General features: G+C 63.9%; 46 protein-coding genes and 3 pseudogenes (2 of these 49 only partly in view). 17 read left to right on the top strand and 32 right to left on the bottom strand.

All coding sequences use genetic code 11. The features are described from left to right. From MTR72_RS17570 to MTR72_RS17620, 11 genes are all read right to left on the bottom strand, one after another. A protein-coding gene (locus tag MTR72_RS17570) for a 30S ribosomal protein S2 (RefSeq protein WP_280970711.1) crosses the window boundary here: on the bottom strand, positions 1-331 show its start. It extends 659 nt beyond the left edge of the window; 331 of the gene's 990 nt are visible here — the first part of the coding sequence; the start codon lies at positions 329-331; its stop codon lies beyond the left edge, outside the window. Positions 332-540: 209 nt separating this feature from the next. After that, positions 541-3,081, bottom strand: a complete 2,541-nt coding sequence (locus tag MTR72_RS17575) for a caspase family protein (protein WP_280970710.1) — start codon at positions 3,079-3,081, stop codon at positions 541-543. 171 nt (positions 3,082-3,252) lie between these two features. Continuing rightward, entirely contained in the window at positions 3,253-3,993 is a 741-nt protein-coding gene (locus MTR72_RS17580; RefSeq protein WP_280970709.1) for a carbonic anhydrase, read from the bottom strand. A gap of 348 nt (positions 3,994-4,341) precedes the next feature. Then, positions 4,342-4,956 carry a 3-keto-disaccharide hydrolase gene (locus MTR72_RS17585; RefSeq protein ID WP_280970708.1) on the bottom strand — a complete coding sequence of 205 codons (615 nt, stop codon included), beginning with the start codon at positions 4,954-4,956 and terminating at the stop codon, positions 4,342-4,344. A 188-nt stretch (positions 4,957-5,144) separates the two neighbouring features. Continuing rightward, positions 5,145-6,569 (bottom strand): dihydropyrimidinase, encoded by a 1,425-nt coding sequence (gene hydA, locus MTR72_RS17590; protein ID WP_280970707.1) that lies wholly within the window; start codon positions 6,567-6,569, stop codon positions 5,145-5,147. After that, positions 6,566-7,351, bottom strand: coding sequence for an aspartate/glutamate racemase family protein (locus MTR72_RS17595; protein WP_341510749.1), 786 nt, complete (start codon positions 7,349-7,351; stop codon positions 6,566-6,568). The genes hydA and MTR72_RS17595 overlap by 4 nt, the downstream gene beginning before the upstream one ends. After that, positions 7,348-8,139, bottom strand: coding sequence for a GntR family transcriptional regulator (locus tag MTR72_RS17600; protein WP_280970705.1), 792 nt, complete (start codon positions 8,137-8,139; stop codon positions 7,348-7,350). Before MTR72_RS17600 ends, MTR72_RS17595 begins: the two co-directional genes overlap by 4 nt. Positions 8,140-8,238: 99 nt before the next feature. Next, entirely contained in the window at positions 8,239-9,003 is a 765-nt protein-coding gene (locus tag MTR72_RS17605) for a maleate cis-trans isomerase family protein (protein ID WP_280970704.1), read from the bottom strand. A 65-nt stretch (positions 9,004-9,068) separates the two neighbouring features. Further along, entirely contained in the window at positions 9,069-10,373 is a 1,305-nt protein-coding gene (locus tag MTR72_RS17610; RefSeq protein WP_280970703.1) for an MFS transporter, read from the bottom strand. A 458-nt stretch (positions 10,374-10,831) separates the two neighbouring features. Continuing rightward, complete coding sequence (gene dnaE, locus MTR72_RS17615) at positions 10,832-14,335, bottom strand: DNA polymerase III subunit alpha (protein ID WP_280970702.1); 3,504 nt, start codon at positions 14,333-14,335, stop codon at positions 10,832-10,834. A gap of 486 nt (positions 14,336-14,821) precedes the next feature. After that, the gene (locus MTR72_RS17620) at positions 14,822-15,550 is read right to left on the bottom strand and encodes an outer membrane protein (RefSeq protein ID WP_280970701.1); all 729 of its coding nucleotides are present in this window, start codon (positions 15,548-15,550) and stop codon (positions 14,822-14,824) included. A gap of 256 nt (positions 15,551-15,806) precedes the next feature. Between MTR72_RS17620 and MTR72_RS17625 the strand changes: the two genes are divergently transcribed. From MTR72_RS17625 to MTR72_RS17635, 3 genes are all read left to right on the top strand, one after another. Next, positions 15,807-16,106 carry a DUF3551 domain-containing protein gene (locus MTR72_RS17625; RefSeq protein WP_280970700.1) on the top strand — a complete coding sequence of 100 codons (300 nt, stop codon included), beginning with the start codon at positions 15,807-15,809 and terminating at the stop codon, positions 16,104-16,106. Position 16,107: 1 nt separating this feature from the next. Continuing rightward, positions 16,108-16,344 carry a DUF3551 domain-containing protein gene (locus tag MTR72_RS17630; protein WP_280970699.1) on the top strand — a complete coding sequence of 79 codons (237 nt, stop codon included), beginning with the start codon at positions 16,108-16,110 and terminating at the stop codon, positions 16,342-16,344. A gap of 159 nt (positions 16,345-16,503) precedes the next feature. Next, a complete protein-coding gene (locus tag MTR72_RS17635) occupies positions 16,504-18,033 on the top strand; it encodes a hypothetical protein (RefSeq protein WP_341510750.1) in 1,530 nt (509 codons plus the stop codon). A gap of 48 nt (positions 18,034-18,081) precedes the next feature. On the opposite strand, the gene MTR72_RS17640 is transcribed toward MTR72_RS17635, so the two are convergent. Continuing rightward, positions 18,082-18,666 (bottom strand): DUF1349 domain-containing protein, encoded by a 585-nt coding sequence (locus tag MTR72_RS17640; protein WP_280970967.1) that lies wholly within the window; start codon positions 18,664-18,666, stop codon positions 18,082-18,084. 317 nt (positions 18,667-18,983) lie between these two features. Here MTR72_RS17640 and MTR72_RS17645 point away from each other — a divergent pair, with 317 nt between their 5' ends. After that, positions 18,984-19,754, top strand: a complete 771-nt coding sequence (locus MTR72_RS17645; RefSeq protein ID WP_280970966.1) for a Crp/Fnr family transcriptional regulator — start codon at positions 18,984-18,986, stop codon at positions 19,752-19,754. Between the two features lie 82 nt (positions 19,755-19,836). Here the strand turns inward: MTR72_RS17645 and MTR72_RS17650 are convergent, their stop codons facing one another. Then, on the bottom strand, positions 19,837-20,109 hold the full coding sequence (locus MTR72_RS17650) for a formylglycine-generating enzyme family protein (protein WP_341510751.1): 273 nt from the start codon (positions 20,107-20,109) through the stop codon (positions 19,837-19,839). Positions 20,110-20,111: 2 nt separating this feature from the next. Here MTR72_RS17650 and MTR72_RS17655 point away from each other — a divergent pair, with 2 nt between their 5' ends. Beyond that, the gene (locus tag MTR72_RS17655) at positions 20,112-20,363 is read left to right on the top strand and encodes a DUF4399 domain-containing protein (protein WP_280970696.1); all 252 of its coding nucleotides are present in this window, start codon (positions 20,112-20,114) and stop codon (positions 20,361-20,363) included. 215 nt (positions 20,364-20,578) lie between these two features. Here MTR72_RS17655 and MTR72_RS17660 read toward each other — a convergent pair whose 3' ends face one another. Together MTR72_RS17660 and MTR72_RS17665 are read right to left on the bottom strand one after the other, a co-directional pair. Continuing rightward, positions 20,579-21,133: a LysR substrate-binding domain-containing protein gene (locus MTR72_RS17660; protein ID WP_341510806.1), complete on the bottom strand. Its 555-nt coding sequence runs from the start codon at positions 21,131-21,133 to the stop codon at positions 20,579-20,581. Further along, positions 21,025-21,498, bottom strand: a complete 474-nt coding sequence (locus MTR72_RS17665; protein WP_341510752.1) for a LysR family transcriptional regulator — start codon at positions 21,496-21,498, stop codon at positions 21,025-21,027. Before MTR72_RS17665 ends, MTR72_RS17660 begins: the two co-directional genes overlap by 109 nt. Positions 21,499-21,627: 129 nt before the next feature. On the opposite strand from MTR72_RS17665, the gene MTR72_RS17670 reads away from it, so the two are divergent. From MTR72_RS17670 to MTR72_RS17680, 3 genes are all read left to right on the top strand, one after another. Further along, positions 21,628-21,864, top strand: a complete 237-nt coding sequence (locus MTR72_RS17670; protein ID WP_280970694.1) for a hypothetical protein — start codon at positions 21,628-21,630, stop codon at positions 21,862-21,864. 41 nt (positions 21,865-21,905) lie between these two features. Continuing rightward, the gene (locus tag MTR72_RS17675; protein WP_280970693.1) at positions 21,906-22,598 is read left to right on the top strand and encodes a glutathione S-transferase family protein; all 693 of its coding nucleotides are present in this window, start codon (positions 21,906-21,908) and stop codon (positions 22,596-22,598) included. A 407-nt stretch (positions 22,599-23,005) separates the two neighbouring features. Continuing rightward, positions 23,006-23,470, top strand: a complete 465-nt coding sequence (locus MTR72_RS17680) for a chromate resistance protein ChrB domain-containing protein (RefSeq protein ID WP_280970692.1) — start codon at positions 23,006-23,008, stop codon at positions 23,468-23,470. A gap of 567 nt (positions 23,471-24,037) precedes the next feature. Here the strand turns inward: MTR72_RS17680 and MTR72_RS17685 are convergent. Together MTR72_RS17685 and MTR72_RS17690 are read right to left on the bottom strand one after the other, a co-directional pair. Continuing rightward, positions 24,038-24,175: pseudogene (locus MTR72_RS17685) on the bottom strand (GDCCVxC domain-containing (seleno)protein); the annotation flags it as partial. A gap of 57 nt (positions 24,176-24,232) precedes the next feature. Next, the gene (locus tag MTR72_RS17690; RefSeq protein ID WP_341510753.1) at positions 24,233-25,006 is read right to left on the bottom strand and encodes a helix-turn-helix transcriptional regulator; all 774 of its coding nucleotides are present in this window, start codon (positions 25,004-25,006) and stop codon (positions 24,233-24,235) included. Between the two features lie 120 nt (positions 25,007-25,126). Here MTR72_RS17690 and MTR72_RS17695 point away from each other — a divergent pair, with 120 nt between their 5' ends. Further along, entirely contained in the window at positions 25,127-26,206 is a 1,080-nt protein-coding gene (locus MTR72_RS17695; RefSeq protein ID WP_280970690.1) for a zinc-binding alcohol dehydrogenase family protein, read from the top strand. A gap of 117 nt (positions 26,207-26,323) precedes the next feature. On the opposite strand, the gene MTR72_RS17700 is transcribed toward MTR72_RS17695, so the two are convergent. The 8 genes from MTR72_RS17700 to MTR72_RS17735 form a co-directional block, all read right to left on the bottom strand. After that, positions 26,324-27,028, bottom strand: a complete 705-nt coding sequence (locus tag MTR72_RS17700) for an ABC transporter ATP-binding protein (RefSeq protein ID WP_280970689.1) — start codon at positions 27,026-27,028, stop codon at positions 26,324-26,326. Between the two features lie 7 nt (positions 27,029-27,035). Continuing rightward, a complete protein-coding gene (locus MTR72_RS17705) occupies positions 27,036-28,316 on the bottom strand; it encodes a lipoprotein-releasing ABC transporter permease subunit (RefSeq protein WP_027550658.1) in 1,281 nt (426 codons plus the stop codon). A 73-nt stretch (positions 28,317-28,389) separates the two neighbouring features. Then, the gene (gene proS, locus MTR72_RS17710) at positions 28,390-29,709 is read right to left on the bottom strand and encodes a proline--tRNA ligase (protein WP_280970688.1); all 1,320 of its coding nucleotides are present in this window, start codon (positions 29,707-29,709) and stop codon (positions 28,390-28,392) included. A 153-nt stretch (positions 29,710-29,862) separates the two neighbouring features. After that, the gene (locus MTR72_RS17715) at positions 29,863-31,416 is read right to left on the bottom strand and encodes a copper resistance CopC/CopD family protein (RefSeq protein WP_280970687.1); all 1,554 of its coding nucleotides are present in this window, start codon (positions 31,414-31,416) and stop codon (positions 29,863-29,865) included. Further along, complete coding sequence (locus MTR72_RS17720) at positions 31,416-31,931, bottom strand: YcnI family protein (protein ID WP_280970965.1); 516 nt, start codon at positions 31,929-31,931, stop codon at positions 31,416-31,418. The genes MTR72_RS17715 and MTR72_RS17720 overlap by 1 nt, the downstream gene beginning before the upstream one ends. A 38-nt stretch (positions 31,932-31,969) precedes the next feature. Beyond that, positions 31,970-32,503, bottom strand: a complete 534-nt coding sequence (locus tag MTR72_RS17725; protein WP_280970686.1) for a copper chaperone PCu(A)C — start codon at positions 32,501-32,503, stop codon at positions 31,970-31,972. A 41-nt stretch (positions 32,504-32,544) separates the two neighbouring features. Further along, positions 32,545-35,013, bottom strand: coding sequence for a TonB-dependent receptor (locus MTR72_RS17730; protein ID WP_341510754.1), 2,469 nt, complete (start codon positions 35,011-35,013; stop codon positions 32,545-32,547). Between the two features lie 85 nt (positions 35,014-35,098). Beyond that, positions 35,099-35,488: a DUF2946 domain-containing protein gene (locus MTR72_RS17735; RefSeq protein ID WP_280970684.1), complete on the bottom strand. Its 390-nt coding sequence runs from the start codon at positions 35,486-35,488 to the stop codon at positions 35,099-35,101. Between the two features lie 514 nt (positions 35,489-36,002). Between MTR72_RS17735 and MTR72_RS17740 the strand changes: the two genes are divergently transcribed. The 4 genes from MTR72_RS17740 (at position 36,003) to MTR72_RS17755 (ending at position 40,073) form a co-directional block, all read left to right on the top strand. Continuing rightward, entirely contained in the window at positions 36,003-36,359 is a 357-nt protein-coding gene (locus tag MTR72_RS17740; protein ID WP_445819604.1) for a globin, read from the top strand. Positions 36,360-36,500: 141 nt separating this feature from the next. Further along, positions 36,501-37,523, top strand: a complete 1,023-nt coding sequence (locus MTR72_RS17745) for a sugar ABC transporter substrate-binding protein (RefSeq protein ID WP_280970683.1) — start codon at positions 36,501-36,503, stop codon at positions 37,521-37,523. Between the two features lie 6 nt (positions 37,524-37,529). Beyond that, positions 37,530-39,032, top strand: coding sequence for a sugar ABC transporter ATP-binding protein (locus MTR72_RS17750; protein ID WP_280970682.1), 1,503 nt, complete (start codon positions 37,530-37,532; stop codon positions 39,030-39,032). Positions 39,033-39,044: 12 nt separating this feature from the next. Beyond that, complete coding sequence (locus MTR72_RS17755) at positions 39,045-40,073, top strand: ABC transporter permease (protein ID WP_280970681.1); 1,029 nt, start codon at positions 39,045-39,047, stop codon at positions 40,071-40,073. A gap of 255 nt (positions 40,074-40,328) precedes the next feature. On the opposite strand, the gene MTR72_RS17760 is transcribed toward MTR72_RS17755, so the two are convergent. The 4 genes from MTR72_RS17760 to MTR72_RS17775 all read right to left on the bottom strand — a co-directional run bounded on the left by MTR72_RS17760 (position 40,329) and on the right by MTR72_RS17775 (position 45,116). Beyond that, complete coding sequence (locus tag MTR72_RS17760) at positions 40,329-42,440, bottom strand: xanthine dehydrogenase family protein molybdopterin-binding subunit (RefSeq protein WP_341510755.1); 2,112 nt, start codon at positions 42,438-42,440, stop codon at positions 40,329-40,331. Continuing rightward, positions 42,437-43,414: an FAD binding domain-containing protein gene (locus MTR72_RS17765; RefSeq protein ID WP_280970679.1), complete on the bottom strand. Its 978-nt coding sequence runs from the start codon at positions 43,412-43,414 to the stop codon at positions 42,437-42,439. Before MTR72_RS17765 ends, MTR72_RS17760 begins: the two co-directional genes overlap by 4 nt. Positions 43,415-43,416: 2 nt before the next feature. Then, complete coding sequence (locus MTR72_RS17770; protein ID WP_280970678.1) at positions 43,417-44,058, bottom strand: (2Fe-2S)-binding protein; 642 nt, start codon at positions 44,056-44,058, stop codon at positions 43,417-43,419. Between the two features lie 182 nt (positions 44,059-44,240). Next, on the bottom strand, positions 44,241-45,116 hold the full coding sequence (locus MTR72_RS17775) for a LysR substrate-binding domain-containing protein (RefSeq protein ID WP_280970677.1): 876 nt from the start codon (positions 45,114-45,116) through the stop codon (positions 44,241-44,243). Positions 45,117-45,328: 212 nt separating this feature from the next. Between MTR72_RS17775 and MTR72_RS17780 the strand changes: the two genes are divergently transcribed. The 3 genes and pseudogenes from MTR72_RS17780 to MTR72_RS40480 form a co-directional block, all read left to right on the top strand. Continuing rightward, entirely contained in the window at positions 45,329-45,787 is a 459-nt protein-coding gene (locus MTR72_RS17780; protein ID WP_280970676.1) for a class I SAM-dependent methyltransferase, read from the top strand. Between the two features lie 111 nt (positions 45,788-45,898). Continuing rightward, on the top strand, positions 45,899-48,688 hold the full coding sequence (locus tag MTR72_RS17785) for a UPF0182 family membrane protein (protein ID WP_280970675.1): 2,790 nt from the start codon (positions 45,899-45,901) through the stop codon (positions 48,686-48,688). Positions 48,689-48,710: 22 nt separating this feature from the next. Continuing rightward, positions 48,711-48,812, top strand: a pseudogene (locus MTR72_RS40480) (ABC transporter permease); the annotation flags it as partial. Between the two features lie 19 nt (positions 48,813-48,831). Here the strand turns inward: MTR72_RS40480 and MTR72_RS17790 are convergent. From MTR72_RS17790 to MTR72_RS17800, 3 genes and pseudogenes are all read right to left on the bottom strand, one after another. Further along, complete coding sequence (locus MTR72_RS17790) at positions 48,832-53,181, bottom strand: translocation/assembly module TamB domain-containing protein (protein ID WP_341510756.1); 4,350 nt, start codon at positions 53,179-53,181, stop codon at positions 48,832-48,834. Next, the gene (locus MTR72_RS17795; protein WP_280970673.1) at positions 53,181-55,028 is read right to left on the bottom strand and encodes an autotransporter assembly complex protein TamA; all 1,848 of its coding nucleotides are present in this window, start codon (positions 55,026-55,028) and stop codon (positions 53,181-53,183) included. Before MTR72_RS17795 ends, MTR72_RS17790 begins: the two co-directional genes overlap by 1 nt. Positions 55,029-55,431: 403 nt before the next feature. After that, positions 55,432-55,764 (bottom strand): annotated as a pseudogene (locus MTR72_RS17800) (S-methyl-5-thioribose kinase); the annotation flags it as partial. A gap of 289 nt (positions 55,765-56,053) precedes the next feature. Here MTR72_RS17800 and MTR72_RS17805 point away from each other — a divergent pair. Then, a protein-coding gene (locus tag MTR72_RS17805) for an adenylate/guanylate cyclase domain-containing protein (RefSeq protein ID WP_280970672.1) crosses the window boundary here: on the top strand, positions 56,054-57,671 show its 5' portion. Its footprint extends 1,604 nt past the window's final position; only the first 1,618 of its 3,222 coding nucleotides appear in the window; the start codon lies at positions 56,054-56,056; the stop codon falls past the right edge of the window.

The following is a 57,671-nucleotide window of genomic DNA, read 5'->3' on the forward strand; positions in this document are numbered from 1 at the left end:
CCGAGATCGTCTTCCAGTTGGTCAGCGTACCGCCGAGCCAGCGCGAATTGACGAAGTACTGCGCACAGCGCTTGGCAGCATCAGCAACGCCGTCCTGCGCCTGGCGCTTGGTGCCGACGAACAGGATGCGGCCGCCCTTTGCCACCGTATCGCTGACGGCCTGCAGGGCCTGGTGCAGCATCGGCACGGTCTGGGCGAGATCGACGATGTGGATGTTGTTGCGGGTCCCGAAAATGAACGGCGCCATTTTCGGATTCCAGCGGTGGGATTGGTGACCAAAGTGCACGCCAGCCTCGAGGAGCTGACGCATGGTGAAGTCGGGTAGCGCCATAGATCTAATTCTCCGGTTGGTTCCTCCGGAAACGTGTGAGCAAATCGGAGCGTTCTCGCCCCGGCTGCCACCGGACGGCCTTGTGAGCCATGTTTCCGTGTGAGATGGCGCGCTATATAGCGCCATTTCGGCCAGAAGCAAGGAAATAAGGGCCTTTCGGGACGCTTACGGTCCGCGAAGGGCCCCTTCCCCGAATTCCACCCTGATCCCTAGCATTTCGGCTGGTTGGGCGGGCATTTCTTGGCCGCCGGGGCAGCCGGGCGTGGCGGAGGCGCGGCCGGACGCGGCGGGGGCGGTGCCACGGCAACCCTGGGCGGCGGTGGAGGCGGTGCCGGCCGTGCAACCGGCGGCGGCGCGGGCCGCGCAGCGGCTACCGGTGGCGGCGCCGGCCGTGGCGGCGGAGGTGCTGCCACCCGCGGCGGGGGCGCAGCAATCCGCGGTGGAGGCGGCGGCGCGGGCCTCGCCACGGCCTGGGGCCGCGGCGGCGGGGCCGACGGCCGGGCCGCCTGCGGCGGTGATGCCGATCGCTGATTCTGCGGCCTGATCTGCTCCCGGGCGACCGGGGGCGGCGGCGCGACCGGCCTTGCGGCAGAAGGCGGAGGCTTAACGGCCGCCGGTCCCCCCGGCGGGGGCACAGAGGTGGCTGGCTCGCGGGTGGCCGCCTTGGCACGATCGGCCGGCCCCGTGGCAGCCGGAGGCTGCGCGCCGGGCGGCTTTGGCGGCTGGCCCGGCGCCGTCACCGCGGTCCCGGCGGGCGCCGTGGCCGTCGCCGGCCCCGGCGGATGGCCCGGAAGCGCGTGGTTGGTCGGCCCCGTTGCCGCCGGGGATTGCCCTGCAGGCGGCTTCGACGGCTGGCCAGGCGCTGTGACCGCGGTCCCGGCGGGCGCGGTGGCCGTCGCAGGTCCCGGCGGGTGGGCTGGGGCCGCGTTGTTGGTTGGTGCCGTCGCGGTCGGCGCGGGCCTGCCGTTGGGCAGCGGCCCTGCCCCTGCTGGCGCGGGCGGACCACCATGGGCACCCGGGACCGGCAGCGCATTGGCCGCGGGCAACTTGGTCTGCGGCGCGGTGGTCGGTGCGGCAGTCGGCGCGACATTCGCCGGCGTTGGCGCGGGCGTCCCTGGCCTCGCCATCGGATGGATCGCTGCACTCGGCGGCATCGGCGCCTTGCCCTGCTGGATCAGCGCGGCGCGTTGCACGACCGCCTGCGGCACGGCGGGACCAGCCGGATTCGCACGGCCGGCGACGGCCGGTGCCAGGCTGGCAGGTCCCGCTGCCGTGCCCGCCGCCGGGGCCGGTGCCGGCGGCTGGTTGATCACGGTGTTGATGACCGTGGTGTTGTGGATGTTCTGATAGATGATGTTGTTCGGCGGCGGCGCGACATAGACCGGCGGCCGCACGAACACCGGGATCGGCACGAACACCGGCTGGGGCAGCACGAACAATCCGACCACGGGCAGCGGCGGCGGCAACACGACGAAATCCGGCGGCGGCGGCGGGCAGAAATAGACTGGCGGCGGCGGCGGCGGCACGAAGCCGAAATCCGGGTCACTGAAGTACAGCACGGGACGGTCGACATAAACCACCTCGGCCGGCGGAGGCGGCGGCACGTCGTAGTCGATCATCGCAAAGCTCGGCGGCGGCTCGACCGGTGCCGTCAGGATCGCCAGACGTCGGCGTGCATCGGCAGCGTGCGGTCCCCGCGGATAGCGGCGCAGATACGACCAGTATGCCTCCGGCGTATCGGTCCGATAGGTCCGTCGCCAGGTGATCGCTTCGCGGCGCGCCGCGACGATCGCCATCACCCGCTTCGCCATCGGATCATCGGGGTAGGCCGTCAGAAATTCCTCATAGGCCGGCAGCGTGTCGCGCTCGAGCGCGGCGGCGTAGGCATCCTGCACGCCGAGATCGCGGATCGGCTTGTTGCGGATCGCGGCGACCTGATCCGGTGCGGTCTGCGGCGGCGGCGCGTCCGGCGCGCGTTCGAAGAAGCTGAACTGCGCGCTGACCTTCTGATCGTCCCACGGCACCTGCGCGCCCTTGCTGGCCTCGTTAACGCGCAAGCGGACGCGGTCGAACACCTCGGGCAGCGACAGGCCGCCGGTGCGGATCATCTCGGCGAGCGACTGCGCATAGGTACCGTACGATCCGGACTCCTCGGGCGCCACCGTGCCCGGCGCCGCGTTGAAGGCGATCAGCATGTTCGCCTCGGGCTCGACCAGCGCAAGGCCGCTCGCGATCGGCTGGCCGCCCTCGATGAAGGGCTGCGCCCGCGCGGCGTCGAGCACGACGATGTTCGCCTTGAGCGGAATCGCGGCGAGCTGGCGCACATAGTCGCTGATGCGCAAGCCCTCGGTCGGAATGTCGGTGTCGCGCGTGATGCTGGAATCGACCGGAATGAAATAATTCTCGCCGGCGAGCTGCACGCCATAGCCGGCCAGGTAAATCATCGCGACCGTGCCCGGCCCTGAGGCCTGCGCCTTCTGGATGAAGTCGCGAAAACTCTTGCGCAGCGTGTCGCCGTCGAGGTCGCGCGCGCCGACGACGTCGAAGCCTGCCGCCTGCAATGTCTGCGCGATCAGGCCTGCATCGTTCGCGGTCGTCGCCAGCGGCGACTTGGCGTAGGCGCCATTGCCGACCACCAGCGCGATACGTTTTTCCGACTGCTGTGCCCGGGCCGGATCGACGAGCCCGCTCACCGCAATGAACAGGATCGGCAGGAGGAGGCAGATGAAGGCCTTGTGTGTGCCACGCATGGCTTGCTTGCCCGCTATTGTTGTGAGTTTGCTGCCGCGCATCAGGCGCGCGACAGGCTGAACGGCGCTTGAACGAAAGGCTCGGATTGAGGCGGCGGCATGGCCGCGCCTTTCGAGGTCAGGTCCGCGTAAGCTTCGCGACGCGAAGATGGCGCGCGACAGCCAAGTCATTCAGCCCTGCGCGATCAGATCGACCGTCCCCGTCGCGAGACGGTAGGTGCCGCCCACGACCTTGAGCTTGCCCTGTTCCACGGCTGCATTGAGGATCGGCGCGGCCGATCTCACTTTCGCAACGTTGTCGGTCACGTTCTGCCGGATCGCCTTGTCGAGGACGTCCCCACCCTGCTGCATCGCCGCCTTGGCGGCGGGCGCTATCGCATCGACCAGCGAGGGAATGTGTCCCGGCGGTGGTTTGTTGTCCTTAAGCGCCTTTAGCGTCGCGTCGATAGCGCCGCAACTGTCATGGCCGAGGACAAGGATCAGCGGCGTGCTGAGCACGGCCACCGCGTATTCCAGGCTAGCGATGGTCTCGTCGCCGGCAAAATTTCCGGCGACGCGGCAGACGAAGAGATCGCCGCGGCCGGTATCGAAGGCATATTCAGGCGCGATACGCGAGTCGGCACAGCTCAACACGGCAGCAAACGGGTTCTGGCCACTGGCCAGCGCCTCGCGCTCGTGCCTGAAGTCGTGGCGCCGCGACACGCCGTCGACGTAACGCGCGTTACCCTCCATCAGCCGCTTCAACGCCGCGTCGGGCGACAGCACGTTCTGTGGCTTCGGCGGCGTCTTGGTTTCCTTGGCGAAGGCCGCGCCACCGAGCGCGAGGCCAAGCGCCGAGGCGGCAAGCAGCATCGCAGACCGCCGCGACGGCACGATCGTGTCCTGTAGGGATTCAGAGCATCTGTGGCACATGTCTCGTTTCCTCCCGGGCGCGGTTCGAAAATCACCGCGCGAACGAGCTGCATCGCCGCGATCATAGCCGCAATGACCTGACGGCACCACAACATCTCTGCCGCACTGAAGGCGCAGGCCGAACCGCAAGTGCTCGCGGCTGCCCAGCCAGGCGTGTACTCATACGATGCGGCGTCCGCTTCCGGGGCCCTGAGCTGGAGCAACGCGGCAGCAACCGCCATGTCGACTGTCTACGTGAGACCGGACCTCATTCGAGGGCTGCGTTGACTGCTGCTTTTGACTCAAGGCGACATTCGCCTAATCGACATTTCGCGGTGCAGCAGTGTCGCGCCGTAGCTTAAACCCGCCTTACAAAGGCTTGATCTCCACCTTACGGAATTTAATCGCTCCGGCGCCGTGCTGCAGGGCGATCGAGCCTTCATCGAACATTCCGTTCCGCATTTCGGCCGTTTTCTGTCCGTTGAGCACGACCGTGATGTCACGCCCCTTCGCCGTGATCTCGAACGTATTCCATTTGCCGCCGGCTTTCGGCATCGGATTGATCTCGACGTAGCGTGTGATCGCGCCAGTGCCGTAACTCGGATCAGGCCGCTGGTCGAAGATATTTGCTTCGTAGCAGGTACGGTCGGTGATCTTCTTGGCATCGAGGCAGCGGAAGTAAATGCCGCTGTTTGCATCATCGCTCGGCCAGAATTCGACGCGCAGCACGAAGTCCTTGTACGGCTTCTTGCTAACGAGATAACCGGCCTCTTTGTCTTCCATCTTGTCGGCAATCACCGTGCCGTCCGCAAGATGCCAATTGGACTTCCCGACGTGATCCCATTGTTCGAGGTCCTTGCCGTCGAACAGCGTAATCCACCCGGCTTCCTGAGCTTTAGCCTGCGGCAGCCCCAGACTCACGACAAAACCCGAGGCGACGAGTGCAAGAGCAAATTGCAAAGAACGCCGTAACGTCTTTGGCATGATTGTCTCCTCCTGGTCGTCCGCCGATTGTCTCTCCGGGCGGTAGCCGATGATAGGGCCTCGCGCAAATTCTGGCTAGGCTCCTCGCTCACATTCAACGAAGATAAGGGAGGCATCGACGGACGAGGCAAGCCGATCTCGCAAGCGGACATCCAGCCGCTCGTAACCCGTTGCAGAACTGGGGCCTGTCAGGAGCGAGAACTATCCGAGGTCGTCAGGGAGGATTTATTCCGCGACAGATACGAGCCATGGCCCCGCGTGCCAAGAAGCTCGCCGTCGCTGACCACGACCTGCCCCCTTACCATCGTGATGACGGGCCAGCCGGTGACTTCGCGCCCTTCATAGGGAGTGTAGTCGGAGCCATCGCGAAGCAGGTCGTGGGTGATCACAACGCGCTTATCCGGATCCCAGATGGCGATGTCGGCGTCCGCGCCCACCGCGATCGTACCCTTCCGCGGGTAGAGACCATAGGTTTTGGCGTGGTTCGTGGATGTTAGGGCAACAAAGCGATTGATATCGATACGGCCCTTCGCGACTCCTTCCGAGAACAGGATCGGCAGCCGCGTAGCGACGCCTGGAATGCCGTTCGGCACCCAGCGGAAGCTGGTGCGGCCCTTCGGCGCGAGCTTGCCTTGCGGATCGTTATAACGGAACGGACAATGGTCGGACGAGAACACTGAGAACACACCTGTCTGGATGCCCTCCCAGCAAGCGCCCTGGCTGGCCACGTCGCGCGGCGGCGGCGAGCAGACATATTTGGCGCCTTCCATGTTGAGCCCCTGAAGGTCGTCCGCGGTGAGCATGAGATATTGAGGACAAGTCTCCCCATAGACCTTCAGGCCCTTCTGCTGGGCTCGTCGGATCTCTTCCATCGCCTCGCGGTTCGACACGTGGACGATCATGACCGGCACGTCGACCAGTTCCGCGAGCGAGATCGCGCGGTGCGTCGCCTCGCGCTCTACGACGATCGGGCGCGAGACCGCGTGATAATAAGGCGCGGTCTTCGAGGCGCGCTCCAGGCGATCCGTCAGAAAGCGGATAGCGTCGTAATTCTCGGCATGCACCATCACCAGCGCGCCGGTCTCGCGCGCCACCGACATCACTTCGAGAATCTCGCGATCGGACAACGCCAGATCCTCATAGGTCATGAACACCTTGAAGGAGGTGTAGCCGTCCTCGATCAGAGCCGGCAGCTCCTGCCCGAGCACCTGCTCGGTCGGATCCGAAATGATCAGGTGAAACGAGACGTCGACGTAGCAATTGCCATCCGCCAACTCATGGTACCGATTCACTGCCTCGCGCAGCGAATGGCCCTTTTCCTGAAGGCAGAACGGCAGCACCGTCGTGTTGCCGCCGAACGCGGCGGACCGTGTACCGCTTTCGAAATCGTCCGCCATGACGATATCGGGGCCGGAGGGCTGGGAGAAATGGACATGGCTGTCGATGCCACCGGGCAGGACGAGCTTGCCGGTTGCATCGATCACCTTGCCTGCCGGACCGAGTTCCTGACCCAACACCACGACGCGCCCATCGCGGATGCCGACGTCGCACTGAAACGTGTCGGAGGCGGTGGCGATAGTGCCCCCGCGGATGATAACGTCGAGCCCGCTCATGGCCGCTTCTCCTTGCGCGATGTTCCCGCCTCGCTCCCGTTGCGATGTTCGATGTGACGACCCAGCGCGTCCGGCAGACCGACCGTCGGCTTGGGATCGGGCCGGCGGAACGTTCCTGCGGTCGCCTTCCTGGGCGCGAGCGCCACGAGCGCTTCCGCCTGCTTGACGGCCGCCGCAACCTGATCGACCACCGGAACCGGGATTTTCGCTTTGACCTTGGCCGCGAGACCGGCGAGCGGTGCGCCGGCCAGGATGATCACGTCGGCCTCGTCCTCGCGCACGGCGCGATTGGCGAGTTCGACGAGCAACGCCTCCTTTTCGTCCTGCACGTTCGAGATCGACCGGAATGCGCCGTCGAGCATGCGAATGCCGGCGCACCGCTCGCGTAGCCCGTGCATCTCGACACATTCCTGATACCAGGGGCCGAGCGCGCGCGCGAAAGTAACGATCGAGAAGCGCCGGCCCAGCATGCAGGCAGTGAGCATCGCAGCTTCCGCCATGCCGACAACAGGGATATCGAACAGCTCGCGCGCTGCGAACAGGCCGGGGTCGCCGAACGCGGCGATGATCGCCGCGTCAACATTGCGACTGTGTTCTGCGAGCATTTCGAGCGCGATCGCCCCGCCGATCTGCGCCTCGGCGCGGGTCGCGATATAGGGCACGCCGCGGGGCGCAGTGAGAGGAACGATCTCCGTTCTCGCTGACGCCGCCTCCCGGCCAGCCGACAGCAGGAGATCGGTCACGTCCTTGCTAGTGTTCGGGTTGAGCAGCAGGATCCTCATACATGGTCCTCTCGTTGGGCGGCGCGATCGTTGTGCGCCGCCGCCTCGTCGACAGGTTGCTCTGCGCCATCGCGCCGGCTGTCGAGAATTTCCCGAACCACAACGCCGGTCCGGACCACGTGCCGTGCCAGCACCCGTCCGGCGCGATCAGCATCGCGCTGCTTCAATGCGGCAAGCAGCGCGCGATGCTCCTCCACGGATTCATCCCATCGCTCCTGCGATGACAGGGCGAACAGGCGCGCGCGCTCGACTCGGCCGAGCAGCAAATCGTGGGTGGCCTTCAGCGCCCGGTTGCACGAGCAGGCGACGATGAAGCTGTGGATCTGCTGATTCAGCTCGAAATAGTCGCGTAGCTTGCCGGTGTGGTGCAGCCGTTCCATCCTCTCCTGCAGATGATCGAGCTTTTCAAGATCGCGCTCGGTCATGCGCAGCGCGGCCAGCTCGGCCGCAACCCGCTCGATGCCGCTGACAGCCTCGAACAATTCCTCGACCTCGTCCTGGCGGATCGGCGCGATGATCGCGCTGCGATTGAGACGAAGCTGGACCAGTCCTTCGGACGCCAGGAGTTTTAGCGCCTCGCGCAGGGGCGTACGGGAAATGCCGAGCGCCTCGGAGAGATCCGCCTCGATCAGGGGTTCACCGGGCGCAAGGTCGCCGCGAACGATCAGGCTGCGCAGTCGCGCTGTGGCATCCTCGTGCAGGCCCGTGCGCTGCAGCCGCAAACGGCGCTTTACGACCGTCGAGCGGCCGCGCTTGCCGTCTGTCCTTGCTTTCTTGCGTTCCGCCATCCCATTCCTCCGGAGAGGCACACCTATAACTTATAATGTCCTCGCTCAGGCCCAGTATCGAAATCGCATCCCACGCCGCTCACAAATAGACGTCCGGAGTCAGCGAGATGCCGTCGCGGCCTCCCGCCGCGGCGTCAGCCGATCGTCCTGAAACAGGCGGCCCCATCCCTCGATGCGCGCGGGCGGAACGCCCGCGACGTCGAGGCTTTTCCAGAGCGTCGTCGCGATCGAATCATAGATGGGAATGCCGAGCTCCCGCTCCAGCGGCGCGGCGAGGCCGGCACCGCGCATGTTGGTGCAGACGATCGCGACCGCGTCGCACCCTTCCCGCGCCACCGCGCGCACCAGATCGGCGACCTCCTGCTCGGTCACCTCGGCGAAGCTGAAATTGTCCTGCAAGCCGGCATGCCGCTCGCTGCTGCAGTGAAACCCGGAGGCCTGCCAGTTCGCCATAATCTTCGACTGGACGTCGCTGCGGTAGGGCGTGACGAGACCGACGCGCCGAACCCCCGTCCGCTCGAAGATCTCGCGGAACGCCAGCACGGAGGTGCAGGCGGCAATCCCGGTCGCCTCGCGGATGCGTTCGCACAGGCGCTCGTCGCGGTCGAAGCCGAGCCAGCTTGCCGAGGTGCCGTTCCAGGCGATCACGTCAACCTTGGCATGAGCGAGCAACTCGGCCGCGCGGAGAATCTCGCTATCGTCGAACTGGCCGAGCGCCTGCTCGGACAGCGCAATCTCCGTGACCCTGAAGCGCGAGAAATGCGCGGAGACGCCTGGCAGGCTGGCCAACATCGCCATCGTCACCGGCTCGAGCACGGTGTTGGACGATGGTGTCAGCATGCCCAGGCGAACGCGTCGTGTCATCATCGTGCTCCTCAGGTTTTTGTCGCCCGCTCCCGAACTGGCCGGGAAAGCGGGCGAACACGTCGTCAGACCGGCAGCTTGCGGCTGTAATCGATCGCGGTCGAGCAGGCGAACAGAGCGACACCGGCCGCGGCGAAGAACATCAAGGCCAGGAAGTACGATCCGGTGATCTGCACGATGAAGCCGACGATGATCGGCACGGTGATGCCGGCGATGTTGCCGCCGAGATTCATGCAGCCGCCGAGCAAGCCGGCGCGGTCCCGCGTGGCGAGCATCGAGGGGATCGCCCAGTACATGCCGCACCAGCGCAGGAAGAACAGCGTGGTCGACAGCAGCACGACGACGATGACGGGATCGCGGACATAAGCCACGGCGAAGACCGAGGCCGTCGCGATCAGCGCCGCGAGGCCGAACAGCGAGCGGAACACGAGGTTGGGCGTGCCGCCGCGGGCGCGCCACGCGTCGCCGATGAAACCGCCGACGAGTTCGCCGATGAAGCCGGCGAAGAAAATGATGAAGGACGCGCCGCCCAGCGTCTTGATGTCGAAACCGTGCACCTTGAACAGGTAGGTCGGCATCCAGGTCAACAGCCCGTAGAACACGGTGTTGAAGAACATCCAGCCGCAGCACATCAACCAGACCGAGCGGAAGCGAAAGTAGGCGCCTGCGCCGCCGCCGCGCGAGGCCGGTGCCTGGGCGTCTTCCTCGGCATGCGCCGCCTCGATGAAGCGCGCCTCGCTGTCGTCGACGGAGGGATGCTCCCTTGGCGTATTGCGGATGTACCACCAGGCCGCGAGGCCGCACAGGACCGTGCCGACGCCGGCAACCAGGAAGGCCGCGCGCCATGAATCGAATGCCGCGATCAGCCAGGCGATGACGACTGCGCCGAGCGCAGCGCCGAGCGGCGCGCCGCCGTCCAGCAGCGTGGCACCGCGGGCGCGCTCGTTCTGCGTCATCCAGATCGCGTTCAGCTTTCCGCCCGCAGGATAGATCGGCGCCTCGGTGGCGCCGAGGCCGAGCCGCGTCAGGAGCAGCATCACCCAGTTGGTGGACGCCGCGGCGATCGCCTGGAAGAAGCCCCAGCCGATGGTCGCGGCGGCGATGACGATACGCGGCTTGAACTTGTCCGCGAGCATGCCGCCCGGGACCTGCATGAAGGCGTAGGTCCAGAAGAACGAAGAGAGGATGAGTCCCTGCGTCGCAGGATCGAGATTGAACTCCTTCGCGATCAGCGGCATCGCCACCGAGAGCGAAGCGCGATCGATGTAGTTGATCGCGATCAGGAACAACATCAGGAAGAAAATCTTCCAGCGGACGTTCGTCCGCCTCGCCGCCAAAACACCATTTGCCGTCGTCGCACGCCCGTCCATTCTGATCCTCCGTCGGTTTGCTCCCATCCTTCTGCTCTCGTGACCGCTCTGTGGCGGGAGGCGTGGGCCCTTTCTGGTCTAGGGCAATCGCAACGTAGGCTCAATCGAAAAATTGCATATTGCATGCAATATTTTTCAACACATTGATATATATCGTATTTCAAGCGACCAACATCGCCAGCAAGTCAGGTACGCGCGCAGCACCCAACTCGAAAGCGAATTTACCGCAGCAACGGCAAAGCTTTGCGCCTCGACGGCGGTCCACCATTCGCCCTATCCGGTCATCTAAATTTTCGATGCTCTGCGGGCCCCGAGCTCAAGCGCTCGACCACGTTTGGATGGACGTCCGGATTTGGCGCTTTTGCGACCTCCGCCGACGTCCGCTTTCGCGCCGCTCTTGGCTGACGAGCGGAAATCGGGCGCGCCGCACCAATTGCCCCGATTTATGAGTACACGGCTTAGAGCTGCTGTACGTCGACGACGCCTGCGACCGCCTTGATCGCGCCGGCGATCTGCGGCGAGACCTTGAAGCGGCCGGGCAGCTTCATCTCCACCTCGGTCTCGAGATCAAGCATCATCACCAGCGAGACCTCGCCGTCGCCGTTGGAGCGGGGCGCGATGCCTGGGCTGCCCACCTTTGGCGCTGCACCGTTCGAGGCAGCCATCTCGGGTCCGGCAAGACGCTTGGCGATCGACTCCAGCGGCTTGGTATCGCGCAGGAAGATGCGCAACCCCTTCTGCGTCTTGGCAGCCGCATCATCCAGCGGCTCGGCGTGCAGGACGCGCGCGCGCACATCCTCGCCCTGGAGCTCCGCGCCGAGTTGGAGCAGCACCGCGGCGCCCGGCTCCAGCACGTCGCGATATTGCGCGAGGCCTTCGGAGAACAGCACCGCCTCGAAATGGCCGGTCGGATCGGACAGGCCCATGATACCCATCTTGTTGCCGGTCTTGGTGCGCCGTTCCATGCGCGACACCACGGTGGCCGCGACCTTGCCGGCGGTCGCGCCGGTCTTCACCGCACGCGAAAACTCCGCCCAGGACTGCACGCGCAGGCGCTTCAGCACGGTCGCGTAGTCATCGAGCGGATGGCCCGACAGGAAGAAGCCGATCGCGTCGTATTCGCGGCGCAGCCGCTCGGCCGGCAGCCAGGCCTCGATCTGCGGCAGCATGATGGTGGGCGCGTCCGCAGCGCCGCCGAACATATCGTTCTGGCCGATGGTGGCCGCCTCATGCGCGCGCTGACAGGCCGCGAGGATCGCGTCCGCACCGGCAAAGACGCGGGCGCGGTTCGGCTCCAGCGTGTCAAAGGCGCCGGCGGCAGCCAGGCTCTCGATGATGCGCTTGTTGATCGCACGGGGATTTACCCGCGCGGCGAAATCCGCAAGCGAGGTGAACAGCCCATTCCTGGTGCGCTCCTCGATGATTTGCTCGACCGCCTGAAGGCCGACGCCCTTGAGGGCTGCGAGCGCGTAGTAGATCGTCTTGTCGCCGACATCAAAGGTCGCCCCTGACCGGTTGACATTCGGCGGCTCGACCTTGATGCCGAGGCGCTGCGCCTCGGAGCGGAATTCCGAAAGCTTGTCCGTATTGTTGAGATCGAGCGTCATCGACGCCGCGATGAACTCCACCGGATAATGCGCCTTCATGTAGGCGGTGTGGTAGGACACCAGCGCGTAGGCCGCCGCATGGCTCTTGTTGAAGCCGTAGTCGGCGAATTTCGCCAGCAGCTCGAAGATGGTCTCGGCCTGCGCCTTCGGCACGCCGTTCTTCACCGCGCCGGCGACGAAGATGTCGCGCTGCTTGTCCATCTCGGCGCGGATCTTCTTGCCCATCGCACGGCGGAGCAGGTCGGCGTCGCCGAGCGAGTACCCCGACATCACCTGCGCGATCTGCATCACCTGTTCCTGGTAGATGATGACGCCGAACGTCTCCTTCAGGATCGGCTCCAGCACGGGGTGCAGATATTCCGGCTCCTCGTCGCCGTGCTTGCGGGCGCAATAGGTCGGGATGTTCGCCATCGGACCCGGACGGTACAGCGCGACCAGCGCGATGATGTCCTCGAAACGGTCGGGGCGCATGTCGATCAGCGCGCGCCGCATGCCCTGACTTTCAACCTGAAACACGCCGACCACGTCGCCGCGCGCCAGCATCTGGTAGCTTTCCGCGTCGTCGATCGGCAGCGTGGCGAGATCGACATGGATGTTGCGCGGCTTGAGCAGCTTTACCGCGACGTCGAGCACCGTCAGCGTCTTCAGGCCGAGGAAGTCGAATTTCACGAGGCCGGCCGGCTCGACCCATTTCATGTTGAACTGGGTCACCGGCATGTCGGACTTGGGATCGCGATAGAGCGGCACGAGCTCGCTCAAGGGACGGTCGCCGATCACGATGCCGGCCGCATGCGTCGAGGCGTGGCGCGTCAGGCCTTCGAGGCGCTGTGCGATATCGAAGGCACGCGCCACCACCGGATCCTCGTCGCGAAACGCCTGGAGCTTCGGCTCGCTCTCGATGGCGGCGGCCAGCGTCACGGGCGCAGCCGGATTCTGCGGCACCAGCTTGGTGAGCTTGTCGACCTGGCCATACGGCATTTGCAGCACGCGGCCGACGTCGCGCAGCACGCCGCGCGCCTGCAGCGTACCGAAGGTGATGATCTGGGCGACCTGGTCGCGGCCGTAGCGCTGCTGCACATACTGGATCACCTCACCGCGGCGGTCCTGGCAGAAGTCGATGTCGAAGTCCGGCATCGAGACGCGTTCCGGATTGAGGAAGCGCTCGAACAGCAGGCCGAACTTGATCGGATCGAGATCGGTGATGGTCAGCGCCCAGGCGACGAGCGAGCCTGCGCCGGAGCCGCGGCCCGGCCCGACCGGGATGCCGTGCGCCTTCGCCCATTTGATGAAGTCGGACACGATCAGGAAGTAGCCCGCGTACTTCATCCGCATGATGACGTCGAGCTCGAATGCCAGGCGCTTGTTGTAGTCCTCCTCCGTCGTGTTCGGCGCCAAGCCGTGGACGCGCAGGCGGTTGGCAAGCCCCTCCTCCGCCTGCCGCTTCAATTCGGCTGCCTCCACCGCGGCGGCGTCGGAGCTGGCCGCGGCACCGACGGTGAAGAACGGCAGGATCGGCTTGCGCGTCATCGGGCGGAACGAGCAGCGCTCGGCGATCTCGACCGTCGAGGCCAGCGCCTCCGGAATGTCGGCGAACAGCACCGCCATCTCGGCGCGCGTCTTGAAACGGTGATCCGGCGTGAGCTGCACGCGATCGGTCTCGGCGATCAGCCGTCCGCCGGCAATGCAGAGCAGCGCGTCGTGCGCCTCGTAGTCGTCCGTCGCAGCGAAATACGGCTCATTGGTCGCGACCAGCGGCAGGCCTTTTGTGTAGGCGATGTCGATCAGCCCGCTCTCGATGCGCCGCTCCTTGTCGATGCCGTGGCGCTGCAGCTCGATATAGAGGCGGTCGCCGAACAGGCTCGCGAGACGCTCGCAGCGTGTGGCCGCAAGCTCGGCGTGGCCGGCGGCAAGCGCCAGCGAGATCGGCCCGTCCGGGCCGCCGGTGAGCGCGATCAGGCCTTCGGTCTCCCCCTCGAGCCAGTCGAACTTGATGTGGGAGGCGTGAGTGTCGGGCGTCTCCAGGAATGCGCGCGAATTCAGCCGCATCAGGCTGCGATAGCCGCGCTCCTGCGCTGCCAGCAGCACCACGCGCGACGGCAGAAGCGCGTTGCGCGCATTCGGATCCTGGTCGCCGAAATCGATGGCGAGCTCGCAGCCGACGATCGGCTGGATGCCGGAGCCCGCCATCTTGTCGGAGAACTCCAGCGCACCGAACATGTTGTCGGTGTCGGTCAGCGCCAAGGCCGGCTGGTGGTCCTTCTTGGCGAGCTCGGCCAGCTTGGCGATCTTGATCGAGCCCTTGAGCAGCGAATAGGCCGAGTGAACGTGAAGGTGGACAAATCCGGCGCTCGGCATGGTCGCTTGACGGCCTCTTGCAGATGAGATGGAGCGGTCGCCGGCTCCTCAAGGCGTCATGCACTCGTACGGCCGACTCGCCTCATAATGGTGGTGCCTCGCAAGCCGAGAGTCCACGCCGGACCGGCACATTGGCCGCGTCGTCCGGCTTTTCCCCAGGGGCACCTGCATCGACCGGAAGGCACTGCCATCGGCGGCCCTGAACACTCTGACTCAGAGCTGGGGAATCACCTGCGCCCAGATCGCGATCATCCCGACGAATAGCGCGATCGACGCCAGTGCGGCGGCTTCTTCCACGAAGATCTTCAACATGGCCTTGCTCCATCGCTAGAACGTATGGAGAACATTGTTCTCATTCCGTTCCCGGGAGTCAAGCCATCTCGGCGATCGCAAAGCAGGATGGTTAACCCGCTGAATTCACGTAACAAAAAAGCCCCGGCACAAGGCCGGGGCTTTCGACAATCGCTTCGCTCGAAGCGGCTTGCCTTAGTACTTGGCGATGATCGGGCCGCCGAACTTGTAGTTCAGGCGGACGAGGCCCATGTCGACGTCCTGCTTGATGTGGTCGGTCTGAACGAGCACGCCGCCATTGGTCAGGGTCTGATCGTTGCCACCCAGGAAGATGTGGTTGTACTCGACGCCAACCGACCAGTTCGGAGCGAAGCCGAACTCGAGGCCCGCACCGATCGTACCGCCCCAGCGGGTGTCATCCGACGACGCAACGAAGGCGCCGCCCGGCGTATGGACGTCGAACTTGTTGCCAACCACAGCCGCACCGCCCTTCACATAGACGAGGACGTTGTTCCAGGCGTAGCCGACTTGACCGGTGATCAGACCGAACGCGTCGATCTTGGTGCGATCAGTGTTTCCGTCGATCGCGCTGACGCTGCTGCCGGAGAAGTCGGCCCAGTTGCCCTGCCCTTCCACGCCGAACACCCACTGGCCCGACTGCCAGCGATAGCCGATCTGGCCACCGACCGTGCCACCGGTCGCATCGTGCGAGGCTTCGCGCACGCCGAAGCTATCCCAGGTCGCGTGCGACGAACCGCCACCACCGTTGATGCCGATGTAGAAGCCGCTCCAGTCGTAGATCGCAGCGACCATCGCAGGCGGCGCCTTCGTGTACGGCCGCGCCGCGAGATCAGCAGCCACCGCGGGCGCAGCCGCGCTGAGCGCGACGAGGCTCACAGCGGCAAGCAACAAACTCTTCTTCATTTGATTCCCGTTCCAGTTTCTTCAGTAGGCCCCCCGGCCGTGCGCACCTCATAACAGCGATCGACGGAATTGCTGTAACCCTGGCGCAACAGTCGGGCCCAAAGGGCCTCCTGTGCATTAATGAACGTTTACCAGAGCGCGCTGGAAACCCTTTGAAACAAGGGTTTTCAGGAGTTCCCAACATCGACTAAGCGACATAGGCTTCGCATGCGTGTGGAGCATCGACGCATGCACAAGCACGTGATCGGAGATTCGTATGCGCGGACTCGTCGCTCTCCCCATTGTTGCCACATTTGCGCTCGCGCTCTTCGCAAGCGCGCCCGCGCGTGCCGACGGCGTCAATCATCCCCCCTGTATGACGGGCGATGAATGGCCGGGCCTCAGCAACTGCCGCTTCGGTAGTTACGCGCAGTGTCAGGCGAGCGCATCGGGCCGCGCCCTCACCTGCATTGCGAACCCGTATTTCGTCGGCCAGTCGGACGATCCCTACGCCTATCAGAATCGTCCGCGCGTCCTGACACCTGGCTACCCGCCGAACGATTCCTGGCCGCGCTGAGATGCGTTGCGCTTGCCTGATACTCGTCGCGATCGGCGCGCTCCTCGTGAGCAGCCATGCGCACGCCCAGACCTATGATCCGCGCTACCCGGTGTGCATGCAGATCTACGGCCCCGTCGGCTATCTCGACTGCCGCTACACCTCGCTGCAACAGTGCAGATATCTCGCTGTCGGCCGCTCCGCGGCATGCCTCGAGAATCCGTATTTTACGCAGAGGAAACCGACCGACCGCCGGTGAGGCGCGGCAGTGAGAGCGAGCTCATACCGCTCGCGCGAGGTCTGCCTGGTGATCACGGCTTGGTAATCGAACCGCTCCGAAAGTTGGAGCAACTCATTCTCGGGCCACGTCTGTATTCGGTCGATGGGAACCCGACGTCTTCGCGCGGAGGCATCGAACATGACCATTCTTCTAGACAAGAACGTCATCAAGGATGTTGCGCGGGGCAACGTAGCCGTGGCTCAGGCATTGCAGCGCGTTCTTGGGTCGGGAGAGCCGGTCTACATCGCGCACGCGGCATACAACGAATTGGTGCTGGATTCTCCGATCGAGACGCGCATGGGCTACGAGAAGTTGCTTCAGGACCTGAAGATCACGACCCCGCCAGCGACTGCCTCCAGTATCAAGGATCGGGGCGATTTCTACGCCGACAACATCACTCACGAGCCCAAGGTAGGAGAGCCAGGTCCCGTCAAGGAATACGGAGGCAAAGGCAAGACAAGGCCTGGCGACGCCTTCATCGCGGCAGAAGCGAAGAGCATGAACGCACGCTTGTGGACCCTCGATGAACGGCTCGCCAAACAAGCCGCGAACCTGGGAGTCCCGCTGGCCCGGGAGTCCCAGATCAAGGGAAAGGGCGGCACCGAAAGTATCGCGCAGGCCAGGAAGCTCATGGGATTGAAACCGTTGAGCATGATGCAGAGTAGCCCAGTCAAGACCAGCCCCAACAAGGGCGGTCCTTCCAGTCCGCCGTCCGGCGGCGCGCAAACGAAGGAAAAAACGACAAGTGAGGTCGGGACACCAATCGCGCCCGTGCAGGAGTTCGGTCCCAATGCGCGCGGAGACGCCAAATTCCAGGGGGCCACTCTGGCGTTTCAGGGCGCCAATTTTGTCTTGCAAAAGATCAACAATGCCATCCAGGCCCGTCGCTTCGAAGCCGAGTGGACGTCACATTGGCTCCCCGAAGTGACGCGGCGACTCAGTGCGGACCCCCAACTCGGCGCCTTGGTGTTGATTTCCTATGCGAAGAACCAAGGCGATGAGGAGAGTGCGATTGATACGGTGACGATCTTCCAAAGCATTCAGGTCGGCTATGGCCTCAACGTCGACGATGCCTTGCGCGACGCGCAATCGCGACCACGCATCGCTGCAGGCAGATCCGACGTCGGCGACAGAATATGGTTGAAACCGAGAGCGCCGACGGACATCAAGAGACTGAAGCTTCCGTTCGGCACGACCATCGCTGGACTGGCCACGTTCCGTCCCGGCAAAGAAAAGCTGGTGCGCGTCAAGTTTAGCGGACGGGCGGGATTCGACGACAAGATGTTCAGCAAGGAAGTGCTGGATGTTCCAGCCGGCATGACGCCGCGCTTTTACTATCTCTGGCCCCCGGACAAGATAAGCTATTTCCAGTTTGGATCGTGGCAGACAAACGAGGTCGATTGGGAGATGTCAAATGAGGCTGATGCGTCCTACGGGGATACTGATGCCTTTTTCCTCGGCGTGCCCGTGGTAAAACTCGACTCATCGATCAATCCGTACAACGCCACGGCGGCGATGGTTTGGCCCGCCGACAATAGCACGGCCAATTTGTTCCAGACCGTCGCCGCGACCCAGGACAATCTGGGCCTGCTGTCCGGTCAAGGGATAGGACCGATGCGATGGGTCAGGCCAGAGTTCATCCGCATCATCAAGGCTCCCATCGACTAAATGCGGTTGAAGCTCCGCTTTGAAGCGCGCTGCGGATCGCGCCGCTCGTCAGCCCAGATCGTGGAGATCCTTGCCAAGCGGCGGTGTCAGTCGAAACGTTGAGAACACGACTTTCAATCCGGCGCGCTCGGGTGTGCAAGCCATCGGTCCCACGAGGTAGGACTTCGCCCTCGCGAACGGCGCCAGCCGCATGAGCGGCCAGAGCTTGCCGTCGGCCGAAAACTGCAGCCGAAGGACGCCGTTGGCGACCGTTGCGCGCACCCAGAAGTCGTCGGAATTGTGCTCGTAGGGCGCCGTCGCCCAATCCGATCGTCCATCAGTCAGCACGCTCGCAAGCATGGCTCTCCCGTCCGAGAGTTCGATCCCGGCCTTGACCCAATGGTGCGCGTCGATGCGCACCATGATGCCCGCCTGATCGTAGAGCGCCTGGAAGTCACCCTGGACACGCAGTTCGGCGGTGAATGCCTCCCCAGCCGGAAAGCCCAGAAAATGGCCACTGTCGCGATTGAACCCGTAATGGGTTTCGCGCCAGAAATCGGTGGCTTTGTCGGTAATTACCTGAAGGCTGTCGCCATCTGCCGTCCACCGTTCCGGTTCGTTCAGCCATACGCCGTCGCTTCTGCAGAGAATCATTTCAAACCTCGGGAGCGGTGTCGGCAAAGGGTTGGGCCCTCCGCTGGACAAGCATGGCATTCTGCAAATCGAGATCGAGGAGGCAACCGGGCTGGCTAGGGATCTCTGACGACCATCGTGTGTAAGATCGCGAATAGTATGATGTATGCAAGGTCCGCGGCGAGAACGCCGGCGAGGTTCCGCAGTTGTCCGTGCTTGATCTCGACGAATGGCTCTGTTTGGATAATTTCGTTCGGCAATTCGTATTTCGGATAATCATGGTGGATGAAAAAAATGGATACCGCCGTTCACTGGGGGCTCGTTCACAAGACAGCAGCGTGACCGATCACCGCTCCGGCATCGGGAATCGGCTACTGGCGGCCTTGCCACCAGCGGATCTCGGCTTGCTCACACCCTACTTCCAGAAGGTCTCGTTCGAACCCGATGCCGTCCTGGTGCGGTCGGGCGATGAGCTCGACCCGGTCTATTTTCCCCATAGCGGCGCAATCGCCTTCATGCTCGATATGCCGGACGGGCAAACGGTCGCAACCACCTTGATGGGGCGGGAGGGCGCTTTGTCCTCGTTCTCCGTGCTCGGCCCGTCGCCTTCATCCGTGACCGCGGTTGCTCGCGTGGCCGGAACGGCATCGCTGATTTCCGCCGCCAAATTTCGCACTGCCTATGCGCAAAGCGCAGCCATCAGGAATGTCGTGCAGGTCCACGCCCGCACGGTGTTGTTGCAGCTCCAGCACGTAGCCGCTTGCAACGCGCTGCACCGGGTGGATGGCCGCATGGCGCGGTGGCTCCTGCAGCTTCACGACCGCGTTCCCGCTGATCTCCTTCCGGTGACGCAGGAGGCGCTTGCGCAATTGCTCGGGGTGCGGCGGACGACAGTGACCCTGACGATGAGCAAGCTGCGCGAGGCCGGCGCCGTCACGTCCGACCGGCGTGGGTTCGTAGAGATCGATCGGGCCCGGCTCGAGAGGGTCGCATGCGATTGTTATGCGCTCATGCAGCGCAAGATCGATCGGATTTATTGCCAGGAATTGTCGGCGCAGCCGCCTGCCCACGCGCCGTTCCGGGAAGGCGCCGTCGTCGCCTCCGACTGATCCAGCGCTTGCGCTCGGCGCCAGCCGCCCTTTAATCCTGCGACTGCCGGCTCGCCCAACAAGTAGAAATTGCGGCGTTGAGCTAATCGCCGTCTTTCTCGCGAACGACTCGAAATCCATTTGCGAGATATCGCACGTTGAAGTCGTATTTGAAGCGCGCCGCCGAACGCAGATATTTTGGGTCGTTGTTGAATGAGCCGCCGCGAAGCACCCGCTCGCGACAACCTAGTTTGACCGAGGCGGATCCGTCTGTCGGCGCCCCACGATAGCCCTCGCTCCAGCAATCCTCGACCCACTCTGCGGCATTGCCGGCCATGTCATAAAGACCGAATGCATTTGGTTTGAATGATCCCACATTTGCTGATCGATACCAGCCTCCCGCCATTCGACCAGCCGATACCGAATGACTTCAACCATCTCCATTTCGGCGCCGGTCAAACCGAAGCCAAGGTCACCCTGCCCTTAGGCCGCCACACGTTACAGCTCGTCCTGGCCGACGAAAACCACATGGCACACGACCCTCCGGTCTATTCAAAGCCGATCCATGTTGTGGTCACCGCCAACGGACGCAAGCCGGTTCGAAAAAATCACCGAATAGCGCGGCGATAGGGAAAACAATCAACCTGGGTTACTGCGAATTCCCTAGCACGTGTTGTCGCAGGCTTGGCGTGGCGGCACGCTCGGTCTTTGTGCCTGCGCCCTACACCCTGCTTGTAGATCACCAGCTTCAGTGCCGGATCGTCATTGGCCTGAAAGCTCGTGTGCTCGAACTGGAGCACGTCCCGATACGAATTTGGAGTAAATATCCCGGAGTATCGGAACTTTCACTTGGTCGCGGCGAGCGATTTGAGCTGCCTTAGGTCGTTTGACGCTTCTGCGAGCAGCCAGTCACGAAAAGTCGCAATCTTGGGCAGCGACGCAGTCGCCTTCGGGCAAACGATCCAATAGGTCTTCGACACTGGCGAGGACTCCGGGAATGCCAACGCGAGCCGCCCGTTGATCAAATCCCACGCCGCCAACGTCGTTCGCGCCAGAGCGATACCCTGTCCATTGATCGCGGCATCGATAACCATGCTCGCACGATTGAGCACGGGCCCGTGTGTGACTGCGGCGTCATCGATGCCGACCCCGCGCAGCCAATTCGCCCAGTCGGATCGGCTGTCCAGGTGGATCAGCGGAAATTTCAGGACATCGGCGACCCCGCTGATCCGGCGGCGACCCGATAGCAACTTTGGACTGCACACGGCAAAGAGCCGTTCCGGGCAGAGCCTTACGGCATCGAGACCCGGCCAATTGCCATCGCCGTGGCGCACCGCAAGGTCGACCTCTTCGCGGGCAAAATCGACGTGATGCATCGTGGCCGAGATCCGGAGATCAATGCCGGAATGGGCCTCCGCAAAATGGCCGAGCCGGTGCACCAGCCATTTGGCGGCGAATCCGGCGAGGTGCTGACGGTGAGAACGCCCGCGCTTTGCCGCTGGAGCAAACGCTCCGTACCCGCAGCGATACGATCCAGCGCATCCCGTACTACGGCGAGATAGTCCCTGCCCGCCTCGGTGATGATCAAGCGCTGCCGCTCACGGTTGAAGAGCTTGATCGCAAGCTCTGTTTCAAGCGCTTTCACCTGATGGCTCACCGCACCCTGAGTGACACACAGCTCTTCGGCGGCGCGCGTAAAACTTTCATGCCGCGCTGCAGCTTCGAAGGCCTTCAGTGCGTTGAGCGGCGGCAAGTGCGGACGCATTCCAAACCACCTCGACAGAGTTCATGAGAAAAATTGGGGCAGGGCTGAGAAACGATGCTTTGCGGACTGCGCCGCGCCGGCCCTATGCAGGCGGCGACAATACGAAATCATGGGATTTGGAGCGACGAAATGTCAACGCTTTTTGCCAATAGCTACATTCCGGCGCGACTTCGCCGCAACGCCACAATGGCGGATCATCAACGAAATTCATGGCTCGTACCGCTCGACCGCTGGCTCGCCAGCAGCGAGCGGATGCACCAGCGCGCCGACCTCCGCGCGATTGCCGATGATCCCCACCTCCTTGCCGACCTCGGGCTTACCCGGGAGGAAGCGTTGGAGCAGGCCGATCTGCCGTTCTGGCGCTGATCGAACTCGATCTGTCGCAAGTGAAGGAACTGGAGGAGAAGATGTCTGAGGTCATTGTTTACGGCTTTCCCCGGAGTACGTTTGTCAACATCGTGCGGCTCGTGCTGACCCACAAGGACGTGGCCTACACCTTCCAGGACCTCGAGCCGGTGATGGGCAAGAGCGAACATCTGGCGCTGCATCCGTTCAACCGCGTCCCGATCTTCCGGCACGGAGACTTCATCGTCTATGAGACAAGCGCCATCGTCAGCTACATCGATGAGGCATTCAACGGCGCGCCGCTGACGCCGCATGACCCACGCGCGCGGGCGCGCATGAATCAATGGATCAGCGTCGTCAACTCCTACGTCTACCCTTACATGATCTATCACATGACGCATGAGCGACTGGTCTTCCCGGAGCTCGGGATCGCTTCCGACGAAAAGGTCGTCGCGCATGCGCTGCCAAAGGTCGAAACGGCGCTCACGATCGTCGAGCGCGAACTCGGGCATGGTCAGGACTATTTGCTGGGTTCAGAAGTTACGCTCGCGGATTTCTTCCTGTTGCCGAGCACGTTTGCATTCAGCCTGACCGAAGAAGGTAAGGTCATGTACCCGAAATATCCGGCCTTCTGCCGATGGCGGGAGCGCATGGAGAGCTTACCGACGACCCAGAAGCTTCGCGCGATGCTGCCACCACGCGAGCCCATTGCGCATGCCCGCGAGTGGGCGAACTCGCACCGCCCAAAGTACTGACCTTGCGATCCGACCTTGCCGGACTCTCTTGCAAGGCCTAAGTTAACGTAACGGGGAAACACAGACTCCCCGCCAGACGGCGAAACCGTCCAAGCTCTGTGCAACGCTCGATTTTCGGGGAGATTGCACATGGACGCAGTATTCATTCAATTCTGCAGACGGATTGCCCGCTCTCGGCGGCGTAGCGATCTGACATCGCCATGCCTTTGACGAGCCTGGGCATCATCAAGATCCCAGGCGCCGCAGACGGTGTCTTCGACCACACCGCATTCGATCTCAAGACCCGGCGTGTCGTCGTCGCAAATATCCGTGAACCGGCACCGCTATCCAGACCAGAGCAGCATGGCGGGATTCTCGCTCTGGCGGATGCGAGATCTGCCAAACTCAAAGTCGAACAGGAGGACCAAATGAAGTGGATTACCCGAGAACACGTCAAAGTCGATCGCGTAGCCTGCCCCTGGCTGATCAGGAAGTTCGTCGACAAGGATGCCGAGTTCGTCTTTGCGCCGGCGGACAAGGTAATGGCCGAGGCAAAGCGGCTCGACGCCATTCCTTACGATGTCAAGGACGTCGAGCTCGGCCACCACGGCAAGGAGTGTTCGTTCGAAGCGATCTTGAAGAAATACGATCTGGCGAACGATCCAGCGCTCGTCCTGCTCGGCAGGATCGTGAACGGCGCCGACACCGATAATTCGCTTTACCGCCAGGCCGAAGGCCCGGGGCTACAGGCGGTGGCCGAAGGCTTCCGCCACCTCGGCTACAAGGACGATCATGCGCTCAACGCTGCGGAGTGGATCGTCTATGACGCGCTCTACGCCTATGCCCAGGAAATGGTGAAGGGTGGCAAACCGGCCGGGAAGTTTGCGAACTAGCGACGCGACCGAGATCGGCCCGGGCGGTGCGAAGCCCAAGATGCGGGACGCAGTTCGGATAGTTCAACAGGCAGCTTGTCCGCACAGGCTGACACAACGCTTCCTCCTGGCGGTCAGAAGCTGACGCTTGGCCTTTGCTTTCCACGCCCTAGACCGGCGTGTAGATCACGAGCTCCCGCGCGGGATCGCCGGTGGCCTGAAGCTCGGCCGCAGCGTCGCGACCAGCGCTACATGTCAACGCCAACTGATCCGCAGGGCTTGAAGGTTTGGAGCGAGTGCCCGCGCAAGCACCCCTCATGTTTTTGGGCATAAGCGAGCACGCCCATGATGATCAAAGCCACCACGACCAATCCGGCTACTAGGTTCTGCACCATGGCTGCCACTCCGGGTGAATTCAAGAACAAGGCGACCGGCGCGAATTCTGGAGATGGGTGCCAGCAATAGGCGCCTTCGACGCAGCAGCTCCCGAGAATATCCCCGCAAACACAACAGGAACTTTCTCGCTCTCCCTCTCGACTGAGCGCAAGAAATCATAGCGCCGCTTGTCGCGCCACAAAACCCGCCCTTGGCACCCACCTGTATCGGCGGACATGGCACTGTTCCGTATGAGCAGAAAACGCAGCAGTCCCCGGATCTCGGCTTAAGCCGTGCGAGCTGTAAAACGCAGGGCGGCTGAGGGTCGCAGGCGTTTCCGCGCCGACCGATGCAGCGTTTCAGCCTGGCTCTCCAAAGCTGACGCTTGGGCCATCGTCCTTCCACGGCCTACACCGGCGTGTAGATCACGAGCTTCAGCGCGGGATCGTCGTTGGCCTGAAAGCTTGTGTGCTCGAACCGGAGCACGCCCTTGGTCGGATGGTTCATGGTCTTGAGCCCCGACGCGGTGCTGCGGATCTCGTGCGCCTCCCACCATTTGACGAATTCCGGACTGCCCTCGCGAAGCCGCGTCAGCAATTCCGTGAAGGCGGGATCGCCCGCCCAGACGTCGTGCGTGGCGCGGAACATCGCGACCATGCTCTTGGCGACGTCCGTCCAGCTCGCGCCGTAAAATTTTCGCGTCTGCTTGTTCGTCATCACCAGGAGCAGCGTGTTGCGATCCTGCTCGGGCAACTGTCCGAACGCGAAGATTTCCTCGGCGGCCTCGTTCCAGGCCAGCACGTCCCAGCGCCGCCCGGTGATGTAGGCCGGCTGCTTCAGGCTCTCGATCATCCGCCGAATGGGCAGCGGCACGATCTCGGGTGTGAACGCACGCTTGTCGCCGTCGCGCGCAAGCGCCTTCAAATGCGCATGCTCGGTCTTGCTGAGGCGCAGCGCGCGCGCCAGCGCATCGACGGTAGTGACCGATGGGCTGACGGTGCGCCCCTGCTCCAGCCGGATGTACCAATCGACGCCGATGCCGGCGAGCTGCGCGACCTCCTCGCGGCGCAGGCCCGCGGTGCGTCGCCGCCGCCCTGCGGGAAGCCCGACTGCCTTCGGCGACAGCTTCTCGCGGCGTGACCTGAGGAAATCGCCGAATTCGACGCGCCGGGGATCGGTCATGCTTGCTCCCGCGATGGAGGGTCCGGTGAATACTAGGATAATACCAGGCCTTCTTGCGTCCTGAAAGCCGGCACATATGCCGTTCACCCGATTATGAGGTGCAAAGAGAAGGTCGAAACCATGAAAGCTGCCGTGCTCAAATCCTTCGGATCGCCGCTCACGATCGAGAACGTCCCCGACCCGGTGCCGGGCACCGGCGAGGTGATCGTCGACGTCGTCGCGACGCGCGTATTGTCCTACGCCAACGAAGTCTTCAGCGGGATGCGTAACTACGCGCTCGACCTGCCCGTCATCCCCGGCCCCGGCGGTGTCGGCCGCGTCCGCGCGATCGGGCCGGATGCGACCAAGCTTGCGGTCGGCGACTGGGTGATGTGCGATCCGACCGTGCGCTCCCGCGACGACGCGATGGCGCCCGATATCACGCTGCAAGGCTGGAGCGCCCGCGACGAAGGCGGCATGCGCCTGCAAAAGCACTTTCGCCACGGCTCCTTCGCCGAGCAGATGATGGTGCCGACGGAGAACGTGAAGCGGCTCGGCGCGATCACGGCTGCGGAGGCGACGCAATGGTGCGCGCTGGGGACGCTGCTGGTGCCCTATGGCGGCTTGCTCGCCGCCAACCTGCAGCCCGGTGAGACCGTGCTGGTGAGCGGCGCCACCGGCAATTTCGGCAGCGCGGCCGTCGCGGTTGCGCTCGCGATGGGCGCGGCCTGCGTGGTGGCGCCCGGCCGCAACGACAAGGTGCTCGCCGACCTCGTCCGCCGTTTCGGCGACCGGGTGCGCACCGTCAAGCTGTCCGGTAACGAGAGCGATGATGGCGAGCAGATGAAGCGCGCAGCACCCGGTCCGATCGACGTCGTCTTCGACATCATGCCGCCCTCGGTCAGCACGAATGTGGTGCGTGCCGCGATCATGACGGTGCGCCCTTACGGACGCGTCGTGCTGATGGGCGGCGTCGGCATGGCCGGCGGCGCGGGGCTCGAGCTGCCCTACCCCTGGATCATGCGCAATTGCGTCAGCATCCACGGGGTCTGGATGTATCCGCCGGACGCGGCGACGCGGCTGATCGCGCTGGTGCGGGCGGGGCTATTGCGGCTGGAGGAATACGAGGCGAAGACGTTCGACCTCGACCACGCCAACGAGGCGGTGGCTTATGCTGCGGCCAACGCCGGGCCGTTCAAGATGACGGTGCTGAAGCCTTAACCGGCGGCTTGCGGCGACGATGCGCCGTTGCCGCTGTTTCGCCCGCCATATCAAATGGCTGACAAGCGTCACACCGACAGCGGCCGGCTACTGTGCATGGGGTTGTTTTCGCGTTTTTTACTCGAGCTCGACCACTTGGCCGTTCGACAGCGACACGCGCCGGTCCATGCGGCCGGCGAGCTCCATGTTGTGGGTCGCGATCAGCATCGAGACCTTGGTCGCCTTGACGAGCTGCATCAGGGCCTGGAACACGTGGTCCGCGGTGTGCGGATCGAGGTTGCCGGTCGGCTCGTCCGCGAGCAGCACGCGCGGTGCATTTGCAACCGCGCGCGCGATCGCGACACGCTGCTGCTCGCCGCCCGACAGCTCCGCCGGACGATGCGTGATGCGGTCGCCGAGGCCGAGATAGGACAGGATCTCCTTGGCGCGCTTGATGCTCTCGGAGCGCTTCAGGCCGCGGATCATCTGCGGCAGCATCACGTTCTCGAGCGCCGAGAATTCGGGCAGGAGCCGGTGCGATTGGTAGACGAAGCCGATGTCTGTGCGGCGAAGCTGGGTACGCTCGATGTCGGGTAGCTGCGAGGTCGGCGTGCCCCCGACATAGACCTCGCCGGAATCGGGCGCTTCCAACAGCCCTGCGATGTGCAGAAGCGTCGACTTGCCCGAGCCCGACGGCGCCACCAGCGCGACCGACTGCCCGGCCCACAGCGCGAGCTTGGCGCCGTCCAGGATCGTCAGCGGCACCTCGCCCTGCAGATACTGCCGCTTTATCTCGTGGAGATAAATGACCGGGACATCTTCAGCCCCCTGCTGCTGCTCCATCAGCCCCTCACTCGTACCGGAGCGCTTCGACAGGATCGAGGCGTGCGGCGCGCCAGGACGGATAGAGCGTCGCCAGGAAGGACAGCGTCAGCGCCATGATGACCACCGCCGTGGTCTCGCCGATATCGATCTCGGCAGGCAGCTTCGAGAGGAAATAGAGTTCTGGCGAGAACAGCTCGGTGCTGGTCAGCCAGGACAGGAACTGCCGGATCGACTCGATGTTGAGGCAGATCACCAGCCCGACGATGAAGCCGACAAGCGTGCCGACCACGCCGATCGAGGCTCCCGTGATCAGGAATATCCGCATGATCGAGCCTTGCGAGGCCCCCATCGTGCGCAGGATTGCGATGTCGCTGCCCTTGTCCTTCACCAGCATGATCAAGCCGGAGACGATGTTGAGCGCCGCGACCAGCACGATCATGGTCAGGATCAGGAACATCACGTTGCGCTCGACCTGGAGCGCGTTGAAGAAGGTCGAGTTGCGTTGCCGCCAGTCGACCAGGAACACCGGGCGGCCCGCGGCCTCGGTCACCGACTTGCGGAACGCGTCGATGCGGTCGGGATTGGTGGTGAACACCTCGATCGAGGTGACGTCGTTGCTGCGGTTGAAATAGGCCTGCGCTTCCGCGAGCGGCATGAACACGAAGCCGAGATCGTATTCGGACATGCCGATCTCGAAGACGGCGACGATCTTGTAGGGCTTGATGCGGGGCGTCGTGCCCATCGGCGTGACTGCGCCCTTCGGGGCAACCAGCGTGATGCTGTCGCCGGCATGCAGCGAGAGTTGGTCGGCGAGGCGCCGGCCGATCGCAACACCCTGCCCTTCGTCAAAGCCCTCGATCGAGCCCTGCTTGATGTTCTTGGCGATCGAGGTGAGGTTGTTCAGGTCGTCGGCGCGGATGCCGCGGACCAGCACGCCCGAGGCATTCCAGGGCGAGGACGCCAGCGCCTGGCCGTCGACGACAGGCGCCGCGAGCCGGATGCCCTGCACCTGGCTGATGCGCTCGGCCACATCCTTCCAGTCGGTCAGCGGCGATTCCAGCGGCTGCACCAGGATATGGCCGTTCAGGCCCAAAATCTTGTCGAGCAGCTCTTTGCGGAAGCCGTTCATCACCGCCATGACGATGATCAGCGTCGCGACGCCGAGCATGATGCCGAGAAAGGAGAACCCCGCGATGACCGAGATGAATCCTTCCTTGCGGCGCGCGCGCAGGTAACGCGCCGACAGCATCCACTCGAATGGCGCGAAAGGCGCGGTTTGCACGGTTTCGGTCATGGCCTCATCCATCGCTCGATAATCCCATGATTCGGGGTCAATTGTGGCCGGATTGGCGGCCTCGACATCGCGCGATGAACAATATTCAGCCGACCAGGCGAGCGACCGCGTCGGCCGGCGACATGGTCTCGCGGGCACCGTCGCTGCGCCGCTTGATCTCGACCTTGCCGTCGGCGAGCCCCTTCGGCCCGATCATGATCTGCCAGGGAATGCCGATCAGATCGGCGGCGGCGAATTTGGCGCCGGCGCGCTGGTCGGTGTCGTCGTATAGCACGTCGACGCCCTTGGCGCTGAGCTCGGCATAGAGCTTCTCGCAGGCGGCATCGACCGCGGCATCGCCCTGCTTGAGGTTCAGGATCACGACACGGAACGGCGCTACCGGCTCCGGCCATTTGATACCGGCGTCGTCATGGCAGGCCTCGATGATGGCGCCGAGCAGACGTGAGACGCCGACGCCATAGGAGCCGCCATGGATAGGCACCTCGGCGCCGTCCGGTCCCGCCACGAGCGCCTTCATCGGCTCGGAATATTTCGTGCCGAAATAGAAGATCTGGCCGACCTCGATGCCGCGGGTGTTGAGCCGCTTGTCCTCGGGCACTTCCTTTTCGAAGCGCGCGGCGTCATGGACGTCCTCGGTCGCGGCATAGAGCGAGGTCCATTGCTTGATGATCGGCGCCAGATCACCCTCATAATCGACGTCCTCGCCCGGCACCGGCAGGTCCAGCACGTCGCGATTGATGAAGACGCCGGATTCGCCGGTCTCGGCGAGCACGATGAACTCGTGGCTGAGATCGCCGCCGATCGGGCCGGTTTCGGCGCGCATCGGGATCGCCTTCAGCCCCATCCGCGCGAAGGTGCGCAAATAGGCGACGAACATCTTGTTGTAGGCAACGCGCGCGCCCGCCTCGCTGAGATCGAAGGAATAGGCGTCCTTCATCAGGAACTCGCGGCCGCGCATCACGCCGAAGCGCGGGCGCTGCTCGTCGCGGAACTTCCACTGGATATGATAGAGATTGAGAGGAAGGTTCTTGTACGACTTCACGTAGGCGCGGAAGATCTCGGTGACCATTTCCTCGTTGGTCGGCCCGTACAGGAGCTCGCGCTTGTGGCGGTCGGCGATGCGCAGCATCTCCGGGCCGTAGGCGTCGTAGCGACCGCTCTCGCGCCAGAGGTCGGCGAGCTGGAGCGTCGGCATCAACAGTTCCAGCGCGCCGGACCGGTCCTGCTCCTCGCGCACGATCTGCTCGATCTTCTTCAGCACGCGAAAGCCGAGCGGCAGCCAGGCATAGATGCCGGCCGCTTCCTGCCGGATCATGCCGGCGCGCAGCATCAGGCGATGCGAGACGATCTCCGCCTCTTTCGGATTTTCCTTCAGGATGGGCAGAAAGAACCGCGACAACCGCATGGAGACACTCGAAGAATCAGTGAGAAGTTGCAGTGAAACCGGATTGGGAGCGAAAACACAAGACCAGGAATGAGGAAAAGCCGCTAACGCAACGGGATTCCTGTCATTTTTCCGTCGACTTCAGGTTCAGCTTGAGCCTCCGGGCTGGCCCTTTTACGGCGGCGCGACCTCGAGCTCGTCCTCCAGCGTGATCTTCTCGAAATCGGTCACAAGCGCGTCAATCCGCACATGCCAGCGGCCGGCGAATGGAAGCTCGACTCTAGGCACATGCCAGTAGCCGTCCGGTCCGGGTTCGGCGGCGCGCTCCGCCGCCTCGATGCCGCGTTCGGGCAGGCTCAAGGTCAGCGCCGCCTCCTTGGCCTTCAGCGGCGTCGCCTCGCCGGTCATGAGCTGGAGCACGAAATCGTTCATTCCGGCCTTGCCCGGCGAGACCAGCACCTGGAACATCGCCTTGTCGCTGTGGATGTGGATCGCCAGCGGCGTCTCCGGAACAATGGCCCGCGGCGGCGGCGTGAAGCGCCAGCCGGCCACCACGGCGAAGATGGCAAGCGCGATCGCGCATTCCACCAGGATGGAGCGCTTCAGCGCGGGCGCGGCCTTGGGATCTGCTGCCAGGGCCGGCGTCAGCCGAAAGCGATTGAGCGCCGCAAGCGCCAGCAGCGCCAGAACCAGCGCGAGTTTGATCAGGAGAATGAGGCCGTAGCGGGTCTCGACCAGCGCGGACAGTTTTTCGAGTTGGATGATCGCGAGCGCAAGGCCGGTCAGCGCCAGCATTGCGACCACGGGTATGGCCGTGCGGGAGAAGCGGTTCAGGACGGGCAGCGCGACGGTCGTCGATTTCGACACCAGCACGGCAAGCGGCGCAAGAGCGCCGATCCAGAAGGCGACGCCAAGGCCGTGCATGAACATCGCAGGCCGCGTCAACGCCTCTGGCGGTGCGCTTGCAGCGTGTCCGGTCATGGTGAGGGACAGGCCGACGCCAGCGAATGCAATAGCAGTCAACAGACGTGCATACGCCGCCCAGAGGAGCGCAATCAGGGCGATCAACAAGGCCGCGATGGCGACGAGTAATGCCGGTCCGGCGCTCGTCCCAAATGCAGCCTCCCAGGGCGCCGGCGTGAGCAGTGCCCCGGACGAGAGCCCCAGGAGATCTGCCCCCAATAGACCAAGCGAGGCCGCGGCCGCGAGCAGCCCGATGACAAGCGCCGCACACGGCGCCTCCGTTCCGACCGTCGATCCGGCGATCCAGCGCGCAAAGAACACGCCGCCGACGCCGACAAAGAGCCCGAGGTAGAGCCCGATCCGCGCAAGCCAGATCAGGGCGCTCAACCCGATGCTGGCATTGGCCGGCGCCTTCGTTGCCGTCGGCGCACCAACCGAGAAGATCACCGATCCCGCGACGGGATGGCCGTCCTGCGAAATCACGCGATAGCTGACCACCGCCGTGCCTTGCGGCAGGTCCATCGGCATGGCGACCGAAATCGTCTCGCCGGACGCGCTGACGCGCGCGTCATCGCGCGCCCTGCCCGCGCCATCGATCAGCCGGATCGCGCCAGGCGTCACGGCCTCGTTGAAGCGCAGCTCGACTGATTTTGGCGCGTTCGCCAGAATGCTGCCGCTCGCCGGCTCGACCGAGACGAGCGCCGCGTGCGCCGATGCTCCGGTCGCGAAGCCGGCGACCAGAAGTAGCGCGGCGAGAAAGCGCATCAAGGTTTCGGCAAGAGTTTTACGCTCGGCGCCGGCGACTTGCTCTCCGAATGCCCTGCTCCCTCCGCCGGGATCTCGATCCAGCGGCTCACGCCGGTCTCGCACTCCTGGACGACGGGAAAATACAAGGTCGTGTTCGGCTTGAGCGAGTCAGTCAGGACCGTGTGCATGACGAACTCGTCGTAGTACTTGTCCGAGAGCTTGCCGCCGGACCACATCACCTCCTTGACGCCGGAGGAGAGCTTGTTGCCGTGAAAATCGTATTCGCTGGCATATTTGCCTTCGACGACGTCGACGTTCCAGCCTGCCTTCGGCATCGGCTTCACCGCGATCACGCCTTCTGGGATCTGCACGCGGATCTTCACCGTGGCCGAGCCCGCGCAACCATGCGGCACGGCGAAGACGGCCTTGTACGATCCACCTATGGCGGCCTGCTTCGTCTCCAGCGTGACATGCGCCGCCGCCGGCGATGCGGCGAGCGCAGCCAACAGGATCAGGCAGGATCGCTTCGAGATATTCATGTTCGGTCTCCCGAAAGCGCAGATCATGCTCATCACATCTTCATTCCCGAATGATCCGGCATTTTCTTCATCTCCATGTGGCCGGAATGCCCGGCATCGGCGGGCGCCTGCGCGCCGACGCCCTGGACGTCGAGCGAGACCGCGACCTTACCGGCCTTCTCGAACTCCAGCGTGACAGGCACCTTGTCGCCCTGCTTGAGCGGCCCTTTCAACTCCTGAAGCATCAAATGATAGCCGCCCGGCGCGAGCTTCACGGTCTTGCCGGGATCGATCGCAAGCCCCTTGTCGAGCGCGCGCATCTTCATCACGCCGTTGTCCATCGCCATCTCATGGACGTCGGCTTTGCCCGCAATCTCCGTCGAAACGCTGATCAGCTTGTCAGGTGCCGTCCCCTTGTTCTCGATGGTGAGATAGCCACCGGCGACTTTTGCGCCGCTCGGCGTCGCACGGCTCCAGGCCTGCGAGATCACGAGGTCGCCGGCTTTGACGTCGTCGGCGCGCGCGGGGGCTGCGATGAGGGCGGCCGAGAGCGCCACGAGGGCTAGAATGCGTGAGAGCTTGTTCATCAGACTTGCCTTTCTTGTCGTCGTTAACATCGCCCCACCCGTCAGAACGTGTACTTGCCGGCAAGAACAAAAGTTCGTCCCGGGAATGGATGGAACAGAAAATACTGCTCGTTGAAGAGATTATCGATCCCGAAGTCGAACGCGAAATTCTTCGTCGCGTTGTAGTGGATCTTCAAGTCAACAACGAAAAAGTTATCGAAAGCGCCATAGACGTGCGAAACGATATCGGTGTTGTCGAGCGTCGAATACTGCTTGCCGCTATAGCGCGCTGCGACCGTGTACGCCCAGCTCTCGTTTGGCCGATAGGTAACGCCGAACTTGGCACGCCAATCGGGAACGTAAGGCACACGCTTGCCGACCACCGTCGTCGGAATGCCCGTCAGGGGATCCTTGCCGGCCCAGTTCGCATCGGCCAGGATCCGGGAATCGACATAGGTCACGCTGCCGAAGAGCTGAAGCCCCTGGACGAGGACATTGTCCTTGTCGGCAGACAGCTCGACGCCCTGCAACCTGATGGCGTCGACGTTGCTGAACGTCGTCGCCGTCTGGGTCGCGTTGATCGCATTGGTCTGCGAGATGATGGCGTTGTTGGTCCGCTCCCTGAACAGGGTCAGCCGCACCCGGCCATCGTTCCAGTGGCGCTCGATGTTGAGTTCGCCCGTAAAATCCTGCTCGGGCTTGAGGAAGGGATTGGCCACCGTGATCGTGTTGCCGACGGTCACGTTCTGGTAGAGCTCGAGAACTGTCGGGTAGCGATAGGCCTCGCCGAAATTGGCCGTGACGTTCCAATCCTTGTTCGGGTCGTAGGACATCGAGGCCTTCGGCGAAAAATTCGTCGAAGCAAGACCCGGCTGGTTGGCCGTGAACGACGAGGTGATGGCACCCGCCCCGTTCGCCAAGGTCACGACGTTCTGGCCGTCGAGGGCTTGCCAGCTCTCCAGCCGTCCGCCGAGGGTCAGCTTGAGATCGGGCTGGATCTTCCAGGCGTCCTGGAGCCACACCGCACCGGTGCGGGTTTCGCCCTGACTGTTCGCGTAGAGCTGTCCCGTAGCGGTCGCGGCCTGATACCAGACTGCCGACCCGTATGTTGGATTCTCCAGGCTGTACCGGTCGCCATGCACGCCGAAGCTGATCTCGTGCGGACCGCCATAGCCAAACGGACGCCAGATACCCTTGGCGTCGGCATTCTGCCAGTTGGTGCCGTCCATGCGCGTGATTTTGCCATTCTGCGAGAAGCCAACGCCGGCGGCGGCCACGGTGTAGGGATTGAGCTGGGTGTCCTCGAGATAGTTGTAGCTCGACGCGGAGAGGTCAAAATCGAAGAGTCCCTTCGTGTCGCTCTTGATCGCGACCGCATTGCTCAAATGGGTCTGGTCCCAGATGTACTTGCCGCTGGCAAATGTGCTGATGCCGGCAAAGGTCGGCAGCCCGGTCGCGGTCGAACGCAGATAGGTCTGTGGATCAGACACCTGATGATTGTTCCAGATCCCGAGCGAGTAAGTCGCCTGCACCAGCGGCGCCACGTCGTAGGCGAGCCGCAGATTGGCGGACGTCTGCTGCGAACGCGCGAGAATGCCGGTGCCGACGACATCGGCCTCCTGCCCGACCTTGTTCCTTGCCGGGAAGGCGCCCCTGGTGCCCGCCGGAATGCTGCCGTTCGTCGTATAGGTCAGCGGCTGCTGGAAACTGTCGAGATAGTTGGCACTGACGAGCCAGGACAGCTTGCCGTCGCGGCCGCCGGCTGCCGCGCTGGTCTGGCTGGTCGGATAGACGTCCCTGGTGCCGTATTGATTCCACGGCATCACCGATACCGTCTCCTTGGCGACCGCGAACGGCTTGTCTGGCATCTTTGACGTGATCAGGAGGACGCCTCCGATCGAGTTGCCGGGATAGGCGGCCGCGAACGGACCGTTGAGGTAGTCTACGCGCCCGATCGCCTCCGGCGAGATCAGGTTCCACTTCGGCGAGGCATTGGTGTTGTTGTTGCCGATCAGCGCCGAGATCAGGAGGTCGTCATAGTAGATCAGCGTGCGTGCGCTGGAGTTCAGTCCCCAACTCCGCGTCGCCAGCACCGCATTGTTGTCGCCGTCGTTGCGCTTCCGCACGAACAGGCTCGGCATGTATTTAACGGCGTCCTCGGGGTCCTTGAGGTTGATCGTTTCCTCAACCTCTTTCGCCGTAATGCTGAAGGAGCGCTGAGGTAGCTGATAGCGGGTCACCGCGGCCGGGGCCTCCAACGAAGGGTGCGCGGTACCGGCGCCTTGATCGCCGACGGCAACCGGAGGTGTGGTTCGCTCCGCGGATGCGACCGGCTTTGCCGACCGGCTCGTGGCTCCGGCCGTATGCACCGCCGGCTTGCGTGGCTTGGGTCTTGCCGATGCGGGCGCTTCGACAGTGACCGATGGCAGCACATTCGCGCCGCTTTGGGCAGAGGCCTCACTCGCCCACGCGAGCACCGCGGCCTGAACGGCCACGGCACTCACGCCGCGAACGGCATGACTATGTAACATGGGGCATTCCTGACGCCGGCAGCTCTCGCCGGCCAATTGACGGCATCAATCGCCGGCGGACGGACCGCGGCGACCGTGAGGGTCGTCAGGAAAACTGCGGAGGCGCGCGCGCCTGGGCGGTCGAGCCGCGATCAGGTGCGGCCAAATGATCCGCCGCGTCATGCCAGACCAAGCTTTCGGCGTGGCGGAATGGAATCGAGAACGTCGCCTGCAGCGGCGAATCGAGCGAGGCGTTGGCCTGCGCGAGGCAACACAGCGCGCACGCACCGGCGTGCCCTGCCGGCGCTCCGGTCTGGTCATCGAGACCGGCGCCCTGCTCGCTTGTGCTGTGGCAGATGACGGCGGTCCCGAGCGGATCGGCAACGGCCTGCCCTGCCGCCCAGCACGCGGCAATCGGCGCCAGCACCTGCATCACCAGCGCGATCAGGACGATGGGTAGGAATTTTTGCAGCCGCGCACGCATCCGCCGAACCATTCGTTCGCCTGCTAACTAAACACCGCGGGGGAGCCCGAGTCGAGGTCGCGCCGGCCGGCTTTTTGTCCTAGGGCAAAATTCCGGAAAACTGTGTTCGAAGGCCCCGGCCCGGGCAAAGATGCGGCCGTTCAGGCCGCCGTCGCGCCCCGCGCATATCCACAGATTTCTTATATTTGTCATATGCTTAGGACTGGAGCAGCCCGATCATTTCGTCAACTGCTCGAATTTTGAACAATCGTTGCCGAAAATGATGACAAGTGAGAAAAGTTGATCTAGCATCCGTCTCGCTCAGGCTGGCCGCGAGGTCGAAGTCTGGTGGTCCAAGTCTCGGGAGGAGCCCCTGACGCGCAAAATGCAGCGTCGCCCCGTCAATCAAGATCAAATCTTAGAATCGGGGATAATAGGGTCGACACAATTTTTGAGCGGGGCTAGGGCCCCGCTCTTTTTTTGCGCGCGCGGCCGCTATGCCGATGAATGCTTCCCCTAATCCGAGCACAGCTTTGATCTCGCGGCGATGCGCTGCGCGGACCTCACACCATTGGTCTATCAGCGGCTGTTTCGCGAGCATCCCGAAGCGCAGGCCATGTTCCGCTCGCAGGGAAGCGAGCTGGTCAAGGGATCGATGCTCGCGCTGACGATCGAAGCCATCCTCGACTTCGCCGGGACACGCAGCGGGCATTTCCGGATCATCGCCTGCGAGGTCGCCTCGCACGACGCCTATGGCACGCCGCGCGAGCTCTTCGTCGCCTTCTTTGCCGTCATCAGGGATACGCTGCGCGACCTGCTGGGCGACGAATGGTCGCCCCACATCGCGCAAGCCTGGGACGATTTGCTCGTCGAGATCGACGCGCTCGCCGGCGTTTCGGCCTAGCGCTTTGCGCTGCACCAACGCGCCGCGCCGATTTCCCGCGCAATTGCAGATTGGGTAGCGTGAACTCATCGATTGTGAGAGACTTTCTGCTCGGCCGCACAAACAATGACGCGCCGACGACAAGATTTATGGGAGCGAGCGATGTCCGGGACGAAAGACTTCTCCACGACGAGGCGCGATCTTCTTCAGGCGGCAGCGACCGCCGGCGCCGCGACTGCCATCCTCGGCAGCATGGGCATAAACCCCGCACTTGCAGCCGAAGTCGGCCGATCCGAGAAACCGCTGAAGGCGGCGTTCTCCAATGCAGGCCTGCAGGCGACGTGGTGTGCGCAAGGCAAGCAGGCCGCCGAATTCTGGGGCAAGCTATTCAATGTGGAGGTGACCTGGTTCGACGGCCAGCTCGATGCCGTGAAGCAGCGCGCGGCGATCGACAACATGGCCTCGCAGAAATGGGACTTCGTCGCGATCCAAGCCTTCGGCATCGGCACCCTCACCCAGCCCGTGCAGAAGATGATCGACGCCGGCACCCCCGTCATCGACATGGACACGCTGATTGCTCCGCTCGATCAAATCAACGTCCATTCCTTCCTCGCTCCCGACAACGAGTTCATGGGCGCCTCGGTGACGCAGGCGCTGTGCAACGCCATGGGCGGCAAGGGCAAGATCATCATGACGCAAGGCGCCCTCGGCCACACCGGGGCGCAGGGCCGCGCGAAGGGCTTCAATACGGTCGTCAAGCAGTTCCCGAACATCGAAGTGCTCGATACCCAGCCGGCCGACTGGGATGTCTCCAAGACCGCGCGCCTGTGGGAGACGTATCTGACGAAATATCCGCAGATCGACGCGGCGTTCTTCCACAACGACGATATGGCGCTCGCCGCCTACAACATCATGAAGGCGCGCAACCGCACCAACATCCTGATCGGCGGCGTCGATGCGATGCCTCCGGCGATCCAGGCGGTGAGCGAAGGCCGCATGTTTGCGACCGTGCGCAATCCGTCCTGCCGCATCCATGGCGGCGCCATCATCGCCGGCGTTGCCGCGGTGGTCGGTGGCGAGAAGAGCGGACAGGGCATTCCCAAGAACGTCGTCACCGACGGCCCGGTCGTGACCAAGGCCAACGCCGCCGGCATGCAGTGGATGCAGGATCATTTCCTGATCTGAGCCTCCATGTCCGAGGCTCGTCCGCCCATCCTGGAACTGCAGGGCATCACGAAGAGCTTCGGCGGCGTCGAAGCGCTTCGTGGTGTCGACTTCGCGCTCTATCCCGGCGAGATCCATGGTCTCGTCGGCGAGAACGGCGCGGGAAAAAGCACGCTGATGAAGATCATCGCCGGCGTGCACACCGAATTTTCCGGCCGCTTCCTGATCGACGGGCGAGAGACGCATTTCCGCTCCGCCCGCGATGCGCATGCGGCCGGCATCGCCATGGTGCACCAGGAGCTGAGCGTCGCGCCCGACCTCACGGTCGCGGAAAACGTCTTCCTCGGCAATCAGCCGACCAACCGCTTCGGTCTCGTGCAATGGCGGCGCATGGCGCGCGAGGCTGGCGAGCAGCTCGCCCGCTTCGGCATCGACGTCGATCCGATGTCACGGCTCGGCGATCTTCCGATCGGGCTCCAGCAGCTCATCGAGATCGCCCGCGTGCTGTTCTCCGGCGCGCGCATCGTCATCCTGGACGAGCCCACGTCCGCCCTCTCCCCGCCCGAGGTCGAGCGGCTGTTTGCGACGCTGCGGCGACTACGCGAGGAAGGCACCAGCATCGTCTTCATCTCGCATTTCATCGAGGACATCTTGCGCGTGTCCGATACGGTGACCGTGTTCCGCAACGGCCGGAAGGTCGCCGAGACCGCCGCTTCAGCGACCAGCAAGGGCGCGCTGATCGAAGCCATGATCGGCCGCGGCGGCGAAGTCCTAGAGCACAGCTATACCGACGACCTGATGCTGCCCCGGCCCAGCGACAGCTCGGTAGTGCTGAAGGTCGATCAGCTTTCGCTGGCCCGCAGCCTGCAGGATGTCTCCTTCGAAGCGCGCGCCGGCGAAGTGCTCGGCATCTACGGTTTCATGGGCTGCGGGCAGCAGGAACTGTCGCGCATCCTGTTCGGCAAGCTGAAGCCGGACAGCGGCCGGCTTGCCGTTGGCGGCACGCCAAAGGCGTTCGCCAGCACGGCCGCGGCACGGCGCGCGGGTGTGGCGCTGGTCCCGGAAAGCCGGCGCGCCATGCTGTTCCACCAGGAGCCGGTCTACAAGAACATCTCGATCAGCATTTTGGATCGCATCTCGGCGCTGCTGCTCAAGCCGACGCAGGAGCGTGATATCGCCAAGCGCCAGGTCGAGCAATTGCAGATCCGGCCGCCCGTCGTCGGTCTCGACCTCGGCATGCTCTCGGGCGGCAACCAGCAGAAGGTCGCACTCGCAAAGTGGCTGACCTATCCGCCAAAGCTCCTGGTGCTGTGCGAGCCGACCCGCGGCATGGATGTCGGCGCCAAGAACGACGTCATCAACATCGTCCGCGACCTCCGCGCCAAGGGGCTTGCCATCATCGTGCTGTCGACCGAGCCGGAGACCGTGCTGTCGCTGGCCGACCGCATCCTGGTGCTCAAGCGTGGCGCGGTGGTGCGGGAATTCGCGAACGAACCGGTCAGCAAAGACCGCCTGCTGGAGGCGGCGTGACGGAGAAGCATGATGGCCAGCAGTGAAACAGTCCCGGCGGCGGGTCAGCGCGCGCGAGGTCTTGCGCCTTTCCTGCGCTCGCAGATGCGCAACATCGCGCCGTTCCTGACGCTGATCTTCCTGTCCGCCTTCTTCGCCTTTGCCAGCCCCTCCTTCGCGACGCTGGACAATCTCGGCAACATCCTGACCCAGGTGTCGGTGACCGGAATTATCGCAGTCGGCCTCACCTTCGTGATCCTGTGCGCCGAGATCGATCTCTCGATCGCAAGCATCGCCAACGTCACCGGCATCGCCGTCGCCTACTTCACGCTGCAGGAATCCTACGTCAACATCGCCAACGTGCCGCTGCCGGGCGTCGCTGCGATCGTGCTCTCCATCCTGCTCTGCGCGTTTCTCGGCCTGATCAATGCGCTGGGGCTGACAATGATCGGCATCCCCTCCTTCATCATGACGCTCGCCATGATGCAGATTGCGGCCGGCATCTCCGCGCTGCTGGTGCGCGGCCAGATCGCCTACAAGGTACCAGACCTGATCGCCACGCTCGGCTCCGGCTCGGTCAGTGGCGTTCCCTGGATCGTCATCGTCGCCGCGGTGATGCTGCTCGGCGGCCATCTGGTGCTGACCTATACGCGCTTCGGCCGCTACGTCTACATGGTCGGGGGTAACCGAGAGGCGGCCGAATATTCCGGCCTCAACGTCAAGCTCATCCTCGGCGCGGTGATGGTGATCTCGGCAGTGTGCTCGGGCATCGGCGGCATGCTTGGCGTCGCCCATTTCGGCAGCGCGCAGCAGAACGAGTTCGACACCTATCTGCTCGATTCCATCGCCGCCGTGGTGGTCGGCGGCACCAGCCTGTTCGGCGGCCGCGGCGGCATCGGCAACACCATCGTCGGCCTGTTCGTGCTCGGCGTCCTCAACAACGGCCTCGACCACGTCAACATCGACAGCTTCCTCAAGATCCTGATCCGCGGCCTGATCCTGCTCGCGGCGCTGATCATCAACGTCTACGCCCAGCGGCTGCGGGAGAAGGCGGCGGAGTGAAGTATTTTCCCTTCCCCGCAAGCGGGGCGAGGTGAAGAGAGAGGCCGCACGATGTCGCTCCACAAAAAATGCGAAAACAACCCCATGCAAAGTAGAAATCATTGGGGAATTTGGCACGGGGTGGCTTGAGCTGCTGCTGCGAACGCGTTTGACACGTCGGGCAAAACAGGAGCACAACGCCATCATGGCGGCCTCGCGGGAATCGAGATCTTCGCTTTGCGCCGAGAAGTGCCGCGCGAGACCGCGGGGCCGGAGCTACGCGGTCAGCATATCTTCAATCCGGATCGGCAAGGTACGCACGCGCTTGCCCGTCGCATGAAAGACGGCATTGGCGATGGCCGGCGCCATGCCGACGAGGGCGATCTCGCCCAGTCCTTTGACGCCTAGGGCATTGACGTGTGGATCCACCTCCTCGACGAAATGCGCCTCGAGTTGGGGGACGTCCAGATTTACGGGCATCAGATAATCGGCCATATGCGCGTTTACCGGGCGACCATCGCGAGTATCGAGCACCGTGCGCTCCATGAGCGCCATGCCGATGCCGCCGATCATGCCACCCGTACATTGGCTGCGAGCGAGTCTTGGATTGACGACACGGCCGATGCCATAAGTACCCACCGCACGGCGCACGCGGATCGTGCCGATGTCCGGGTCGACGGCTATCTCGACGAAGACCGCTCCGAAGGAGTGCATGGAGAAGCGCGCAGCGGCCTGAGGATCGCGCTCAGAAGACGCTGTAGCCTCGATCGGTCGATCGTTGCGGCCCTTCGCAGCCTGCTCTTGCACCGCGATGCAGGCGGCGCGGATCGCGGAGCCAACCGATGCCATGGTCCATGAACCGCCATGGGATGGCGCGGGCGGATAGTCCGAGCGGCCAAGACTGAAGCGCACCCGCTCAACGGGCAGCCCGAGGGTCTCGGCGGCAACCTGTGTCATCGACGTGTAGGTGCCCGGCCCCATATCGCTTGCCGCGACCTCGACCTCGGCCGTGCCATCCGGAAGCAGCCTCGCTAGCGCACTGGCCGGTGCATGAAAGGCCGGGTAGCTCGCCGATGCCACACCCATTCCGATCAGCAGCCGGCCATCGCGCATCGAGCGCGGTTCGGGTACCCGTCGCGACCAGCCGAACCGTTCCGCGCCAAGATCGTAGCATTTCAGCAGCGATCGGCTGGAGAAGGGTTTGTTTTCTCCCTCGTCGATTTCCGGCTCGTTGCGGCGGCGTAGATCTATGGGATCAAGGCGGAGCTTGTAGGACAACTCATCCATTGCGCATTCGAGGGCAAATACGCCGCTGGCCTCGCCGGGACCGCGCATGTGGTTTGGCGTGCCAATATCGAGTGGCTGCAGGCGGTAGCGGGTCCGCACGTTGGGCGAGGAGTACAGGAAGGTCGTGACCGAGGTCAGAGCCTCCATGAATTCCTCATAGCGGCTCGTCTCGCCCATGCCTTCATGAACCACGCTGGTAAGCTTTCCGTCTGCTGAGGCGCCGAGAGCGATCCTTTGCAGTGTGCGCGGCCGATGGCCCGTCGTGAAGAACATCTGCTTGCGCGTCAGAACGAGCTTGACGGGGCGGCCCACGTGCCGCGCGGCCATGGCCGCGAGCGTCACGTGGGGCCATGTCCTGAGCGAGGTGCCAAAGGCGCCGCCGATGAACGGGCAGATCACCTGCACGTTTTCGGGCGGCAGGCCGAAGATCGCCGCGATCTCCGCCTGCTCGTTGACGACGAACTGGCTCTTGCTCCAGAGCATCAGCCGATCGCCACTCCAGGCGGCGATCGTCGCGTGCGGCTCCATCGGATTGTGGTTCTCGCGCGCAATGCCATAGGTCTCGTCCACCTTCACTGGCGCGTCGGCGAGAGCGCTGTCGGCGCTGCCGCGCGCGGTGTCGGCCGGCAGCCGGGCATCCGGCTGCTTTCCGGCCTCGGGAACGATGGGCCGGGCCTCCGGGTCGGCGGAGTCGACGATCGGCCGCTCAGTCAAGTAGGCCACGTGCAGCGCCGCGGCAGCGCGCTCCGCTTGCTCGATCGTTGTGGCAACAACGAGCGCCACCGGCTGGCCATGGAAGTGTACGCGGTCGTCCTGCAGCACATGCAGCCGCTCGCCTGTCGCCGGATCGATGTAGCTCTTGTGCGGGCCATACGCCAGGCGTGGCGCGTTCCCGTGCGTGATGACGGCAATGACGCCCGGCATCTTCTCGACCTGCGAACTTTCTATGCCGGTCACGCGCCCGAGTCCCACGGTGGCGCTGACGATCACTGCATAGGCCTGACCAGGCTGGTTGAAGTCGGCCGCGTACCGTGCGGCGCCCGTGACCTTGGCGCGACCTTCCACCCGTGGCAGCGGCTGTCCGATGATGTTCGTCGTCATGCGATTCCTCCCGTCATTTCGAAGGCGCGAACAATCGTCCGCGGCAGGAGTTCGAGTTTGTAGTGATTGCCCGACAGCGGACGGGCTCCTTCCACGGCCAATCGGGCGGCCGCCTGGACCACATGCCGATCCGGCGCCTTGCCGGTCAGAGCCGCCTCCACCGCGCGCATACGCCAGGGCCGAGTGCCGACACCGCCGACCGCGAGCCGCGCCTCGCGGATCACGCCATCCGCAACGTCGAGCGCCGCGGCCGCGGACACCAGCGCGAATTCGTAGGATGCGCGGTCGCGTACCTTGAGATAGCGCGCCCGGCGGCTGTTCGGACCGCCGGGGATCCGCACCTCGAGGATGAGCTCGCCGGGCAGCAGCGTGTGTTCGAGGTGGGGGGTATCGCCCGGCAAACGAAAGAGTTCTGCTACCGGAAAGCTGCGCTCCCCCTCCGGACCTTTGACACGCATGGTGGCGTCGAGAGCGACCAGCGCGACAGCGACGTCCGAAGGATGCGTCGCCACGCAATGATCACTCGTTCCGAGAATGGCGTGCCCGACATTGAGGCCGTCGACCGCCGCGCAACCTGAGCCGGGGGTCCGTTTGTTGCAAGCCGCATCGAGCATCCGGAAATAGGGACAGCGGACGCGCTGGAGCAGGTTCCCACCGATCGAGGCCATGTTGCGCAGTTGCGGCGAGGCGCCCTCGATCAGGCTTTCGGCGATCAGTGGCTGCAGACGCTGGACATCAGGATGGGCGGCCACGTCGGCCATCCGCGCAAGCGCGCCGATGACGAGGTCGGAGCGGTCGACGCGGATCTCGGAAAGCGGAAGCGCATTAATGTCGACAAGGTGCTCCGGTTGCTCCACCTCGTCGCGCATGAGATCGATCAACGTCGTGCCGCCGGCGATAAGACGGCGGCCGGAGGATGCGGCAGCGATGGCAGCCTCGACAGAGGTTACCTTCTCGATCGTGAACGGGAGCATGGTCAGGTCCTCTTGGCAGCGTCGGCGACGGCGGCGACGATCCCCGGATAGGCCCCGCAGCGACAAATATTGCCGCTCATCCAGAACCGAATGTCGTCCAGCGAGCCCGCATGGCTTTCGGCGATGCAGCCGATAGCCGACATGATCTGCCCCGGGGTACAGAAGCCGCACTGCAGGCCATCGTGCTCGATGAATGCACCCTGGAGCGGATGAAGCTCGCCATCTTTTTCAAGGCCTTCGATCGTCTCGATCTCCGCCCCGTCATGCATTGCTGCCAACGTCAGGCACGACACAATCCGCCTCCCGTTTAGAAGGATGGTGCAAGCGCCGCAGGCGCCCTGATTGCAGCCCTTCTTGGTACCCGTGAGATTAAGCGTTTCTCGCAGCACATCGAGCAGCGAGCGGCGGGGATCCACTTCGATGGAAGCCTCCTTGCCGTTGACGATGAGCCGGATCGTGGCCGTCGAGGTCGGTTCGATCGCGGCCGACGTGCTGACGGGGGCCGCGCATCCCCCAGAGGCCGGTGTCGTTGCAGCCAATGCGGCAGCACCGCTTAAAGCGAGCACATCGCGGCGAGCGAGACCGGAAGCACCCGACGGGTCAACGGCATTGTTGCTCGCTTGCCCTTCAGCAAAACTGCGCATTGCTTCTCCTCTTAGTGCACCTATGGCGCGCGCGAGCGAGCTCCGCGCCGGGTTTCTCTTCGGAGCGTCTCAAGGCTGCTCGTTGTGATTTCACACCACGATACCGGAGGAGCCGGAGCGCACAACTGATCCAGTGTTATAGGTTTATGCGCAGAACTTATGATGTGCGGCCGCCAGAGCGGTTAGCGAGCGGCCATCAAGGCATCAATGAAGTCGCGCACTAACAGCGACTTCGGTCGGTCTGAAGGGAGCAACAGCAAGACGCGGACTTCTATGGCTGGTCGAAATTGTTTCACCACAATCTTCGAGCGATCAAATCCGCTGATCGCATGGGGACTGGCAAGCGTCACTCCGACGCCTGTTGCAACCAAAGCGAGGGCAGTGGGAGCAAGAGCGGTCTCGACAACGGTCCTCGGGACCGCACCGGCCGCTGCCAGGACTGCGTCGATCCTTTGCCTGAAACGATCCTCCGAAAGGTATGCAATGAAGGGCACATCATGCAAATCCATTGGCTCGATGACCTTCTTGGAGGAGAGATCATGTCCGATCGGAAGAACGCAGAGCGCGTCGCGAGCCAAGAAGGTCTCATGGATAACGCCGGTCGTATCGACCAGGTCTGCTGCAAGGCCGAGGTCAAATTGGCCGGAGGCGACCAGATGCCGTACGTCGCGCGATGGCAGGACGAGCAAGGTAACCCGGGCGTTCGGATGTTTCCTTCGGAATATTGCGACCGTCTTCGGCACGATCGAGTGACTGGCCGCAAAAAGGGACGCGACGCGAATCTCCCCAGACCCGTGATCGCGAATTCGAGCAGCGGCGGCACGGATCGCATCAATGCCGAGGAAAGCTGCTTTGACTTCGTCATAAAGCATGCGGGCCTCAGGCGTGGCAACCAGACGGTTGCGGACCCTCGCAAAGAGAAGAAAACCGACCGATCGCTCCAGCTCAACGATGCTCCGGCTTACCGCAGGCTGTGTTATGCCAAGGACCTCCGCCGCTCTCGACGCCGTACCGCACTTCATTACGGCCTCGAACGTCTCGATCTGTCGAAAATTCATGCGGCCAATTCCCTCTCGCGTCCTGGCTCGCGTCTGGGCGCCTCGTTCATGCCAGAAACAGGCAAATTCGTCCCACGCGAAGGGGAGACATCTCTCGCGCCGCACTTTGCCGACGAATAAAAGAGTATCGCCCCGCGAATATATTGCGCGCCAATGCCGCGGCAGTCCACGGTATCGGAACCATTTTGCTACCGGTTCTTGGCGGATCCACAATGACGCTGGTCCGCACGGTGACGATTGTCGTGGCACTGGGTGCAACTTGCGCAGGCGCCGCTGACATTGGTTATCTGACCCCACCAGGAATCCCTGCAAATGAATTTCCTTCACCTCGGCGTCCGGTTGCGCCGATCGCCAGCCTAAGCCGCTCCGCCGACGAGCACCGCGACTCCCTGAATGAGGTCGGTGAGGTCGTACGCCTTCTTGAGCTGAGACCAGGCATGACGGTCAGCGATATTGGTGCGGGCAGCGGCTACTACACGGTCCGTCTCTCACACTTCGTCGGCCCCAGCGGCTCTGTCGTCGCCCAGGGCGTCATGCGGGATTACCTCGTCGAGCTCCGCAGGCGAACGGAAGAACTGGGGCTGATAAACGTCACATTCGCGATGGCCGAACCACACGACCCCCGCCTCCCCACTTCCTCGCTGGATGCCGCCATCCTCGGGCACATGTAATAGCCCAATCCTATGCCTTCCTCCGCCTATTGTAGGGGTGCGGAGCAAAAAGCAGGTGCGACGCCCCCCGCGACAGGCGCGCCACGTCCGTCGTTCTGCTATAATGTCACTATGACGATCGGGATTTCCGGACCCGAACGGAAGGCACCAGGGCGAAGCGCCGTGGCGGGATTCATCATCGCGGCCATCATCGTCGCTATCGGCCTGATCCTGCTTGCTCTCGTCGGCGACATCCTGGTCGACTGGATGTGGTTCGCCTCGGTCAGTTACAAACAGGTCTTCTGGATCACGATCGGCGCCAAAACCGCGGGCTTCCTCGTCGTTTTGGCAGCGACGGCCACCATCTTGTGGGTGAACGCGCGGACTGCACTTGGTCTTGCCGGGCGGCGAACCCGGTTGCCTGCGGCCTTTGTCCCAACGCTTGCGGCCGCGGCGGCTCAGCCTGATCCGCTTGAATTCCTGCGCGAGCGGCTGCCGTGGCGTGGCGTGATCGCCGCCAGCAGCGGCCTCTTCGCCTTACTTGTCGCCTGGGCCGAGGTCGGCAACTGGGCCACGCTGCTCCGGTTTATCTATCAGGTGCCCTACGGCAGCACCGATCCGCTGTACGGCAAGGATATCGGTTTCTACCTGTTCTCCCTGCCCGCGTTTGTCGCCGTCAAGAACTGGGCAATGCTGACGCTCGTCATGAGCGCACTGTTCGCCGGAACCATCTACTGGGTGAATGGCGACATCAAGGACCGGGCCCGGCGAATGTCGCCGGCGGCGATCTCCCACGGTTCGGCGCTGCTTGGCGTTTTCTTCACCGTGAAGGCGTGGTCCTACGGCCTCGATCGCTACCACCTGCTGTTCGGCGACAACGGCGTGGTGGTCGGCGCAGGCTATACCGACGTCAACGTCGAATTACCGGTCCTGTGGATCCTGATCGCGCTGTCGATCGTCGCCGCCTTGGCTGCATGGGCGAACCTGTGGGTCCGCACCTACCGCCTCCCCACCGCTGCGATTGCGCTGCTGTTCGGCGCCGCTTTCCTGCTGTCGGGCATCATCCCCGCAGTGTTTCAGCACTTCTACGTCAGGCCGAACGAGCTGGCCTGGGAGCGTCCCTACATCGAGCGCAACATCGCGCTGACCCGGGAGGCCTACAATCTCCATCGGATCACACCGAGGCCGTTCCCTGCGGATCAGACCCTGACCTTCAGCACGCTCGAGGCCAACAAGGCCACGATCGAAAACATAAGGCTATGGGATTGGCAACCATTGGCCGACACCTACGCGCAATTGCAGGAGATCCGCACCTACTACAAGCTGCGCAACCTCGATGTCGATCGATACTGGCTTGGCGACATCTACCAGAGCGTGATGCTCTCGGCACGCGAGTTGAATTCCGAACTGCTGCCGCCCAACGCGCAGACCTGGGTCAACCGCCATATCCTGTTCACCCACGGCAATGGCGCGGTGATGAGTCCGGTCACCCAGAAGAGCGGCGAAGGACTTCCGCTCCTCTACCTGCACGACGTTCCTCCGGTTGCGCAGGGAGGTCCCGACATACGCGAGCCCCGCATCTATTACGGGCAGCAGACCGAGGACTACGTCATCGTCAAGGGAACCGTGCGAGAATTCGATTATCCCAAGGGAAAGGAGAATGTCTATGCGTCCTATGACGGCTCCGGCGGCGTCCCGCTGTCGAGCATGGTGCGGCGACTGATCTTCGCCCACCATTTCAACGATGTGAACCTGCTCCTTTCAGACTACATCGGCGGCGGCAGCCGGATCATGATCCGGCGCAACATCCAGAAGCGGGTCGACGCTATAGCCCCGTTCCTCACGCTGGACCGCGATCCCTATCTGATTATCAGCGAGGGCCGCGTGTTCTGGATGCAGGACGCCTACACGACCAGCGAATATTTTCCCTACGCGCAGCCCGCGCCCGGCCTCAATCTCAACTACATCAGAAACTCCGTGAAGGTCGTGATCGACGCCTACAACGGCACCGTCGATTTTTACCTGATGGACCCAGCCGACCCGGTCGCCGCGACCTATCAGCGAATCTTCCCGGACCTGTTCAAGCCGTTCGCGGCCATGCCGTCCGATCTTCAGAAGCACATTCGCTATCCCGAAGACCTCTTCCTGATCCAGGCGCGACTTTTCCAGACCTACCACATGGAAGCCGCCGATGTTTTCTATAACCGGGAGGACCTCTGGCAATTTCCGCGTCAACCGGCCGGTGATGGCGTCTCTTCAATGGACGGCATCACCACCATGGCCCCCTACTACATCATCATGCGGCTGCCCGGAGAGGCGCAAGCCGAGTTCTTCATCATGATCCCGATGGTGCCGAGCCGTCGCGACAACATGATCGCTTGGCTTGCCGCGCGCTGCGACGAGCCCGGCTATGGCAAGCTGATCGTGTACGAATTTCCCAAAGAGAAGCTGGTCTACGGGCCTTTCCAGATCGAGGCGCGAATTCATCAGAATACGGAGATCTCCCAGCAGATATCGCTGTGGAATCAGATGGGGTCGCGGGTGATCCGGGGAAATCTGCTCGTGATTCCGATCGAGAATTCGATTCTCTACGTGTCGCCGCTGTATTTGCGGGCCGAGCAAGGACATTTGCCGGAGCTCAAGCGGGTGATTGCCGCTTATGGCGAGCACGTCGTCATGAAGGAGACTCTTGCTGAGGCCCTGTCGGCACTCTTCGTGGACGACGGACCCGCGCCGGCGCCGGGTGCGACCGCGGAATCGCCCAGCGAAGGGTCCGCGGCAAGGCGCGCGCAGGAGGCCCTCGATCACTACAATCACGCCATGGAGCGGTTGAAATCCGGCGATTGGACAGACTTCGGCAAAGAGATCGGCGTGATGCGCGGTATTTTGGAAGATATCCGTCGGCAATCGGGTAATCGCTGAGGTGCCCGAGAAGCGCTATTTTCGCGAGGCCGCCGAATATTCCGGCCTCAACGTCAAGCTCATCCTCGGCGCGGTGATGGTGATCTCGGCGGTCTGCTCCGGCATCGGCGGCATGCTTGGAGTGAACGACTCGTGCCAGCGGCTTACCATTCGTATCGCGTGCCGACCCCGATGGATGTCGAGCCCTTCGCATCGACATCCGACTCGACGCGGATGTGACGCGTCACGTCGACATTGGCCGACACTCCTGACTGGCTGGGGCTCGCGCCCGTCCGCACACCCACGCTCAGCCTGTCGCCGATCGCGCGCGAGGCGCCGACCGCCGGACCGCCCGCCCCGGCACCCACGTCTAGATTGTCGACCCCAAGCGAGCGGCGCATGCGGTCCACGGTCCCCTCACCACCGCTTGCGAACTGGGCCGCGGCCCCTGCGAGCTGCACGGCCTGCGAGGTGGTCAGGCTGCCCGAAGCTTTCTGAAAGAGAATGCGCGACAGGATCTCATCCTGCGGCAACTCGGGCTGCGAGTGGAAGGCGAAGACCGGCGCGGCCGCCGGTCCCGAGATTCCGACCTGTGCGGTGATGTCGGAGGCCTGCATCTCTGCCGCGAAATCGAGCTCGGGCGCAAGATCTCCGCTAAAGGAGAGATTGCCCTTGGTGAAGGTCAACGTCTTTCCGAGCACCACCAGCTTGCCCTGGAAAAGGGAGAAGGCGCCCTTCGGCACCGGAGCGTTGGTCGTGCCGCCCACGTGAATGGAGCCGCCGAGCTCCGCAGTCGCCCCGCGGCCATGGATGAAGACGTGGTTCGGCGCCGAGACCGTCACGTCGAGCGAAGCGTTGAACAGCGCCGGGCTCCCCTTGTTGCCTTTCAGCGTCTCCGCTTTGCGCTCAGCCGCAAGGCGTGCAGCGGCCTGGCCCGAGGCGTTCACATGGTTGATGCCGTCGATCGGCTTGAGCGTCGAAGGCAGGCGGTCCGGAATATCGACACTGACGCGGGTCAAGTCGATGCGACCGGCGATCCGCGGATCGCGCGCCAGGGCGCCGGTGACGTCGAGGGCGAGATTGGCCTGAGCGGTCGCCAGCGCGCTGGCGGCGAGCGTCGCCTGCTGGCCACGGATCGAGATTGTGCCCGGGAAGCCTGCATCCGGAGCGACCCGCACCTGGCCGGAGCCAGATAACGTACCCCCGTTGGGCGTCACCGCGGCCAGGCGCTCCACGACGATCCGTTCTCCTTCGGCGGTGATTTTCGCCTCGATGGCCTCGAGGCGTGTGCCAAGCATGCTGTCGCGGAAGGTACCTCCGCTCACGGTGGCGACACCGCCGATCTGGGGCTTCGCGCGCGTGCCGCCGACACGGGCATCGAGCGCGACGCTGCCGGACACGGTGCGGCCGGAGGCGGAGAGCATCGCGTTGGCGACGGCGGCATCGAGGCGGCCCTTCGCGGTCAGCGCGATCGGACCCGTGGCGTCGAGCGGCAGTGTGCCCGACGTCGTGATCGTGCCGGCTTTTCCCGCGGCAAGCGTGGTGTTCAGGCTCGCGCGGCCTCCATCGAGCCGCCCGTCCGCGGCAATGTCGATCGGTGGCAAGCCCGCGCTCCTGGTCTGCGGCGCCGTGAGCTGCTTGACGGCCACCTTGTATTGCCCCATCGGCGCGGTCGCGGAGCCGGCGATCGTGGCTGAAGCGTCAAGCGTCCCGGCGAGCCCCAAACCGGGCATCGCGACATCGGCCGCGCCGAGCGGAATCGCGCTTGCCACGGCCTTGAGGTCGAGCGCCTTGCCGGCCTTGCCATCAACGGTGAAGCGGCCACTCCCAATTCCGAGGGCCAGATGCTCGATCAGCACCGTACCGTCGTCGAGCGTGAAGCCTGCGGGCCCCTGCAGCGCGATCGCGTTGGCGCTACGCCGCGCGGTGAAACGATTGAGATCGAACCGCGTCCGCTCCCTGGACGTCAACGCACCCGCGGCATCGAGATCGAAGCCGGCAGCCTTGGCGGAGAGACGGATCACGCTCGTATCGGCATTGCCCCTGGCCGTCAGCGCGATGTTGGAGGCGGTCTGGCCGCCGAACTTGGCATCGTTGACCCGGGTATCCGCATTGAGGACCGGATGGCTGTAGAGATCGGCGCCATCGGCGCGCACATCGAAACTGCGGATGGCCACACCGGCGGCACGGATCCCCGCGCCCTTGCCAACGAGACGGACGGACTGCTGGCCGCCATCGGCCGAAGCGGCAAGATCGAGTGAGGCCGAACCGGCGAGTTCTGTGAGAGCAAGCGGTGAGAGGTCGGCGAGCGCCCCGGCTGCGAAGCGAATCTGCCCGCGTGCGAATCCCTGCGCGTCGACCGTTCCTGAGCCCTTCAGGGACACCGAGCCGATCGCGATGTCGACGGTCTTTGCCTCCCATCCGGCAAAAGCCGGAGCTCCGCGATCGTCACGCTCCGACGATCGGCGGCTCACCTGAACAATCCCGCGCGCCGGGTTGCCGTCGACGGAGCCGTTGAGCTTGGCGTCGACGGCACAGAGCCCGTTGATGTCGTTGACGGTCGCGGCGAGCTCCAGATGCGGAATGGGGCGCCGCATCGCGGTGGCGCGATCCACCGAAGCCCCGAACGAAACGCCGGGATGCGCGAGCCCGCCGGTCAGGCCGACGTCGAGAGCTCCCGCACCGGTGAGGCGCGCATCAGCCGTCGAGAGATCTGGCAGGTCCACATGCGCCGACAGGTCGCTCGTCTCGCGCGTCACCGTTCCCTTGGCGCGAACCGCGACGTGGGCTCCATCGAGCGACGCGCCGCGGACCGTGTAGGTGTCGCGGCCATCGGCAGAGAGATCGGCTGCGAGTGCGAGCCGCGTCCCCGCGAGCCCATCGAGCGCCGTAAGTCCCGTCGCAAGCCTCTCGCCGGTGCCAGACATTCGGGCATCAAAGCTGCCACGCTGCAGGTCCGCGTCGAGATCGAGGCCGATCGCCACCGAGCCCTTGAGCTTCAGCCCGGCAAGGTCGGCAAAGTACCCGAGGTCGGGCACGGCTCCGGTTGCACGGCCATGCAGGCGATCGGCGCTGACATCACCTGTATAGGTCGCCTGAACCGTGGACGTGCCGATCTCGAGACGCTCGATCCTGGCGCGGCCGCCCAGGTCCGTATCGCCGTGGAGCACGAGAGAGGCGGCATTGCCGATCGCGGCCGCCAGACTCGCGTCGCGCGGCGCAATGCCGGAGGCGCGCAGGTTCGCGTCAAGGATGATGCGCGTTGCGGGATCGCTGGCTTCGGCGCGAGGGACGGCTGTGATGGAAGCGTCGAGCGTCTCGACGTCGCCGTCCGGCAGATGAGCGCCCGACAGCGCGAGCTTGACCGATGCTGTGGGAGCCTTGATCGGGCCGTTGACGCGGCTGTCGAAGACGAGGCTGCGGATCGAGCCGTGGTCGGTTTCGGTCACGTCGCCGTTGCTTGGCAGGGCGCGGATGGAGGCCGCGAAATCCACGACCTTGTCGGCTCCGAGCAGGCCCTTCGCGTCGAGCCGCGCAAGACGGCTCGTGAGCGTCAGCCCGTCCAGGGCGACGCTGCCGTCGTCACCAATACGCGTCGTGCTGTCGAGATTGGTTTCACCGGCAAAGACCGGCGCGGCAATCGCCGGCAACAACGGTCCGAGATGGCTAGCAAGGCGCGTTGCGAGCACTCGGCCCGCCCCGTTTCGGTCAAGCGCAATCGTGCCTGTCGCATCGATCGTGGGGCCGGCCTGCAACTTCAGGGCACCACGGAAGCTGTCGAGCGTGCCTTGGCCGCCCAGTGCGAATGTGACGGGCGGCTCGCCCGGCAGATGGCCGAGCTTCGACATGAGCCCGTGGGCCGGCTCGTCGAGCGTGACGTCGAGGGTGAGCGCATTTCCCTGCGGAACGTAAGCGAGAGCGGCCTTGAAGCGGCCTGCAAAGTCCTTGCGGGTGGCGTCGAGATTGAAGACGAGCCCTTCGGCGGGCGAGCCTAGTTCGGTATTTCCGGTCGCCGTGACGTTCAGCGCCTCGCCCAGGATGGACTGTCCCAGCGTCAGGGCATGCAGGTTGAACGCCTTCACCTGCAATTTCACGGGAAGTTCGGGCAGGATTGGCTCGTCGGATTTTTCGACAGGCTGGTCGGACGGCAACGGCCTCCGCTTGATATCGAGCGTGCCGACTTCAAGGCGCTCGATCTCCAGCCGTCCCATCAACAAGGCGCTGCGCCGCCAGACGAGACGCGCCTTGTCGAGCGTCAGCCAGACTCCATCCTTGTCGGTGATGGTGACGTCGCGAACCGTGGCGTCCGAGGACAACACTCCGTCGACGCCGCCGATATGGACCTGGGTCGCGGGAGTCGAGAGCGTCCGCGAGACGAGGCTGGCGAGCACGTCCTGCTGGTTCTCGCCGGTCCCGCTCATCGCGGCGTAGAGACCGACACCGAGCCCCGTGACACCGGCCAGCCCTAGGGCCGCCATCGCGGAACGGACAAGGAAGGACCGTGGTAAGCGCATCAGAAGGCCTGCCCAATGCTGACATAGATCGCGTAGCGGCTGTCGCCGGGGCGTGGGTTCAGCGGCATCGCGACGTCGAGGCGGATCGGGCCAACCGGCGTGAGATAGCGCAGGCCGAGCCCCGCCGAGTAGCCGACAAAGTCGTTGAAGCTCGGCAGGGAGGAACTGGAGGCGGTGCCGAAATCGAAGAATGGCACGAGGCCGATGGTGGGCGTGATCTTCACGCGCACTTCGGCGGAGCCTTCGATCAGGCTGCGGCCACCGGTGATCTGGCCGAACAGCATCGGCGAAATGGTGTTATAGGCGAAGCCGCGCACGGATCCGCCGCCGCCCGCGTAGAAGCGGTGCGCATCCGGAATCTCGGCCAGCGGGGCGCCCGTGAGCGAGCCCATGGCCAGCCGGCCTGCCAGCACGTAGTCGGCCTGGTCGTCGAGCGCGTAATAGGCCGAGCCCGCGAAGCGGCCCTCAAAGAGGTCGATCGTGGAGCCCATCAACTTGGAATAGGCGTTGACGGCCCCCCAGAGACGCACGCCGCGCGTGGGGTCGAGCGGATTATCGGTGGTGTCGTAGCGGCCGGTCGCGGTGAAGCCGATCAGCGTCGCATCGACCCGCCCCAGCACGTCCTGCGATTTCGATTGCTCGACCTGAAGACCGGCCTGCAGCGAAGCCGCCTCCGAAAAGCGGTGGATCACGCCGAACGTGCCGCGCACCGTATCGTCGGCGTAACCGCCGAGGTCGTTGTTACCGACACGCTCGCGGAACGCAGTGGCCTCGATCAGAAGATCGTTGGCCGTACCGAACAAGCCTGGCTTGATGAAGGTACCGGTAAATCGCGCGCCGAAATCCGAGGCGCGGAGATTGTTGAAGCCGTTGAACGAAGTGCCGTCGACCCGTTGCAAGAGCGAGGCGGACGCTTCGAGCCTCAGGCGCTCGCCGCCGCCGAATATGTTCCGATCCTCGTAATAGCCTGCAATGCCGGGACCATCGACGCTGGAATATTTCGCCGAGAGGCCGACCGCGTGCCTGGGCCTTTCCGTCAAATCGATAAAGACCGGCAGGTTGCCATTGGCATCGAGCTTGTCGGCCTCGCGGATGCGTATTCCTCCGACGGCTGGGATCCTGGCGATCGAAGTTTTCGTCAAGGCCAGCCTCTCGGGCGAATAAGGCTCGCCTTCCCTCAGGTGGACATGCGTGGCCACCACTCTCGGGTCGACATCGCCGCCCGAGATCGTGACAGCGCCGATGCCGGCCTTGGGGCCCGCTTCGACCCGCAACCGAAAGTCCATTGCGGCGGCCGCATGATCGACGGTGGCCTTGACGTCGCCGATCTTCGCAAACGGATGTCCGTTGCTGCGGAACCAGTCAACAAGCTTCACCTGCGCGGCGCGCAGGTCGGCCGAGATCGCTGGATCGCCGGATTTCAGCGCAAAGGCGCGGCGCGGCAACCCATGCGGCGCTTCGTCGTGCGCATAGTCCACATCGACGTCCACATCGACGCTGCGCAGCTTGAACAACGGACCGAGTCGTGCGGTGACCTTGATTGGAACAGCGGTCCGATTGCGAAAGCCGTCGGCCCGGCGTGCAGCGGCGGCGAGCCCGGTCTCGTCGAGGGAGATTGGAACTCCATCCAGCGTTACATCGATCTGGGCATTGTAACGGCCAAGCCCCCAGAGGGCATCGAGCAGCGGATTGATGTCTGCCTGAAGCCGGCGCACGAGGCCTTCGCCGTCCGGCGGTGATTCCTGTCGAAGCCGATAGGTGCCGGAGGCATCGCGCAACACCTGCTCGGCATCACTATCGTTCTTGCCATCCGGCGTCTTGGCTTCGATCTCGAGCCCATAAGACAACGTCGTGGCGCTGACCGGCGGCGGATCGTCGGAACCGAAGAGGCCAAAGAAATCGAGTGCGTGAGCCTGTTCGCACAGAGACCAACCGACGATGGCGACACAGCCCGAACGCAGAATGCGTCGCGCCGCAACGGAACAATATCGTCGCCCTGCCCGCCCCGGCAAAGGCGGCAGACATCGTTGCACCACGGTCCTTTTGATAGTTCCACTCCCACACTCATTGATCGGCTCAACCCGAGGCTCTGCCGCTCACGCTTCACGATCTCCCTGCCGCACACACGAAATTGATAGACATCATGATGGACAATGTAGGGCAGCAACAGAGAACCCCTTCGTAGTCTCTCATTGAACAAAGAGCACGACGTTCACAAACGCTCTGCGTTTCGAATACGCTCCACGAAAAAAGCGCCCGCTTGCGCGCGTCCTCGATCAGCTCGAAATCGATATTATGGGCGACGCCGAAGATGCGGCGAATGGCCTTTGCAGCGGCGAAGCCGGCCATATCGGCGAAGCGTTGTTGCGTGTAGGTCTGCCTCTCCGCCTCCAAGGGCGCGGCGCCCTTCTCTCCGGCAAAGAGCGAGGCGGGATACGCATCGCCAGCCACCCACAGGTCGAGGAATTTGCGCACGAACTCGCCCCAGACCTTCGCGACCGTCCCCGGCACTCAGGCCTCGAAGGCGCGCCGTTCGCCCGGCGAGCGCTCGTGACCGCTTGATACGAAATAGGCCATCAAGGCGGCGATGGCATCGTGCTCGATTTCTCCATACCGGTACGACACGTCGCCACGTCGGATGACGTCGAGGACGCCTCGCGGTGATAGACGCGTCCTCAAGATATGCGGCTGGGAAGTATTGCCATTCCAGGGCAGAATTTGACGCAGAATGCGCTGTACGACCGCGATTACATGGTGTTCAATCCTTGGAACTGTCTGCCCGAGCACAGGCCGCTCGGCAGCGTCAACCTGACGCGGCTCGCCGTCGATCTTGCCTCGCGGCCGGTACGGCGGAAACTGAACACGGTGGGTCATGAGCAGCCAGCCGAAGCCCGATCGTTCGGGCGGACTTCAGCGGACACCGGCGCCGCCGAATGTCGAGAATGAAGCTCTGCATGCCGAACGCCGGCAACTCACCGTAGTGTTTATCGACATCGTCGGGTCGACACCCCTGAGCGAGCGGATCGATCCCGAGGAGTTCTTCGCGGTCGTCAGAACCTACCGCGATATCTGCGACGAGCAGATTCGCCGCTACGGCGGTCATATCGCCAGAATGATTGGCGACGGATTGCTGGCCTATTTTGGCGTCCCGCAAGCCCACGAAAATGACCCAGAGCGCGCGGTCCGCGCTTCGCTGGCGGTCGCCGCGGCGATCAAGGATCACAACTTTCTGCTGTCGGATGGCAGTTTCGTCCGCCTCGGCGTGCGCGTTGGGGTCAATACCGGGCTAGTCGTCGTCGGCAGCGTGCCCGGCGAGCCGCCCGATCGGCGGGAAGTGTTCGGCAGTTCGGCACATATCGCTGCCCGTCTGCAGGGGCTCGCCAGCGAGAACGGCGTCGTGGTCGGTTCGAGCACTTACGAGCTGACCCGCGGAACGTTCAGCTACGCGCCGCTTGGCAGACGACCGCTCAAGGGCGTCGAGGAGCCGGTCGAAGCCTGGCGCGCCGAGGCGCTTGCGTCTAACGAAAGCAGGTTCGATAGGGCGCGGAGGTCGCCTCTTGCTCCGATGATAGCGCGAACCAGCGAAAGCGCATTGCTTGCCGAGATGTGGCAGCAAAGCGTAGCCGGCTCGGGACAGGTCGGCGTGATTTCCGGTGAACCCGGCATCGGCAAATCACGTTTGATCCGCCAGTTTCGCAGTTCACTTGATGCATCTCCGCGCGATGTTCTGTCGCTGCAATGCTCACCATTCCACGTCAACACGCCGCTTGCCCCGGAAATCGAGCGGCTCACACGTGCGACCGGCATCCAGGACACCGACGACGCGCAACTCGCATTGGCAAAGTTGCGTTCGCTCTTGGCAAGAGCCGTGACCGATGTCGAGCAGGCGCTTCGTTACTACGGAGCGGTGCTGTCGATACCCGCATGCTCGGGATACGAACCCGCGGATCTCGGATCTCCCTCGGAGCGCGAGCGTGCCTTGCAGGTGTTCATCGATGCTCTGGTCGCGGCCTCGCGCAAGCGGCCGGTCCTCGGAATCGTCGAGGACGTCCAGTGGATGGACCCGACCACCATCGAACTGATGGTGCGCGTGATAGCTCAATGTCCTGGCGAGCGGATCATGGTCCTGATCACGCATCGCGATGATTACAGCGCCGACTGGTTGTCAGGCCCGGCAATTCGACGGATTTCTCTGCAAAAGCTGGCGGCGCATGAATGCGAGCAGATGGTCGCAGCCGTGGCGGGCAGCGATCTCGTACCGCGCCGGATTACCAGCCAGATCGTGGAAAGAACCGACGGCGTGCCACTCTTCGTCGAGGAGTTTACGCGGGCCGTCGTCGATTCCGGCGCGGTCCCGCTGGCCGCTGAGAGCCCTGTGCCGAGCGGGAGGTTGCCGGAACCTCTGGTGCCGGCAAGCATTCACGATTCACTGATGGAGCGCCTTGATCGCCTCGGACCTGCCAAGCGCGTCGCCCAGATCGCCTCAGTTT

Source organism: Bradyrhizobium sp. ISRA442, assembly GCF_038085055.1.
GTDB lineage: Bacteria > Pseudomonadota > Alphaproteobacteria > Rhizobiales > Xanthobacteraceae > Bradyrhizobium.

Coding starts and splice junctions, on each gene's coding strand:
- MTR72_RS17575 (WP_280970710.1), bottom strand. CDS start 3,081: ATGCGTGGCACACACAAGGCCTTCATCTGCCTCCTCCTGCCGATCCTG.
- MTR72_RS17580 (WP_280970709.1), bottom strand. CDS start 3,993: ATGTGCCACAGATGCTCTGAATCCCTACAGGACACGATCGTGCCGTCG.
- MTR72_RS17585 (WP_280970708.1), bottom strand. CDS start 4,956: ATGCCAAAGACGTTACGGCGTTCTTTGCAATTTGCTCTTGCACTCGTC.
- hydA (WP_280970707.1), bottom strand. CDS start 6,569: ATGAGCGGGCTCGACGTTATCATCCGCGGGGGCACTATCGCCACCGCC.
- MTR72_RS17595 (WP_341510749.1), bottom strand. CDS start 7,351: ATGAGGATCCTGCTGCTCAACCCGAACACTAGCAAGGACGTGACCGAT.
- MTR72_RS17600 (WP_280970705.1), bottom strand. CDS start 8,139: ATGGCGGAACGCAAGAAAGCAAGGACAGACGGCAAGCGCGGCCGCTCG.
- MTR72_RS17605 (WP_280970704.1), bottom strand. CDS start 9,003: ATGACACGACGCGTTCGCCTGGGCATGCTGACACCATCGTCCAACACC.
- MTR72_RS17610 (WP_280970703.1), bottom strand. CDS start 10,373: ATGGACGGGCGTGCGACGACGGCAAATGGTGTTTTGGCGGCGAGGCGG.
- dnaE (WP_280970702.1), bottom strand. CDS start 14,335: ATGCCGAGCGCCGGATTTGTCCACCTTCACGTTCACTCGGCCTATTCG.
- MTR72_RS17620 (WP_280970701.1), bottom strand. CDS start 15,550: ATGAAGAAGAGTTTGTTGCTTGCCGCTGTGAGCCTCGTCGCGCTCAGC.
- MTR72_RS17625 (WP_280970700.1), top strand. CDS start 15,807: ATGCGCGGACTCGTCGCTCTCCCCATTGTTGCCACATTTGCGCTCGCG.
- MTR72_RS17630 (WP_280970699.1), top strand. CDS start 16,108: ATGCGTTGCGCTTGCCTGATACTCGTCGCGATCGGCGCGCTCCTCGTG.
- MTR72_RS17635 (WP_341510750.1), top strand. CDS start 16,504: ATGACCATTCTTCTAGACAAGAACGTCATCAAGGATGTTGCGCGGGGC.
- MTR72_RS17640 (WP_280970967.1), bottom strand. CDS start 18,666: ATGATTCTCTGCAGAAGCGACGGCGTATGGCTGAACGAACCGGAACGG.
- MTR72_RS17665 (WP_341510752.1), bottom strand. CDS start 21,498: ATGCGTCCGCACTTGCCGCCGCTCAACGCACTGAAGGCCTTCGAAGCT.
- MTR72_RS17670 (WP_280970694.1), top strand. CDS start 21,628: ATGTCAACGCTTTTTGCCAATAGCTACATTCCGGCGCGACTTCGCCGC.
- MTR72_RS17675 (WP_280970693.1), top strand. CDS start 21,906: ATGTCTGAGGTCATTGTTTACGGCTTTCCCCGGAGTACGTTTGTCAAC.
- MTR72_RS17680 (WP_280970692.1), top strand. CDS start 23,006: ATGAAGTGGATTACCCGAGAACACGTCAAAGTCGATCGCGTAGCCTGC.
- MTR72_RS17690 (WP_341510753.1), bottom strand. CDS start 25,006: ATGACCGATCCCCGGCGCGTCGAATTCGGCGATTTCCTCAGGTCACGC.
- MTR72_RS17695 (WP_280970690.1), top strand. CDS start 25,127: ATGAAAGCTGCCGTGCTCAAATCCTTCGGATCGCCGCTCACGATCGAG.
- MTR72_RS17700 (WP_280970689.1), bottom strand. CDS start 27,028: ATGGAGCAGCAGCAGGGGGCTGAAGATGTCCCGGTCATTTATCTCCAC.
- MTR72_RS17705 (WP_027550658.1), bottom strand. CDS start 28,316: ATGGATGAGGCCATGACCGAAACCGTGCAAACCGCGCCTTTCGCGCCA.
- proS (WP_280970688.1), bottom strand. CDS start 29,709: ATGCGGTTGTCGCGGTTCTTTCTGCCCATCCTGAAGGAAAATCCGAAA.
- MTR72_RS17715 (WP_280970687.1), bottom strand. CDS start 31,416: ATGCGCTTTCTCGCCGCGCTACTTCTGGTCGCCGGCTTCGCGACCGGA.
- MTR72_RS17725 (WP_280970686.1), bottom strand. CDS start 32,503: ATGAACAAGCTCTCACGCATTCTAGCCCTCGTGGCGCTCTCGGCCGCC.
- MTR72_RS17730 (WP_341510754.1), bottom strand. CDS start 35,013: ATGTTACATAGTCATGCCGTTCGCGGCGTGAGTGCCGTGGCCGTTCAG.
- MTR72_RS17735 (WP_280970684.1), bottom strand. CDS start 35,488: ATGGTTCGGCGGATGCGTGCGCGGCTGCAAAAATTCCTACCCATCGTC.
- MTR72_RS17740 (WP_445819604.1), top strand. CDS start 36,003: ATGCGCTGCGCGGACCTCACACCATTGGTCTATCAGCGGCTGTTTCGC.
- MTR72_RS17745 (WP_280970683.1), top strand. CDS start 36,501: ATGTCCGGGACGAAAGACTTCTCCACGACGAGGCGCGATCTTCTTCAG.
- MTR72_RS17750 (WP_280970682.1), top strand. CDS start 37,530: ATGTCCGAGGCTCGTCCGCCCATCCTGGAACTGCAGGGCATCACGAAG.
- MTR72_RS17755 (WP_280970681.1), top strand. CDS start 39,045: ATGGCCAGCAGTGAAACAGTCCCGGCGGCGGGTCAGCGCGCGCGAGGT.
- MTR72_RS17760 (WP_341510755.1), bottom strand. CDS start 42,440: ATGACGACGAACATCATCGGACAGCCGCTGCCACGGGTGGAAGGTCGC.
- MTR72_RS17765 (WP_280970679.1), bottom strand. CDS start 43,414: ATGCTCCCGTTCACGATCGAGAAGGTAACCTCTGTCGAGGCTGCCATC.
- MTR72_RS17770 (WP_280970678.1), bottom strand. CDS start 44,058: ATGCGCAGTTTTGCTGAAGGGCAAGCGAGCAACAATGCCGTTGACCCG.
- MTR72_RS17775 (WP_280970677.1), bottom strand. CDS start 45,116: ATGAATTTTCGACAGATCGAGACGTTCGAGGCCGTAATGAAGTGCGGT.
- MTR72_RS17780 (WP_280970676.1), top strand. CDS start 45,329: ATGACGCTGGTCCGCACGGTGACGATTGTCGTGGCACTGGGTGCAACT.
- MTR72_RS17785 (WP_280970675.1), top strand. CDS start 45,899: ATGACGATCGGGATTTCCGGACCCGAACGGAAGGCACCAGGGCGAAGC.
- MTR72_RS17790 (WP_341510756.1), bottom strand. CDS start 53,181: ATGCGCTTACCACGGTCCTTCCTTGTCCGTTCCGCGATGGCGGCCCTA.